A 57,671-nucleotide genomic window follows, 5' to 3' on the forward strand; every position below is an offset into this window, starting at 1 on the left:
CCAATGACTTATCCTTAGGAGTCAGACTGCGAGTGATAAGATCCGTAGTCAAGAGGGAAACAGCCCAGATCGCCAGCTAAGGTCCCAAAGTGTGTATTAAGTGGAAAAGGATGTGGAGTTGCTTAGACAACTAGGATGTTGGCTTAGAAGCAGCCACCATTTAAAGAGTGCGTAATAGCTCACTAGTCGAGTGACTCTGCGCCGAAAATGTACCGGGGCTAAATACACCACCGAAGCTGCGAATTGATACCAATGGTATCAGTGGTAGGGGAGCGTTCTAAGTGCAGTGAAGTCAGACCGGAAGGACTGGTGGAGCGCTTAGAAGTGAGAATGCCGGTATGAGTAGCGAAAGACGGGTGAGAATCCCGTCCACCGAATGCCTAAGGTTTCCTGAGGAAGGCTCGTCCGCTCAGGGTTAGTCAGGACCTAAGCCGAGGCCGACAGGCGTAGGCGATGGACAACAGGTTGATATTCCTGTACCACCTCTTTATCGTTTGAGCAATGGAGGGACGCAGAAGGATAGAAGAAGCGTGCGATTGGTTGTGCACGTCCAAGCAGTTAGGCTGATAAGTAGGCAAATCCGCTTATCGTAAAGGCTGAGCTGTGATGGGGAAGCTCCTTATGGAGCGAAGTCTTTGATTCCCCGCTGCCAAGAAAAGCTTCTAGCGAGATAAAAGGTGCCTGTACCGCAAACCGACACAGGTAGGCGAGGAGAGAATCCTAAGGTGTGCGAGAGAACTCTGGTTAAGGAACTCGGCAAAATGACCCCGTAACTTCGGGAGAAGGGGTGCTTTCTTAACGGAAAGCCGCAGTGAATAGGCCCAAGCGACTGTTTAGCAAAAACACAGCTCTCTGCGAAGCCGTAAGGCGAAGTATAGGGGGTGACACCTGCCCGGTGCTGGAAGGTTAAGGAGAGGGGTTAGCGTAAGCGAAGCTCTGAACTGAAGCCCCAGTAAACGGCGGCCGTAACTATAACGGTCCTAAGGTAGCGAAATTCCTTGTCGGGTAAGTTCCGACCCGCACGAAAGGTGTAACGATTTGGGCACTGTCTCAACCAGAGACTCGGTGAAATTATAGTACCTGTGAAGATGCAGGTTACCCGCGACAGGACGGAAAGACCCCGTGGAGCTTTACTGTAGCCTGATATTGAATTTTGGTACAGTTTGTACAGGATAGGCGGGAGCCATTGAAACCGGAGCGCTAGCTTCGGTGGAGGCGCTGGTGGGATACCGCCCTGACTGTATTGAAATTCTAACCTACGGGTCTTATCGACCCGGGAGACAGTGTCAGGTGGGCAGTTTGACTGGGGCGGTCGCCTCCTAAAGTGTAACGGAGGCGCCCAAAGGTTCCCTCAGAATGGTTGGAAATCATTCGTAGAGTGCAAAGGCATAAGGGAGCTTGACTGCGAGACCTACAAGTCGAGCAGGGACGAAAGTCGGGCTTAGTGATCCGGTGGTTCCGCATGGAAGGGCCATCGCTCAACGGATAAAAGCTACCCCGGGGATAACAGGCTTATCTCCCCCAAGAGTCCACATCGACGGGGAGGTTTGGCACCTCGATGTCGGCTCATCGCATCCTGGGGCTGTAGTCGGTCCCAAGGGTTGGGCTGTTCGCCCATTAAAGCGGTACGCGAGCTGGGTTCAGAACGTCGTGAGACAGTTCGGTCCCTATCCGTCGTGGGCGTAGGAAATTTGAGAGGAGCTGTCCTTAGTACGAGAGGACCGGGATGGACGCACCGCTGGTGTACCAGTTGTTCTGCCAAGGGCATAGCTGGGTAGCTATGTGCGGAAGGGATAAGTGCTGAAAGCATCTAAGCATGAAGCCCCCCTCAAGATGAGATTTCCCATAGCGTAAGCTAGTAAGATCCCTGAAAGATGATCAGGTTGATAGGTTCGAGGTGGAAGCATGGTGACATGTGGAGCTGACGAATACTAATAGATCGAGGACTTAACCATATAATATGAAGCGATGTTATCTAGTTTTGAAAGAATATAAAAAACTTGTTGACTTTAAAAGTTAAATGAGTTACAATGATTCTTGTCTTAAATGAATACAGTCTGGTAATGATGGCAGAGAGGTCACACCCGTTCCCATACCGAACACGGAAGTTAAGCTCTCTAGCGCCGATGGTAGTTGGGACCTTGTCCCTGTGAGAGTAGGACGTTGCCAGGCAAATGGAGGATTAGCTCAGCTGGGAGAGCACCTGCCTTACAAGCAGGGGGTCGGCGGTTCGATCCCGTCATCCTCCACCATTTAGCCGACTTAGCTCAATTGGTAGAGCAACTGACTTGTAATCAGTAGGTTGGGGGTTCAAGTCCTCTAGTCGGCACCAGAAAATCATGGCGGTTGTGGCGAAGTGGTTAACGCACCGGATTGTGGCTCCGGCATTCGTGGGTTCGATTCCCATCAGTCGCCCCATTTTTTCTTAAAATATTAATATGCGGGTGTGGCGGAATTGGCAGACGCACTAGACTTAGGATCTAGCGCCTTTGGCGTGGGGGTTCGACTCCCTTCACCCGCACTTTTAATAAAATATCTCAAACATGTCTTGCGGAAGTAGTTCAGTGGTAGAATACAACCTTGCCAAGGTTGGGGTCGCGGGTTCGAATCCCGTCTTCCGCTCCAATTTTCAATATGACATGCCGGGGTGGCGGAACAGGCAGACGCACAGGACTTAAAATCCTGCGGTGGGTGACCACCGTGCGGGTTCGACCCCCGCCCTCGGCACCATATGCGCCCGTAGCTCAATTGGATAGAGCGTTTGACTACGGATCAAGAGGTTAGGGGTTCGACTCCTCTCGGGCGCGCTTTTATTAACGGGAAGTGGCTCAGCTTGGTAGAGCACCTGGTTTGGGACCAGGGGGTCGCAGGTTCAAATCCTGTCTTCCCGATATTCCCAAAAACATGGGGCCTTAGCTCAGCTGGGAGAGCGCCTGCCTTGCACGCAGGAGGTCAGCGGTTCGATCCCGCTAGGCTCCACTTATTTTAATATCATTTATGGCGGTGTAGCTCAGCTGGCTAGAGCGTACGGTTCATACCCGTGAGGTCGGGGGTTCGATCCCCTCCGCCGCTACCATAAAGGACCTTTAGCTCAGCTGGTTAGAGCAGACGGCTCATAACCGTCCGGTCGTAGGTTCGAGTCCTACAAGGTCCACCACTAAAGGTTTATATCTCGGAGGTATACCCAAGTTCGGCTGAAGGGATCGGTCTTGAAAACCGACAGGCGGCGAGAGTCGCGCGGGGGTTCGAATCCCTCTACCTCCTCCATTTTTTCTTAAATTACATATTATATCATCGCGGGGTGGAGCAGTACGGTAGCTCGTCGGGCTCATAACCCGAAGGTCGCAGGTTCAAATCCTGTCCCCGCAACCAAATGGTCCCGTGGTGTAGTGGTTAACATGCCTGCCTGTCACGCAGGAGATCGCCGGTTCGACCCCGGTCGGGACCGCCATTTTAATAAGGCTCGGTAGCTCAGTCGGTAGAGCAGAGGACTGAAAATCCTCGTGTCGGCGGTTCGATTCCGTCCCGAGCCACCATTTTGAAGTCGCAAGCCGGCTTAGCTCAATTGGTAGAGCAACTGACTTGTAATCAGTAGGTTGGGGGTTCAAGTCCTCTAGCCGGCACCACTTTCAAAATGAGCCATTAGCTCAGTTGGTAGAGCATCTGACTTTTAATCAGAGGGTCGAAGGTTCGAATCCTTCATGGCTCACCATTTTCAATTTTATGCGGGTGTAGTTTAGTGGTAAAACAAGAGCCTTCCAAGCTCTGGTCGAGAGTTCGATTCTCTTCACCCGCTTTTCAATTATGGGCCTATAGCTCAGCTGGTTAGAGCGCACGCCTGATAAGCGTGAGGTCGATGGTTCGAGTCCATTTAGGCCCACCATAATTGTTCCGCAGTAGCTCAGTGGTAGAGCTATCGGCTGTTAACCGATCGGTCGTAGGTTCGAGTCCTACCTGCGGAGCCATATTTATAGAGAAGTACCCAAGTGGCTCAAGGGGCTCCCCTGCTAAGGGAGTAGATCGCGAACGCGGTGCGAGGGTTCGAATCCCTTCTTCTCTGCCAGAACTGGCCCGTTGGTCAAGTGGTTAAGACACCGCCCTTTCACGGCGGTAACACGGGTTCGAATCCCGTACGGGTCATACTAAAAGAGATAGCATAATCTGCTATCTCTTTTTTGTTGTGTATAGATATAGAAGAAGCTATGACAAATTATAAATAATAAGTTTAAAATAGGATTACCTTTTCTCATACATAAGAAAAGGTAATCCTATTTTTTGAATATGTTTTAACTTTCTATTGAATGTTCATCTTGTTTAATAACAACATGACTATATGCGGAGTGAAGAGTTTTGTAGCCTAAAAGTGCAATAGTTAAGGCAAGGCCTCCTGCTATAATAGCCACATTAAATCCTACATGGGCTCCAAAGTTATCAATAACTAAACCAGCTATCGCTGATCCTAGGGAGACTCCAATTCCAAGTCCTGTAATTGCCCAAGTCATTCCTTCGGTTATCTTTGATTCAGGTACGATTTTTTCCACAAGCCCCATAGTAATAATCATAGTAGGAGCGACAGATAGCCCTGCAAAGAAAACAATAACTACTAGCCAAGTAATACTGTTTACAAAAACTAGTGGCAGCATTGTTATCATGGAAAGTGTGACCGCTATTAAAAACTGATTATAGGGTGGGGTATTGAGTTTAAGAGTACCGAAAATAAGGCCTGCCAGGCATGAACCGATTGCATAGACAGAAAGTACAAAGCTAGCAGCTACTGTGTTTCCTTGCTGCTCAGCAAAAGCTACACTAACGACATCTATTGTGCCGAAGATAGTACCTATAGCAATGAGTGTGAATACTAGTACTCGCAAAGAACCAATTTTAAATACTGTTCCGTTGTTTGTAATGTCGCGAGGGTGTACAGGCGGTTCTGTGCTTTTTTGCATAGTAAATAGGCATACCCCGATTGTAAGAAAAACAGATGATAAAAGTGGCGCTGCTTCTGGGAAGAACATAACACTTAAACTGACAGATAATACAGGACCAATTATGAAGCAAATTTCGTCGACGACCGATTCGAAGGAAAATGCTGTATGCAATTTATGGGATCCGCGGTATAGTTTAGTCCAACGTGCACGTACCATAGCTGACATATTTGGCATACAACCTGCACATAAAGCGGATAGAAATAGCGTCCAATAAGGAGCTTCATATTTCGTACATAGAAGTAAGAGGATTGTAAAGAAAACGCTAATACCTGTAGTCGGAAGAAGTATGCGAGATTGCCCTAATTGATCAGCCATCCGAGAAATATGAGGAGCTAGTAAAGCTGATGATAATGTAAAGGTAGCTGCAACAGCTCCAGCAAGCCAATAGTCACCACTTACTTGAGATAACATGGTAACAATACCAATACCCATCATTGATATGGGCATACGAGCTATAAATCCTGCTAATGAGAATCCTTTTGTACCAGGAGCACTGAAAATCTCACGGTAGGAATTAAACATGATAATCACCACAATATTTGACGTGTACATATACATTCTTCATTCTTTTAACTCCTCCTCTGTTTCATTAATACCTTCTATAAAAAGGGACAGTGAGTCAATGTAGGGTATAGGTAAGAAGTTATATTATCTTGTAAGCTAGAAATAATTGACATACGCACCGTATGCCAATATCATATTAACATACGGAGCGTATGTCAATTGAAATGTTTTATCTCTGGATAGAGCCGATGTTTAAAGGAGTTATTCTTTTATATAGAGAACGATACTATAGTGCAATTCATTTTGAATAAAGAGAATGAATAGAAGTAGGAGGAAAAGATGATTAAAAAAACGAGAGCAGAAATGATTACTGAAACACGTGCTAAATTGCTGTGGGCAGCAAGAGAGGCTTTTGGTACAGTTGGATATGTAAATACGTCTATGGATGATTTTACAGCATCTGTCGGTTTAACACGTGGTGCAATTTATCATCATTTTGGTGATAAAAAAGGATTGTTAGAAGCAGTTGTAAAAGAAATTGATATGGAAATGGATAATAAATTAGGGAAAGTATCAGATGAAGCGGAAGGAAAATGGGAAGGGTTTGTTGGGCGTTGTCGTGCATATTTAACGATGGCACTTAATCCAGAAATTCAGCGAATCGTACTTCGAGATGCACCAGCAGTATTAGGAACTAGTTATTATCAATCATCACAGTCACAATGTTTAGTGACGATGGCCGAGATGCTTCAGCAATTAATGAAGGACTGTATTATTGAAAAGACGGACTGTGAAGCTTTAGCAAGATTTATAAATGGCGGACTAGTGGACCTTGCTTGTTGGATTGCGAATTCTGAAGATGCAGAGGCACGGTTGTCTAAAGCTTTGCATAGCCTATCACTTATATTGAATGGTTTATTATTAGAAAAGAATGCATAATTTTAACGGATATTTTTTAATATATAGTAATGATTAAAAGGGAGGTGATAAAGTATAGGCTAATTCATTTATTTAACCGTATTCTATATAAGCTAATTGACGTCCATCTTGTAAGGGAATGATGTGATCAGTCAGTTTAATCTTATAATGTGATTACATTTTTTGTGAATGTTAGGATTTTTATTATAGAAAGTGAATTTAGTTACAGTGAGTAATTGAATCATACATTTTTATTCACAATCTAAAGAAAACACCTAATTTGGTATGGATTCCACACCTGATTTAACAACTTTACACTCTATGTGAAAAAGTTCACAAATAGGTCATAAATTGTGAAGTAATTCACAATAATACGTGCTACAATATGAATGTAAAGAAGTTAAACAACATTAAATTAGTATTTTAATTAATTACTTAAACAATCATAAAAAAATATATGTGAACAATAGAGAGGGGAAATTACCATGAAAAAAGGTATCAATCGTGTAGTATTAGTAGGAACAGGAGCTGTAGGTTGTAGTTACGCTTACTCAATGATCAACCAAGGTGTAGCTGAAGAATTCGTATTAGTAGATGTTAATGAAGCAAAAGCAGAAGGGGAAGCAATGGACTTAAGCCATGCGGTACCATTCTCTCCATCACCAACAAAAGTTTGGAGCGGTAGCTATGCAGATTGTAAAGATGCAGATCTAGTTGTTATCACTGCTGGGTTACCACAAAAGCCAGGTGAAACTCGTTTAGACTTAGTTGAGAAAAATACAAAGATCTTTAAACAAATCGTTCGCGGCATTATGGATAGCGGATTCGATGGAATCTTCTTAATCGCAACTAACCCGGTTGATATTTTAACTTACGTAACTTGGAAAGAATCTGGTTTACCGAAAGAGCGCGTAATCGGTTCTGGTACTACTTTAGACTCTGCTCGTTTCCGTTACATGTTAGGTGACTACTTAGATGTAGATCCACGTAACGTTCATGCTTACATCGTTGGTGAGCACGGTGACACTGAACTTCCAGTATGGAGCCACGCTACTATCGGTGTACAAAAACTAGAAACAATCTTAGCTAACAACGAACAGTACAAACAAGAAGACTTAGATAAAATCTTCGAAAATGTACGTGATGCAGCTTACCATATCATCGAACGTAAAGGTGCAACTTACTACGGAATCGGTATGTCACTACTTCGTGTAACTAAAGCGATCTTAAACAACGAGAACAGCGTATTAACTGTATCTGCATACCTTGAAGGTCAATACGGTGAGAAAGATGCTTACGTAGGTGTTCCAGCTGTTATTAACCGCGAAGGTGTACGTGAAATCGTAGAACTTGAGCTAAATGAAGAAGAAAAAGCGAAATTCGCTCATTCTGTAAAAGTATTAAAAGAAACTATGGCACCAGTACTATAATTAATTGCTAAATAATCCGGAAGTGGGGACCTGCTTCTTACTTCTGGATTTATATATAATTCAATATAAATTCCTTTTCCGGTTTCCCTTGTATATCCCCAATATACCCCTTTTGCTGGATAAGGGTCATTTATAGAAAAGAGCACTCTATTTTATATAGAGTGCTCTTTATGATTATTTTTTAGGTGTTAATCCTAACTTCTTTAAAATATCTGTCAGTGTACCGCTTTTTGATTTTTCTACAGGTGTTTGTGATTTAGATGCATCTGGACCTTTTTTCAAGAAGTTCTTTTCAACGAAGCGAATATCTTTTCCGTCGACAATTCCATCTTTATTAAGATCTCCGTCTTTTACAGTTAGTCCTTTTTTAATGTAGTTGCTAGCGATAATTTTAGCATCTTTAATATGGATTACTTTATCACCATTTACATCGCCGGCAAGGTTTTCGTCAGGTCTTGCATAATAATATTGGCCAAGCAGCTTACCGTCTTTTTCAGTACCAAGCTTCGTTGTTAGGCGGCTTGAAATGAGTTACTCGATGTTTCTGAATCACTGAAATAGGCGAATACACCTCCGAATGTAAGGGATAAACCAAGTGAAGCGGTGACAACTCCCATTCCTATTTTTTGTTTTAATGACATAAGAAAGCCCTCCTAGTTAAATTTTCATAGTGACCGTTCGCAACAAGGATAAATAAGTAAACATAGTAGTCCACTATGAATTATAGTTACGGAAGATCTAAGTTCTTTATTGAGAGCGAGTATATGCTTATGAATTTTGCATTTCAATAAAATTGTGACAAAAAATGTTGAGAAACATTTTTTTATGACAGATTATTTTGTTTTGATTTTGAATGAAAAATAGCATGAAAAATAGGATAAATCTAATAAAATAAAGGTTGAGAAAAAATAATAGGTAAAAATATAGAAGAATAATAAAGCGTTTTCAATGAATATTCGTCAAAATTCGATATTTTACACGGAAATGTGAAGAAAAACTAACATTTTTAAGAAAAAAACGAATATTTTTTATAAATTAACAAGGATATTGCAGTTTTTCACAGAAATAGTTAAAGTATAAAAAATTCTGTCATCTAAGTGAGATAATATGAAGTGACCTCCTAGATTATCAAGTCAGGGATTTTAACCCATAATAATGAATGAAAACATTATGAATGGGGTTATACCCTATGATAATAGGAGGCCACTATGGAAAATATAATATATATTGGGATGGATGTCCACAAGGAAAGTTTTAGCTTATGTGCACTACACGGAACAACTGGGGAAATTGTAAGAGAAGCACGATGTGCTTCAAATGTATCTCTCGTAAAAAAATTCGTTGAGAAACTGAAAACAAAATATGGTGAAGATATAAAAATTAAAGCTGGATATGAGGCTGGTTGTTTAGGGTATTCACTTCATAATCTTCTTGAACAAAATGGAATTGATTGTGATATTTTAGCTCCCACAACAATGTACAGTTCATCAAAAAACAAAATGGTGAAAAATGATAAATTCGATGCCAAAATGATTGCTCTTAATTTAGCAAATGGCACCTATAAAGAAGTATATGTTCCAGAAGAAGAGGATGTTGCCGTGAAAGAGTATATCCGCATGTTAGGTGATTTTAAAACATCTTTGAAAAAAATAAAACAACAGATAAAAGCATTCCTTTTAAGACATGGCTATGTGTATGAAGGGAAATCAAGCTGGACAATCGCTTATATGAAATGGTTAAAGAATCTTGATCTACAAGGATTATTCAAAGAAACGTTAGGCGAATACCTATTACAGTATGATGTTCTAGTCGATAAAATTGAGCGGTTCAGTTTGAGATTAGAAGAATTATCTCATCGTGAAAGGTACGAAGAACCAATCGCAAAGTTAAGATGCTTAAAAGGTATAGATACAACATCGGCAATGACTGTTCATGTGGAAATTGCAGACTTCACTCGTTTTCCCACGGCTAAAGCATTTATGGCTTATGTAGGATTGACGCCAAGCGAAAGCTCAAGTGGAGAGAAAATCAGTCGACGTTCGATTACAAAACAAGGAAATTCGACCGTTAGGTCTACTCTTGTAGAATGTGCAAATGCGTTGGTAAAAGGAGCAATCGGATTAAAATCGAAGCGAGTGAAAGCAAGACAAAAAGGGCAACGAAGCGAAGTGATTGCTTATGCGGATCAGGCTGTAGAAAGGTTACAAAGAAAATATTATCGCATGATATATCAAGGGAAGCCTAGAAATGTTGCCGTTACAGCTATCGCAAGAGAACTGGGGTGTTTTATATGGGGATTAGAAACAGGTAAAATTCACCGAAAATAAAGAGGGAAGGATATGAAGTTGATTGATTCATAGTTAGAAATCAAAGGTATCAATTGATGGCATAGATGAGCTTCAGAGATAGTGAATTACAGGTCTGGCTATCTATGACTCACCTCTTCTGGCATGGCTGAAATTCTGATAAACAAGCTATTTATTAGAATTTGAAAAGGTGTGATCCACGCAGTGAGATTATAAGAGCCTAACGACGAACCATTAACCTGAGGTAACCAATCCACGAATAACAGAGTGGTTAACTGTCGATAGATCTTATTTCTGAAGCTTTTGTATGCCATCAAGAAAAATATTATGGGTGAAAAACTATTGACAAAGGTCACTTCATAACAGGTGAGCATATTGAGTGTAATAAATTGTGAAGAAGTGAAACGAGATGAGTTTCATACAGAAAAGTACTATGAAAGTTATAACATCTTTGGCGCACATGTTGTGACGGAAGATGAGATTCAAGGGGTACGATTTACAGTGTGGGCTCCTCATGCGAAAGCAATGAGTGTTGTTGGAGATTTTAATGAGTGGGATTATGAGCAACATAAGATGCTACAAGTGACAGAAGAAGGCATTTGGTCCTTGTTTATACCGCATATTAAAGAAGGAGAAATATATAAATATGCGATTGAAACGTTGGCTGGTGACGTCATTTTAAAGGCAGATCCGTATGCTGTATATGCAGAAGTAAGACCGAATACGGCATCTGTAGTTTTTGATATAAAGGGATATGAATGGAATGATAAAAACTGGACTCGTAAGAAAAAGAAAAAACCGATTTATAAAGAAGCGATGACAGTTTATGAATTACATTTTGGTTCTTGGAAAAAGAAAGAAGATGGAACGCTGTATTCTTACAGGGAAATGGTAGAAGAGCTCATCCCGTATGTGGTGGAACATCAATTTACACATATTGAAATTATGCCGCTTGTTGAGCATCCATATGATCGTTCTTGGGGATATCAAGGAACGGGATATTATGCAGCGACGAGTAGATTTGGTACGCCGCATGATTTAATGTATTTTGTCGACGAATGTCATAAATATGGAATCGGTGTCATTTTAGATTGGGTGCCGGGGCACTTTTGTAAAGATGCTCACGGTTTATATTTGTTTGATGGCACACCGACCTATGAATATAAAGATAAAGATGTACAAGAAAATCCAGTATGGGGAACTGTCAATTTTGATTTAGGGAAGAGAGAGGTACGTAATTTCTTAATTTCAAATGCGTTATTTTGGATGAGATATTTCCATATTGATGGTTTCAGAGTAGATGCAGTTGCGAACATGTTGTACTGGAATAAAGAAGGACGAGAGCAAAGTAATGAGCATGCTGTTTCATTTTTAAGAGAGTTAAATGAAGCAGTGTTTGCAGAGGATGAAGATTTTCTTATGACGGCAGAAGATTCAACAGCTTGGCCACTTGTAACAACTCCAACGTATGAAGGTGGGCTTGGATTCAATTACAAATGGAACATGGGCTGGATGAATGATGTACTGAAATATATGGAGTGTGCGCCTGAATATAGGAAACACATTCATGAGAAAATGACGTTTTCTTTACTATATGCGTACTCTGAAAACTTCATATTACCACTTTCTCATGATGAAGTCGTTCATGGGAAAAAGTCGTTATTAAATAAAATGCCAGGTGATTACTGGGATAAGTTTGCTCAGCTTCGTTTATTATATGGATATTTCTTTACTCACCCAGGAAAGAAGTTACTTTTCATGGGAGGAGAATTCGGACAGTTTGATGAGTGGAAAGACCTGGAAGATTTAGATTGGAATTTACATGATTTTGAAATGCATCGTTATATGCATGATTACTTTAAAGAGCTCATAGCATTGTATAAGCGCTCAAAACCACTTTGGCAGCTTGACCATTCACCTGAAGGCTTTCAGTGGATTGATGCTAATAATAATGAGCAAAGTATTTTCTCTTTTATCCGCCAAGGGGATAAACAAGAAGATGCGTTAGTTGTCGTATGTAATTTTACGAAAGCTACATATGAAAACTATAAAGTAGGTATACCAGATTTCGAGTATTATAACGAGATTTTAAACAGTGATGCTGAGCAATATGGCGGTTCGGGGCAAGTGAATAAGAAACGTCTTAAGACGATTCTAGAACCGTACCATAATCAAGCAGCACATGTAGAGATTACAATTCCACCATTTGGCGTATCCATATTACGACCAGTGAAGACGAGAAAGGGGAGCAAAAAACAAGATGGCTCAAAAACAAAAGTGCGTAGCAATGTTACTAGCAGGGGGAAAAGGTAGTCGTTTAAGTGCATTAACAAAAAATTTAGCCAAGCCAGCTGTTCCATTTGGTGGTAAATATCGCATTATTGATTTTACGCTAAGTAACTGTGCGAATTCTGGTATTGAAACGGTTGGGATTTTAACACAATATCAACCACTTGAACTTCATAATTATATCGGAATTGGAAATGCGTGGGATTTAGACCGAGTAAACGGTGGAGTCACAGTATTACCTCCTTATGCGGAGTCTTCAGGGGTGAAGTGGTATACAGGTACGGCAAGTGCCATTTATCAAAACTTAAACTATTTAAGTCAGTATGAACCGGAGTATGTTCTTATTTTATCAGGCGACCATATTTATAAAATGGATTACAGTAAGATGCTAGATTACCATATTGAGAAAGAATCGGACGTATCCATTTCTGTTATTGAAGTACCTTGGGATGAAGCGAGTCGCTTTGGCATTATGAATACAAATGAAGAGATGGAGATTGTTGAGTTTGAAGAGAAACCACAATTTCCAAGAAGTAATCTTGCATCAATGGGAATTTATATTTTTAACTGGGCAATTTTGAAAGAGTATTTAGAGATGGATGCAAGAAATCCTGAATCTAGTAATGATTTCGGAAAAGATGTACTTCCACTTTTATTAGATGAAGGGAAGAAGCTAATGGCGTATCCATTTGAAGGATATTGGAAAGATGTTGGAACGGTGAAAAGCTTATGGGAAGCGAATATGGATTTACTTCGCGATGAAACATCGCTGAATTTAAACGATCGTAATTGGCGTATTTATTCTGTGAATCCAAATGAGCCACCTCAATATATTGCAGAAAAGGCAAAAGTAGAAGAATCACTTATTAACGAAGGATGCGTCATTGAAGGGGACGTGAAGCATTCTGTGTTATTCCAAGGGGTGACGGTGGAAGAAGGTAGTATGGTTATTGATTCTGTCGTTATGCCAGGAGCAAAGATTGGTAAAAATGTTGTGATTGAAAGAGCGATCGTTGGTTCGGAAATGGTTATTGAAGATGGAACAATTATTCGTCCAGAAAAAAATGTCGACGATGTAGTACTCATTGCTGAAGGGAAATAGAAAAGGGGGATGAAATGAATGGGAGAAAAAATGTTAGGAATTATTAATGCAACGGGAAGTTTTCCTTCCTTAAAGAAAGTAACAGGGCATCGTTCATTAGCGGCGTTACCGTTTGGGGGCCGTTACCGACTCATTGATTTCATGCTTTCAAATATGGTGAATTCTAATATTCATAGTGTAGCGGTTTTTACAAGTCATAAAAATCGCTCACTAATGGACCATGTTGGTTCAGGAAAACAGTGGGATTTAGATAGAAAACGAGACGGACTATTTTTATTCCCGCCAAATTGCCAATGTGACCAAGATGAGTTTGGGTCTTTTGCACACTTTAGAAGACATATTGATTATTTTCTAAGAAGCAGAGAAGAGTACGTTGTTATTACGAATAGCCATCTCGTAACAGCATTAAATTTCCAGGCGGTGTTAGAGCGACATATACATACGGCAGCTGATATTACGGAAGTTTGCCATGAAGGGGTTTCGCTTCAAACATACGTGTTAAAGAAACAATTATTGTTAGATTTATTTGAGACATATAAAGATGTGGAGCAATACAGTTTATTTGATGTAGTGAGAGAAAAGCGCGGAAAATCACTGCATATTGCTACGTATGAGCATACAGGATATGTAGCTATTATTGATTCGATTGAAAGTTACTATAAACATAGCTTAGAAATTTTGCAGCCTGCTATTTGGAAGCAATTATTTAAGAAAGAAGCGCCGATCTTTACGAAAGTAAAAGATGAGCCGCCAACTCGTTATCTAAAGGGTGCAGTCGTGAAAAATACAATGATTGCAAATGGCAGTATTATTGAAGGGGAAGTCGAAAACAGTGTTGTTTCCCGTTCGGTTAAAATTGGAAAAGGTTCAATTATTCGTAACAGTATTATTATGCAAAAGAGCCAAATTGGAGATAACTGTATAATAGACGGTGTTATTATTGATAAAGACGTGAAAATTGGCGACGGTGTCGTATTAAAAGGAAACATCGATGAGCCATATGTTGTAGAAAAAGGAAGCGTACAAAACAGTACGATTAATAGTTATTCCTAAAGAATCAGTGGGGGCTTTTTCTCCCACTGATTAAAGTTTTAATTTAAATGAAAACTCGAAGGGAGGAAGCTGCAAGAGGAGTATAAAAACTTTTCGCGCAGTGGGACAACAAGTGAATATTTTATTTGCAGTATCAGAATGTGTACCGTTTGTGAAATCGGGAGGATTAGCTGATGTAGCGGGTGCGCTCCCAAAAGAGCTGAAAAAATTAGGAGTGGACGTTCGTATTATACTTCCGAATTATAGTCTCATTCCGCAAAAGTTAAGAGATGGATGTACGTTACATAAAGTAATTAACGTCCCGCTTGGGTGGAGAAATCAATATTGCGGAATTTTAAAAGGTGAGCAAGACGGAATTACGTATTACTTAATAGATAATGAATATTATTTTAAGAGAGATTCTCTGTATGGTCATTATGATGACGGGGAGCGTTTTTCTTATTTCTCAAAAGCAGTGTTAGAGTGTATTCCGCATCTTGATTTTGAAGTGGATGTTCTTCATAGCCACGATTGGCATACGGCTATGGTTAATTTCTTACTTCGTGAAAAGTATCAAGATAACCCGTTATATGAGCGTATTAAAACGGTATATACGATTCACAACTTGCAGTTCCAAGGAGTATTTCCTTCTGAAGTGATGTACGACTTGTTAGAGCTTGGTGATGAATATTTTCATAGTGAGCAGCTAGAGTTTTATGGAAACATAAACTTTATGAAAGGCGGTATTATCGCTTCGGATCAAATTACAGCGGTGAGCCCGACGTATAAAGAAGAAATTCAATATGAATTTTTCGGTGAGAAGTTAGATGGATTACTGAGAAAATATAATGATAAGCTTAGTGGCATTGTAAATGGTATTGATACGAGCGTATATAATCCAGAAACGGATTCATATATTAAGGCTCAGTATGATGCAGAGTCATTATATGAAAAGAGTGAAAATAAACGCGCTTTGCAGCGTTATTTTGGTTTGCCAGAAAAAGAGGATACACCAATTATTTCAATGGTAACGAGATTAACGAAGCAAAAAGGTCTTGATTTAGTACGCACTGTATTCCGCGAAATAATGGAAGAAGATGTACAATGTATTATTTTAGGTTCAGGTGATTCGGAATATGAGCAATTCTTTGAGTGGATGGCATATGAGTATCCGGAGAAGGTAAAAGTTTATATCGGATTTAATGAAGAATTAGCGCACCAAGTGTATGCGGGAAGCGATTTATTTTTAATGCCATCGCTGTTTGAACCGTGTGGACTTGGACAACTTATCGCATTGGCGTACGGTACGATTCCAATTGTAAGAGAAACAGGTGGATTAAACGATACGGTACATTCTTATGATGAAGAAACAGGCGAAGGAAATGGTTTCAGTTTCACGAACTTTAATGCACATGACATGCTGCATACGGTTCACCGTGCAATTGAATTTTATCACGATAAACCAGTGTGGGAGCAGCTTGTAAAACAAGCGATGACTGAAGATTATAGCTGGAGGCAATCGGCTCTTGCTTATAAGGAATTGTATAAAAGTCTCATGGAATAACATGTAGGTGGTGAAAAAATGTTTACTCATGTTGAAAGTTTTAAATCAACTTTTCTAGAAAAGTTAGAGACGATGTATGGGAAAAGTTTCAAAGATTCTACAAATCGTGATCAATATAATACGCTCGGCCATATGGTACGTGAGTATATGAATAGTCAATGGATTGCAACGAACGAGAGTTATCGATCAGGAGAGCAAAAGCAAATGTATTACTTGTCTATTGAGTTTTTGCTTGGACGTTTGCTTGGAAGTAACATCTTGAATTTAGGTATTAGAGATGTATGCGAGCAGGGGTTATCTGAACTAGGGATTTCGTTACAAGAGTTAGAAGAAGTGGAAGCAGATGCAGGCCTTGGTAACGGTGGACTTGGACGCTTAGCAGCCTGTTTTCTTGATTCACTTGCATCTTTAAACTTACCAGGACACGGCTGTGGAATTCGTTATAAACATGGTTTGTTTGATCAGAAAATTGTTGATGGTTATCAAGTTGAATTTCCAGAACAGTGGCTTCTTCATGAAAACGTATGGGAAGTAAGAAGACATGATCAAGCTGTAGAAGTAAGTTATTTTGGCAGTGTTGAACCGCTAGAAATTGACGGGCGTTTAGAGTTTAGGCATACAAATGCAGAAGTCATTATGGCGGTGCCATATGATGTGCCGGTAGTAGGCTATGAGACGAGTACTGTAAATACACTTAGACTTTGGAATGCTGAACCAGTTCCTTTCCCGCAAAACTGCAAAGATATTTTGAAATATAAGCGCGAAACAGAGGCTGTATCGGAGTTTTTATATCCAGATGATACGCATGATGAGGGAAAAATACTTCGTTTAAAACAACAGTATTTCCTCGTATCAGCAAGTTTGCAAAATATCGTTCGAATGCATAGAGAAAGATATGGTGACCTTCGTCAACTACATGAAAAAATTGCGATTCACATTAACGATACACATCCGGTTTTAGCAATTCCAGAACTGATGCGTATTTTACTAGACGAAGAAAAGTTAACATGGGAAGAAGCTTGGCACATAACGACGCAGACGATTTCTTATACGAATCATACGACGTTATCAGAAGCGCTCGAAAAGTGGCCAATTCACATTTTTAAACCATTATTACCGAGAATTTATATGATTATTGAAGAGATTAATGAACGTTTCTGTCATGAACTTTGGGAACGTTATCCTTATGAATGGCATCGCATTGAAGACATGGCAATTATTGCGCATGATCTTGTGAAAATGGCTCATTTAGCAATTGTCGGTAGCCATAGCGTAAACGGTGTAGCAAAAATTCATACGGAAATATTAAAGCAGCGGGAAATGCGATTGTTTTATGAATTTTATCCAGATAAGTTTAATAATAAGACGAATGGAATTGCTCATAGGCGCTGGCTTATGAAAGCAAATCCACAGTTAACAAATCTCATTTCAGAGGCGATTGGACCAGAGTGGAAGAAAGAACCGATTAAGCTTCAATCGTTGCAAACAGTTCAATATGATGCTAGTTTCCAAGAGAAGTTTGCAGAGGTAAAACAAGAGCGTAAAGAGATTTTAGCGGAGCGCATTCATAATACAATGGGGATTACGATTGATCCAAATTCTATTTTTGATGTGCAAGTGAAAAGATTACATGCTTACAAACGACAATTATTAAATGTTCTTCATATTTTATATTTGTATAACCGTTTGAAAGAGGATGCTAGTTTTACATTTTATCCGCGTACTTTTATTTTTGGAGCGAAAGCATCACCTGGTTATTATTACGCGAAAAAAATTATTAAATTAATAAATGAACTCGCAAGAAAAGTAAATAATGATCCGTATGTTAGTCAATATATGAAAGTTATCTTTCTAGAAAACTATCGAGTTTCTTTAGCTGAAGATATATTCCCGGCGGCGGATGTAAGTGAGCAAATTTCAACGGCGAGTAAAGAAGCATCGGGAACAGGCAATATGAAATTTATGATGAATGGTGCGATTACACTTGGAACGCTAGACGGAGCTAACGTTGAAATAAAAGACCGGGTCGGTGATGATAACTGTTTCATTTTCGGTTTAACAGCAGAAGAGGTTCTTCATTACCATCAAAATGGTGGATATCGTGCAAGTGACTATTATCACCACAATAGGCACATTAAAAAAATAGTAGATCAATTAACAAATGGTTTCTTTGCACAATCGGGTGCTGAATTTGAAGCGATCTATGATTCTCTCGTTATTCAAAATGATGAATATTTCGTTCTGCGAGATTTTGGTCCATATGCTGAAAGACAAGAAGCTGTTGGTAGAGCTTATGAGAACCGAACAAAGTGGCTAGAAATGTCGATTTTAAATATTGCACAGTCTGGTCATTTTGCGAGTGATCGAACGATTTTGCAGTACAGCAATGAAATTTGGGGTATTGGTAATGCAGTTAAACAGTTTTAAAGAGGTTGCTACGTTGGGGGATATATTATCTATTTACTAACAAAAATTGATATTAATAAATAAAACGAGCTTACTTTTTTTAAGCTCGTTTTATTTATTTTGCTTAAGAAAGAAATGGAATAGTGGTATATATTATACCTGCCCCATCATACTCTCCTGTCGCAAAGTATGAAAATGTAAAGAAACCTGTGACCGTAAAAATTACAATAAGAAAAAGTGTGAAGATAAATTTTAACATGTAAGGTCCCCTCATCCAAAAATAACTTCATAGAGTATTATAGTATATGAATATTTTATTTTCAATTGTTTACTGGTTAAAAATGAGAAGTCAGACATGTTTTGTATGTTGTAATGGAATGATTATTTGTAATGGATTTTGTGTTTTTTGTAAATGTCATATTGTGATGGACGTGTGCATACTCCCAATCATGATCATTAAAATTTATGTTTCGGGGAGGGAGAAGTGGAACGACATCGAACAAGTTGACGAAACGAAAGCTACTAGCTACTTGTAGTTTATAATAATTTCGAAAAGCGATATCTCCTACTTTTGGGGAAGCGAATGAATAAAGTCCATACTGTGCGAAGGCAGTATTTATACGTGCATCTAATATGTGTAATGTGGCAAGCGCGCCACCTAGACTATGCCCAGTAGCTAGCAGTTTTTTATGTGCTGGCAATGATACGAGCATATCCATAATAGAATCACGGCAAGACTCATAAATAGAGAGAAAGCCGTTATGGACATTTCCACCATTTAAAGCATAAGGATAAGGTTTTTGATTGACGAGAGAGTCAATAATCCAATCTGGGTCTGTTTGAGTGCCCCTAAAGGCAACGATAATTGTATCCTCAGATTCTAATATAAATCCGAACCATTCTGTTGTTTGAATGGCCTTTCCTTGAAACCCTTGTACATATTGAAAACCATCTGGTATTTCGAAAATACCATTTTGTTTATATTGTTCATACGTTAACTCACAACAAGAAGCTAACAGTATGGCAGTGTCTTTATCAAAGGATAAAGGAGTACGCATTAAGGAAGCCCTCCTTAAGAAAAGGTATAGTTTAATATATGCAGTGAGGAACTTGATTCATTCTTTTGGAAAAAAGCTTGAACCTACAGTTACGTGAGGGAGTATGATTTTTGTAAACATATTGTTAGGAGGAGTGTAAGATGAGCAAAAAGGAAGGCTGTTCAATTGGTGAGTTTTCAAAGAGAACAGGCACATCAATACGGACACTACAATATTACGATGAAATTGGACTACTTAAACCTGAAAAGAACGTTAGCTCTGGTCACCGTGTGTACAAAGGAAAAGATATATTAGAGCTACAGAAAATAGTCAGTCTTAAAGTATTAGGATATAGTTTAGAAGAAATACGCGTCATGCTTACAATTCCAAGTTTGAATGTAAGTTTAAAAGAAACGTTGGAACAACAAAGAAAAGCCTTTGAAGAAAAGAAAAAACACATTGAAGTTTCGATAAAGGCGCTTGAACGAACAAGGGTATGTCTTGAGGAAGATGAAGAGTTGGATAGTGACATATTAATGAGTCTAATTAACAGCATTCAAAAAGAAAACGAACAAAGTTTATGGCTTGAAGGATATGTATCAAAAGAATTGGCTAATGGATTATATAATAAGCCGGAAGAAGAAGGCATAGCACTTGATAAAGAGTTTGTGCGTTTAGCAAAAGAAGTGAAAAGGTTATTTGGAAGAGAAATTGAGGATTCAGAAGTGCAAAAATTGGTTGATGAACATATGAAGGCGACTCTTAAGTATGTTGGTGAAGAGACAATGTATTCTTTAGGTAAATTAGAGAATGTAGAAGAACAATATAATAATATGATGCCATCTCCTTACACGGAAGAAGAAGAGGCATGGCTTAATGACGCGATGGAGTATTATATGATTCGAAATGGTATGTATAGCCCTCCGCAGTAAAAATAAAATGCCATATTCATAAACTTTAGAGAAATGCCTCCGATGTTTTTTGCATTGGAGGCATTTTTTACTCTTTTCCATCTAAAAGGCGAACAAGGCCACCTAATATACTACTTTCACCAGTACTTTATAATGCTGGGCTTGTAAGAGGTTTGAAAAAATAGCCTGTATATATTTGAAAGATGAATAAATCACCTATTTTCTTGTGTTTGTTCGTACTATATACAGAAAATTTCGGGAAACAAAACATATTATTTATCTGTTTGTTTTTGCTTCTTTTTCAAATACTCCGCACGCAATTGTTCAAGTTGCTGCTTTTTATCAAATTTGGCAGGCTTCTGTTTTTCATGAAACTTTGCCACAGCTACCTGACTTTTGGAATCTAATTGATATTTTCCCACTTTGTTCACCTACTTTTCTTGTCTTGAAAGAGAATCTATTCAATAAATATAATATACCTTATTTTACTGAAGTAAACCTTATTACTTTATTTCATCTGCTTTTTCTCGTTTGTAGACGTAAATTAAAACACCCTTTCACTGCATTACTGCAAGCAAGGGTGTTTTAATTGTAGTATTTTATTAGTCGATGGCCATGCCAACATAAGGGCCCTTTTTACTCTTTCCCATCCAATAAACGACCAAGTCCACCTAATACACTACCTTCACCAGTACTTTGCGCTGCTGGGCTTGTAAGGCGTGCTGCTAATCGGCTAAGTGTTAAGGACTGAATCCAAACTGTTCCAGGACCTTCTAATGTTGCGAAGAATAAACCCTCACCGCCAAATAGAGCTGTTTTTACTTTTCCAACGAATTCGATATCATAGTTAATATCCTTTGTCATGGCAACGAGACAACCTGTATCAATGCGAAGTTTCTCACCAGGTTTTAATTCACGTTTATATACAGTTCCGCCTGCGTGCATGAAAGCGAGGCCGTCACCTTCAAGTTTCTGCATGATGAAACCTTCACCACCGAAGAAACCAGTTCCTATTTTTTTTGTAAATTCAATTCCAATAGAAACACCTTTTGCGGCACAAAGAAAGGCATCTTTTTGACAAACGATTTTCCCTTGGTATTCTGTTAAATCTACAGGAATAATTTTACCAGGATAAGGAGCAGCAAATGAGACGTGGCGTTTGCCGTCCCCTGTATTTGTAAATACAGTCATAAACATGCTTTCACCTGTAACGAGACGTTTACCTGCTCCCATTAATTTTCCGAATAGACCGTTAGATGGGCCAGAACCATCACCGAAGATTGTCTCCATTTCGATGTAGTCTTCCATCATCATCATTGCGCCCGCTTCTGCGACAACGCTTTCCTTTGGGTCTAATTCAATTTCAACAAATTGCATATCATCGCCATATAACTTATATTCGATTTCATGTGCTTGCATTTTTTCACCTCATAAATATGTAGTAATTATATTGTACAGAAGTTAAAAGAATTAGAACACTATAGTTTTGTTAATTTTCGAATAAAAGTAGAATGAAAATTTAAGGTTATACTAGGATTATAAAAAATGATGGAATGAAAGTGTTCTCATTTGACGTTTTCGACATAGCATGATATAGTGAAAACACTATTGAGCTACATAATGTGGTACGGAAATAAAGCACGTTGTATTAAAGGCTATAAGCTTGTTATACATTCATGTCCTTTATATCCACCTTTTCATGTGGATTCATAGTTTCATTTTTATTTAGGAGGTACATGACATGCAAACAGGTAAAGTTAAATGGTTTAACGGCGAAAAAGGTTTTGGCTTCATCGAAGTTGAAGGCGGAGAAGACGTATTCGTACATTTCTCAGCTATCCAAGGCGACGGCTTCAAAACTTTAGAAGAAGGTCAAGAAGTTTCTTTCGAAATCGTTGAAGGAAACCGCGGACCACAAGCAGCTAACGTTACAAAAAACTAATTAGCTAGCGATAAAAAGCATTCCGATTTTCGGAATGCTTTTTTTTATTCTTTGGAACTAGATTCATTTGAAGATAATTCGCCCTTAAAGGTACGCTCTTCAAAGTCATCAAGCATTTGTTCATATTCTTCATGTTCCTCTGTAGCGAAAACTTGTGGGTTTTTCCCATATATATCCGTACCGATGAAGTTTTCGAAATCCTCCACGTAGCCTACGTTTTCTTCACTATTTACGTACATGCCATTATAGTTTTTTGAATCTTGTCTTTCTAAATCGGACGGCGTTTCAGACGTTCCGTAATTTGCGACATCTTGCCACGCATCTTCCGCATCGTACTCAACAGAATGGTCCTCATCATGCTTGTGGAAAGAAGGAGGCAACACTTCTTCTTCAACTGGTCGTGTATTCATATTTAACTTATTTGTCGCGTGCTGGATGCATGTTGTAGCAGTCGGCATTGCTTCTAATCTTTCAAATGGAATTTCTTCGCCAGACACTTCGCAAATGCCGTACGTACCCGCTTCAATTTTTTGCAGAGCATGTTTTGTATCATCTAGTTGTTTATGCCAAAATTCGATGAGTCCGAAATCTTTTTCTCGTTCGTATAATTCTGTAGCCATATCACCTGGATGGTTGTCATAGCTAGACAGTTCTCCTACTGAATCGCGTTCAGAAGCACGATCTGTATTTTCATGAGTTTGTATCGTTTGCTCTAGTTCTTGTTTTTGTTTTTCTAAAATGGATTTAAATTGACCTATTTGTTGTGGAGTTAACATAGTCGTCCACCTTCCTACAATTCAGTTTCTTTACATAGTATGAGCGTTGAGAGTAGGAATTATGAGGTGAATTTCAGATATGAAAAAGGAGCCGCATAAGCAGCTCCTTCTTACCCCGCTATTTGCCGGGCAGTAAAACTCCCACCTACAAATTAGGCTGGAGCAAAGAAGCTAGGTGAGAGATTAACTGCCCGTAAACGCCCGATTGGTGAGGGCTGATAATCAGTGGAAATGAACAACCCCTCCATTGATTAAAGTTTCACTTTATAGGAAATATCCAAGTAATAATCCGATTCCCATTAGGAAACCGAAGATTGTATTTGTTTTTGCTGTTGCAATCATCGCAGGTACCATTTCCATTGGAATGCTTTTGCCGATAAAGCCTTTCGTCGCTTTAAATGCTTTCGGTGCACTTAAAAATACGATAAGCATCCATGGTGATACGATGCCCACGATAATTAAAGCAATTGTCCAAATGTAGGAAACGATGAACATTGAAGCAAGTACACCAACAGCTCTTTCACGTCCAACGAGAATTGCTAACGTTTTACGACCGTTTTCTTTATCGCCATCCAAGTCACGAATATTATTAGCTAGTAAAATGGCACCAATTAAAATGGAGCTTGGAATAGATAGTAAAATGACTTCTGATGTTACAGTGCCAGTTTGAATAAAGAATGAAATCCCAATAATAATGACACCCATAAATAATCCGGCTGTCAACTCTCCAAATGGTGTATATGCAATTGGAAGTGGGCCACCTGTATAAAGGTAAGCAACGGCCATACAAACAAGACCGATTGCAGCAAGCCACCAACTAGAATTCATACAAATATAAACACCTAATAGTATTGCGATGCCGAAAAATCCAAATGCTAAGTTAAGCACTGTTTTTGGCTGAATGCCATCGCGAACGATAGCGCCGCCGATACCAACTGAACCTTCGTGATCAAGTCCTCTTTTATAATCAAAGTATTCATTAAACATGTTTGTTGCTGCTTGAATGAGAAGACAAGCAAGAAGCATCATAAGGAAAAGAGGAAGATGTATTTGATTTATACCTCCGACCTGCATCGAATATGCTGTTCCGATGAAAACAGGTACGAAAGCGGCTGTTAATGTATGGGGACGTAGTAAACTCCACCAGATGCGCCAGCCTGTTTGCTTACTTGGCTTTGGCGCCGTAGGAGAGGAATTCGTTTTGACGTTCATTTCCATGTTGAATCCTCCTTTGGTCACATATTGTACACAACTAAGTGTAGAAAAAGCATCATTTAGTGTCAACGTTTATTTTCTAGGAAGAGAAGGTGAATTTCTCAGAAATGCTAAACGTTGACAGGCCTTTCGTTTGAGGTGTATCTTAAAATCAAGCGTAATTATGACTATTTTTCGCCCATAGGGGGGAGACAATTGTGATTCAAACGAAACAAATAGGCTTGCAAGAAGCTCTTAGTGCAGCCATTAAGCGTGCAACTGATGAAAAAATATTGGTTAGCTTCGTAAAACAAATAGACTGGATGGATCCGCTTCTGTTTTATGCAGCAGGAAAAAGGATTGCATTCGAAAATAGATGTTATTTTGCAGACCCGGCTCAGCATGTAATATTTGCTGGAATTGGCTCTGTTTTCACTATAGCAACTGCTTCTCACAAACGCTTTCAAACTGCTCGTGACGAGTGGGATAAAGTAAAAGAGAAAGCATTTGTACAAAGAGAAAAATACGAATTTGGAACAGGTCCTCTTTTATTTGGTGGATTTTCATTTGACCAAGAAAAAGAGAAAACGGACTTATGGAAAGAATTTGATGATACGACATTTTCACTACCAGCATTTTTATTAACTGTAAAAAATGAAAAAGCATGGTTAACGATGAATACATTTGTCTCAGCAACAGATTGTGCAGAGACTCTTTCTAACGAAATGATTTCTTTAGAAGAGAAAATTTTTTGGGAGAGTAAATGTGCATTAGAAGGATCGAAATTAACAGTTACTTCTAAAGTAGAAGTGGATCCGAAAGGCTGGATGGAGGCCATTGAGAAAGTACAAGATGAAATGAAGCTGGGGAACGTGCAGAAGGTTGTATTAGCGAGGGAGTTAAAAGTAGAGATGGATCATCATATTGATTCTGCTCTTGTCTTAGAAGCACTTCGCATTGGGCAACCGGATTGTTACGTATTTTCTTTTGATTATAAAGGAGCATGCTTCTTAGGAGCGACGCCAGAGAGGTTAATTCGCAAAGAAGATGAGAAGTTTACTTCGATGTGTCTTGCTGGTTCAACTGGTCATGGTCAATCTATAGAAGAAAGTAAGCGAAATAGTAATGCGCTTCTTCATGATGAAAAGAATTTAGCTGAACACGGTTATGTTGTGAATATGATTAGGTCGGTATTAAATGAGCACTGCGAATCCGTTAATATTCCGGAAAGTCCGGGCTTATTAACAACGAAAAACTTAATTCATTTATATACGCCTGTAGAGGCAAAAGGCGATGCGAGTCTTTTAACAATGGTAGAAGAATTACATCCAACACCAGCTCTTGGCGGGACACCTCGTTTGGAAGCGATGAAACTGATTCGTGATGTTGAATTGTTAGACAGAGGATTATATGGCGCACCGATTGGCTGGATAGATGATGAAGGAAATGGTGAGTTTGCGGTTGCACTCCGCTGCGGGTTATTAAATGGCGAGAAAGCATCCTTATTTGCCGGTTGCGGGATTGTAATTGATTCTGTACCGCAACTTGAATATGAAGAAACAAGTTTGAAGTTTAGACCGATGCTTGGTGCTTTGGAGGAATTAATGAAATGAACAATCATATAGAAGCATTATCATATTATTTAGGCGCGTTCGTGGATGAACTGACGCGTCTAAATGTATGTGATGTTGTCATTAGTCCAGGCTCACGGTCAACGCCGATAGCTCTACTAATGGAACAACACGAAGGAATGAACACATATTTACATGTAGATGAAAGATCTGCAGGATTTTTTGCGCTCGGTATCGCAAAAGCGAAAAAACGTCCTGTTGCATTATTGTGTACATCAGGAACGGCAGCAGCTAATTACTATCCAGCTGTATGTGAAGCTTTTCATTCACGAGTGCCGCTTATCGTCTTAACGGCAGATAGACCGCATGAATTAAGAGATGTCGGTGCACCACAAGCGATGAATCAATTCAATTTATACGGTACATTTGTGAAGCAATTTACAGAGATGGCTCTTCCAGAAGCGAGTGAAGCGATGTATCATTACGCTCGCATGACAACGCAGCGTATGATAGCGAATGCTTGTTTAGCGCCGCAAGGACCTGTTCATCTTAATTTTCCAGTACGCGAACCGCTTATCCCGGATTTCTCATTAGAAGGTTTATGGGATAAAGGACGCGGGGAATATAAAGGAGTAGTTCAGCAAGGGAACGTGACGATGCCGAGTGAATATGTAGATTCGCTTGTAGGGCGCCTTTCACATATGGAGAAGGGGCTTATTATTTGTGGAGACGATAGTCATTCAGAACTCGCAGCATTTGCGGCAGAATTAGCTGAAAAAACTGGATATCCAATATTGGCAGATCCGCTTTCTAATATTCGTAGCGGACATCACGATAAAACGATGGTAATCGACTGTTATGATACATTTTTACGAAATGAACTGTTAAAAGAAACGTGGAAGCCAGAAGTTATGATTCGCTTTGGTGGTATGCCTGTTTCCAAATCATTAACGCAGTTCATAAAAAAACAAACGAGAGCAGTTCATATCGTTGTTGATGAATCTGGACAATGGAGAGATCCAGCTCTCGTTGCGACAGAAGTTGTCCAAGCAAATGATATTGTATTTTGCAGTGCATTAATAGAAAAAATGCCAGTTATGAAAAAGAATGATTGGTTCGGAATGTGGCAACATATAAACGAAAAAACGAAGGAAACGCTTCGTGAAATGGAAACATATGATACTGCATTTGAAGGGAAAGTTATTACGGATATTGTCCGCGTACTACCAGACGGGGCAACATTCTTTGCGAGTAATAGTATGCCAATTCGTGATACGGATTCATTCTTCTTCACATTGGATAAAAATATTCAAGTTATGGCAAACCGCGGTGTGAATGGGATTGATGGCATCATTTCGACAGCTTTAGGAGCGAGCATTATTTGCGATCCGCTCGTATTAGTGATCGGTGATTTATCCTTTTATCACGACTTAAATGGACTGTTAGCCGCGAAATTACATGAATTAAATATAACAATTGTCGTTGTAAATAATGACGGTGGCGGTATTTTCTCATTCTTACCACAGTATGAGAAAAAGGAACATTTCGAATCATTATTTGGAACACCAATTGGTCTTGATTATGAACACGTTGTTAAAATGTACGGTGGTTCATTTAGCCGTGTAAATGGTTGGGAAAGCTTCCGAGAAGAGGTACAAAAAGGAACGACTACAGAAGGTTTACACGTTGTGGAAATTTGTACGAACCGTGATGAAAACTTAATACTGCACCGGACATTATGGGCAAAAACGATGGACGTGATTACTACATCTTTACAAGGTGAATCGAAATGAACGTAACGCTGCAAGGTGTATCGTATGAATATGAAGTAGTCGGAAGCGGGGAACCACTTCTACTTCTTCATGGTTTTACGGGAAGCATGGAAACGTGGCGTTCTTTTATCCCTTCATGGAGCGAGCAGTTTCAAGTTATTGTAGTAGATCTTGTTGGGCATGGAAAAACAGAAAGTCCCGAAGATGTGAATCATTATGATATTCGAAATGCGGCATTGCAAATGAAAGAACTACTAGATTACCTTCATATTGAAAAAGCGCACGTACTTGGCTATTCAATGGGCGGTAGACTGGCGATTACTCTGGCATGTCTATATCCAGAGTATGTACATTCCCTTTTGTTAGAAAATTGTACAGCTGGGCTCAAAAGTGAAGATGAGAGAGAAGAACGTTGTGAAAAAGATGAGCGACTTGCCGATAAAATTGAGCGAGAAGGCATCGGAAATTTTGTATCGATGTGGGAAAATATTCCGCTATTTGAAACGCAAAAAAGTTTAGCAAAAAACGTACAAGAAGCAGTGCGAAAAGAACGACTTGCTAACAATCCAAAAGGACTTGCCAATAGCTTGCGCGGCATGGGAACAGGGGCTCAGCCTTCATGGTGGGATGAGCTACACAACTTGAAAATGCCTGTTCTTTTAATGAACGGGGAGCATGATGAAAAGTTCTTTCGCATATTAAAAAATATCGAAAAATGCGTCTCTGACGCGAAATTTGTCAAAATTGATGGTGCTGGCCATGCAATTCATGTGGAACAACCGGAAAAGTTTGATACAATAGTAAAGGGATTTCTAAAAACTATGCAGTGATGCTTTTTTATCTAAGAAGGAAGCTACACTTATAGAGGAGATCAGAAATATACAAGGAGGTAGTTGTAATGGCTATTGAATGGGTAAAAGAAGGCAATTACGAAGATATTATTTATTCAACATACAATGGTATCGCAAAGATTTCGATTAACCGTCCTGAAGTACATAACGCATTCCGTCCAAAAACGGTAATGGAGTTAATCAACGCTTTTGCACACGCTCGTGATGATGCAAATGTTGGCGTTATCATTTTAACAGGTGAAGGTGGACGTGCATTCTGTTCTGGCGGCGACCAAAAAGTTCGCGGTCATGGTGGATATGTAGGTGACGACCAAATCCCTCGTTTAAACGTATTAGATTTACAACGTCTAATTCGTGCAATTCCTAAACCAGTTATCGCAATGGTAGCAGGTTATGCAATCGGTGGTGGACACGTACTTCATATCGTATGTGACTTAACAATCGCTGCAGACAACGCTGTATTCGGACAAACAGGTCCTAAAGTAGGAAGCTTTGACGGTGGATACGGAGCTGGTTACCTAGCTCGTATGGTAGGCCACAAGAAAGCTCGCGAAATTTGGTACCTATGCCGTCAATATAGTGCACAAGAAGCGCTTGATATGGGCTTAGTAAACACAGTAGTACCATTAGAAGAACTTGAAGCAGAAACAGTACAATGGGCACAAGAAATCTTAGCAAACAGCCCAATGGCACTTCGTTTCCTAAAAGCTGCATTCAACGCAGACACAGACGGTCTAGCTGGTATTCAACAACTAGCTGGAGATGCAACGTTATTGTACTACACAACTGACGAAGCAAAAGAAGGTCGCGACGCGTTCAAAGAAAAACGCAGTCCGGACTTCGGTCAATTCTCTCGTTTCCCGTGATCAAAAGCGAAAGCGGCTCGCTTAGAATGTGAGGGGGATGGAGCTTCTGACGTAGAGGCGTTTTTTGCCTCGTAGGAAGAAGTGAAGCCACCGAACATTCTAGCCGATGTAGCTGGATGAAACCAAAAGCAGAAGCGGCTCGCATAGAACAAGAGGGCGTTGGAACTCCTGACATAGAGGCGCTTTTTGCCTCGTAGGAAGGCGTGAAACGACCGACTGTTCTAGCCGATGTAGCTGGATGAAATCAAAAGCGAAAGCAGCTCGTTCAGAATGTGAGGGGGATGGAGCTTCTGACGTAGAGGCGCTTTTTGCCTCGTAGGAAGAAGTGAAGCCACCAAACATTCTAGCTACTGTAGCTGGATGTTTTAAAAGCGGAGCCGACTGTTTAGCCTCGTAGGCTAAGGTTCTTTCGCACAGAAAGTGTACTTTACTTTCTCGTGCGGAAGGTTCTTAGACGGAAGGGGCTAGGAGGCGCAGCTAGATGAGATCAAACCGGAAACAAAACAACTAAGAGACTTGATGTCATATCAAGTCTCTTTCTTTCATGAAAGGAGAATGTATGATGGAGACGATGCCAAATTGGTTAAAGCAACGTGCATTTTTAACACCAGATCGCACTGCAATTGAAATAGAGGAAGAGAAAGTTACTTTCTTGCAGCTGCATGAAAAAGTAGTATCTGTTTGTGAACACCTCACGCATGTTGGAGTGAAGCGAGGGCAAAAGGTGGCTGTTCTGATGAAAAATGGTATGGAGATGATTACAGTTATTCACGCCCTATCTTACGTAGGTGCAGTAGCTGTACTTCTAAATACACGTCTTTCAAGAGAAGAGCTACTTTGGCAAATGGATGATGCTGAAGTTGTTTGTTTAGTGACGGATCAACAGTTTGATGCTAATGATGTTCCTGTCTATTCATTCGCTGAAGTGATGCATGGACTGAAGGTAGAAGCATCTATACAAGAAGAATTTTCTTTAGAAGAAGCGATGACAATTATTTATACGTCTGGGACGACTGGGAAACCGAAAGGCGTTATTTTAACGTACGGTAATCACTGGGCAAGCGCGGTAGGCTCTTCGCTTAATTTAGGGCTTCGTGATGATGATTGTTGGTTAGCCTGTATGCCGATGTTCCACGTTGGCGGGTTATCTCTTTTAATGAAAAATATTATGTACGGAATGCGCATTTTACTCGTTCCGAAATATGATGCTGACTTTATTCATAAAGCACTTCAAACGAGAGGCGTAACAATTATTTCTGTCGTTTCTAAAATGTTAACTGACTTATTAGAGAGACTTGGAGAAGAGACATATCCATCTTCTTTACGATGTATGTTACTTGGCGGAGGACCAGCGCCGAAACCGTTACTCGAAACATGTGTAGATAAAGGAATTCCTGTATATCAAACGTACGGTATGACAGAAACGTCGTCGCAAATTTGTACGTTATCCGCGGATTACATGTTAACGAAAGTAGGGTCTGCCGGGAAACCACTATTTCAGTGCCAACTTCGTATTGAAAAAGATGGTGTAGTAGTGCCGCCGTTAGTGGAAGGCGAGATCGTAGTAAAAGGACCGAACGTAACAGGCGGTTATTTTAACCGTGAAGATGCGACGCGCGAAACCATTCAAAATGGATGGCTTCATACTGGTGACCTCGGTTATTTAGACGAAGAAGGATTTTTATACGTATTAGATCGACGCAGTGATTTAATCATTTCTGGCGGAGAGAATATATATCCGGCCCAAATTGAAGAAGTGTTGCTTTCTCATCCGATGGTAGCAGAAGCAGGTGTCGTCGGTATGACTGACGATAAATGGGGACAAGTACCAGCTGCTTTTGTTGTAAAAAATGGGGAGGTAACAGAAGAAGAAATTATTCATTTTTGCGAGGAGAAATTAGCGAAATATAAAGTGCCGAAAAAAGCGTGTTTCTTAGAGGAATTACCACGAAATGCTTCGAAAAAATTGTTAAGACGAGAGCTAAGACAATTAGTGGAGGAGATGTAGTGGAAATAAAAAAAGCGACACTGTATATAACGGAAATGCCACTCGTAATCCCGTTTGCTGCGAGCTACGGGACTTACGAAAAGCGTGAGAGTATTGTTATTGAATTAGAGGATACAGACGGGTACATCGGATTTGGGGAAGTCGTTGCATTTTCTGAACCGTGGTATACGGAAGAAACGGTGAAGACAGCACTACATGTACTGCAAGACTTTTTGTTACCTGATTTATTAAAGGCTGAAATTTCTCATCCGAATGAGGTACCGGGTCTATTTCAACATATAAAAAGAAACCGAATGGCAAAAGCCGGAATAGAGGGGGCTATTTGGGATTTATATGCGAAGCGTCAAAAGAAATCGCTAGCGACAGTTCTTGGAGGAGCTAGCCCTGAAATTGAAGTCGGCGTTGTAATTGGGATCAATACGATTCCGGTTATGTTAAAACAAATCGAGAAGTACGCAGAAGAAGGGTACGAGCGTTTTAAAGTGAAAATAAAGCCAGAGCATGATTACGAATTATTGAAAGAGATTCGTAAAGAGTTCCCGCACATCCCGTTAATGGCTGATGCAAATTCAGCGTATACATTAGCGGATACAGAGAAACTGAAACGACTAGATGAATTTCAATTGATGATGATTGAGCAACCGCTAGCAGATTACGATTTTCTCGATCATGCACAGCTGCAGAAGAAGATTGAAACGCCAATTTGTCTAGACGAAAGTATCCATAGTTTAGAAGACGCACGCGTTGCGATTACACTTGGTAGTTGCCGCATCGTTAACATTAAACCAGGACGATTGGGTGGATTAACAGAGTCAATCCAAATCCATAATTATTGTATGGAGCATAACATACCAGTTTGGTGCGGCGGTATGGTAGAGATGGGGATTTCACGAGCGCAAAATGTGGCCCTTGCCTCATTGCCGAACTTTACGATTCCTGGCGATATATCTGCTTCTAGTAGACATTGGGAGAGGGATATTATTTCACCGGAAGTGATGCTTGAGGGCGGGAAAGTGACGGTACCACAAAGCGTTGAAGCTGAGTATGAAGTAGACCGCGGAAGGCTGGCGGAAATCACGAAGCAGCGGATTGTGTTTGAACGGTAAATGGAAGTTTCATTAGGATGCCCGCAAGTAGCGAGAGGATTTTGTCGTTCATTGTCGGTAAGTCGATATATTTCAATAATCGCTGATATAATTTTATTTACCAAGGTTACTGTAACGAGTAGCCTTTTCGTATTGTACAAATTGGATAGACTAGTTTACAATCGAGCGTATAAAAATGGAATGAAAAAGGGGGAGTAAAATGAAGCGCATTTCAATTTTAATAGCTGATGATGAGGCGGAAATTGCTGACTTAATTGAGATACATTTAGAAAAAGAAGGGTACCATGTTGTGAAAGCAGCGGATGGGGAAGAGGCGGTTCATATTATTGAAGCGCAGCCAATCGACTTGGTAGTTTTAGATATTATGATGCCGAAAATGGATGGTTATGAGGTGACGCGTCAAATTCGCGCGAAACATCATATGCCAATTATTTTTTTAAGCGCGAAAACTTCGGACTTTGATAAGGTGACAGGTCTTGTACTAGGTGCGGATGATTATATGACGAAGCCTTTCACACCGATAGAATTAGTTGCACGTGTAAATGCACAACTGCGTAGGTTTTTTACGTTAAATCAACCGAAAGTAGCGGAGAGTAAATCTGCTTTAGAAATAGGCGGAGTCGTAATTAATCCTGAGCGCAGGACGGTTGATGTGTATGGTGAGCAAATTGAATTAACGCCGAAAGAGTTCGATATTTTATATTTATTAGCGAGTCATCCGAAGAAAGTATACAATGTGGAAAATATTTTTCAGCACGTATGGGCGGATGATTATTATGAAGGTGGAAATACAGTAATGGTACATATTCGTACTTTGCGGAAGAAACTTGGAGAAGATAAAAGAAAGGATAAATTAATAAAAACAGTGTGGGGAGTAGGTTATACTTTCAATGGCTAATATGATGAAAAGTTTTCGATTTAAAATGATTGCCTTATTTGCGTTAAGTATGGTGCTTGCAGCAACTGTAACTTATATAATTTATAAAGGATTGCAGCTGTATTATAAAACAATGGTTCGCTACGAAGAGCCTTTAGCACAATTTAGGTCAATGGTAAGGGAATTTGGAGACATTAACTTCTTTTTAATTTTCTTTATTCCGTTGTCTATTATCTTTTTCTTCTTTTTGACAAAACCGTATTTAAAATACTTTGATGAAATTTCTAATGGGATTCATCATCTTGCGAACGGTAACTTTACGAATAAAGTTCAAGTTTCATCAAATGATGAGTTTGGAAATATCGCGCGTGAAATAAATGTTGCAAGTGAAAAGTTAAAAGAAGCTGTTGAAAGAGGAGATTTTGCTGAAAGTAGTAAAGATCAGCTTGTTGTAAATTTAGCTCATGATTTAAGAACGCCATTAACATCCGTGTTAGGATATTTAGATTTAATTCTTAAAGATGAAAATTTAACAAAAGAACAAATTAAACATTTCTCCACAATTGCATATACAAAATCGCAAAGACTGGAAAGTTTAATTGATGAGCTATTTGAAATTACACGTATGAATTATGGCATGCTAAAGCTGGATAAAAAGCCGATTGATATAAGTGAGTTACTTATACAGTTAGAGGAGGAATTGTATCCGTTATTAGAAAAACATCATTTAGAAGCTAGATTGAATGTGGACCCTCATTTACCGATGCACGGTGATGGAAAATTGTTAGCTAGAGTATTTGAAAACTTGTTAACAAATGCCGTTCGTTACGGATATGATGGGCAATTTGTTGATATGAATGGGTATGTTGATAATAGAGAAGTTGTCGTACAAATTATGAATTATGGAGATAGCATTCCAGAAGAAGATTTACCGTATCTTTTTGATATGTTTTACACAGGTGATAAAGCGAGAACTGAGAACCGTGGCGGGACAGGCCTTGGACTATTCATTGCGAAAAATATTGTCGAGCAGCATAATGGTACGATTTCTGCTGAAAGCAATGTAGTTAGAACGATATTTGAAGTACGATTGCCAAAAGACGAGAATGTAACAATTTAATAAAAATTTAAACTTTACCCCACTTTTTATTTTAATAGTTTTTTCTATTCTATACGTAAGTTACGTTAAGGAGGAACTAGAAATGAAAAAGTGGGTATTTATTTCTTTTTTTATAGCATGCACAGTATGTGTAGGCGTTTATATATCACCTTTATTTCAAAAGGAAATCGATGTTAAAATTGTCGGGAAAGATGAGCTAGTAAAGGCGGCAAACACTGAGAGGAAAGAGATTACGAAGGAACAAATTTATAAGGGTGATTTATTATTAGTTAACAGGGATTATCCAGTAAAAAAAGATAGTATTAGGTCTGATATTATAAATATAAATCATAATAGTGAATTAGTAAGAGGCTATGTAATATTTGATAGAAATCTTCGTTTATCAAAGGATGTTGTGAAAAAGTTTTTGAACGTTGTCGATGCGGCTGGAAAAGAAAGTGTTAACCATTTTTTGATTAGTAGTGGTTATAGAGATTTCCAAGAGCAAAAACAGCTATATGAAAAAATGGGATCTGATTATGCACTTCCAGCAGGATACAGTGAACATAATTTAGGATTATCACTGGACATTGGGTCTACTCAAAAAAAAATGGAGAAAGCGCCTGAAGGAAAATGGATTGAAGAGAACGTATGGAAGCATGGCTTTGTATTACGTTATCCGAAAAATAAAAGTAACATTACTGGAATTCAATATGAGCCATGGCATATCCGTTATGTCGGCCTACCTCATAGCGCAATTATGCAAAAAAAGAATTTTACACTAGAGGAATATTTAGAGTTTTTAAAAGAGGAAAAAGAGGTTTCAACTGAAGTAGAAGGTAAGAAATATACTGTTTCTTATTATAAAGTTTCTGAGAATACGAAAGTGAACGTTCCAGCAAACAAGCAGTATGAAATTTCCGGTAACAATATGGATGGGGTTATTGTGACGGTTCAGGAATAGAGAAAAAGGCTGTGCCATTTGGGACAGCCTTTTCTTATATAAGAAAGGAATTGACGTTTTTTGTCGGTAAATCGATATTCCTTGTCGAATCGTTGATATATTTTGAGTTACGATAGATATAATTAAAAAATCGTTGATATATTGTAAGTTATGATAGATATATTCGAAAAATCGTTGATATAATTTCCTGTACTATCAACATTTTGGAGGAGCATCTTTTTATGTAACTACTCAGCCACTTGTCGGCGTCTTTTTTATTTTACTAGTTTCATATGCCCTCTATCTGTAAATACTGAGTATATCAAACAGTGTGGAGGTGATAGTATGGTCGATCGAAAAGTCATTTTAACGGCCTATAAAAAAGGTCCTGAAGCTGTTATTTCTTTATTTGAAGAAACATTCTCTAAATCTGAAAGACGTATAGAAGAATTAGAAAATCGTTCTAAAAAAAACTCCAAAAATAGTCATAAACCGCCTTCTACAGATGGTTTGTGTAAACCGGTTACCAAAAGTTTGCGCAAACCGTCTAATCGTCAAACAGGTGGCCAGTTGGGCCATAAAGGACATACTCTTGGTTTGACAACGGCTCTAGACCATACAATTACCTATTCTCCTACGCATTGTACGTGTTGTAACACGTCCTTACACAACGAACCTGTGAAAGGATACCGCATTCGCCAAGTATATGATTTACCACCTATCCAGATAGAAGTAACGGAACACAAAGTAGAACAAAAAGAATGCCCTCATTGTCATACTATCCAAGAATCCCAGTTTCCTTCTACAGTGTCTCGTTCTGTACAATATGGTCCGCATATAAAAAGACTGATTCCTTATTTAACACATTATCAGTGTATTTCTTTGCAACGAACAAAAGAATTCTTTCAAGACTGTTTTGGCCATTCTATCAGCGAAGGAACCCTAGTCAATCATACAAAAGCTTTCGCTTCTCAACTGCAGCCTTTTGTACAGGAAGCCAAAGAAAAGATTCTTCAGTCTTCGGTTGTTCATTTTGATGAAACAGGTATGCGAGTAGAAGGTAAAACACAGTGGTTACATACTGCCAGTACACCGGAGGTGACATTGCAACATATTCATGCAAAACGTGGAAAAGAAGCCATGGATGCGGGTGAAATACTGCCTTCTTTTTCTGGAATTGCGATGCATGATGGTTGGAAGCCATATGATGTGTTTACAGATTGTCGACACGTTTTATGTAATGCCCATCTCTTACGAGATCTGCAAGGAATTATAGATAGTACCGGAGAAAAATGGGCCAAACACATGCAGGAGTTTCTCTCGGAAGCTTTGCATCAAAAAAAACAATACAAAGGAATTCTGCCAAAAGTAGAACAAAAGAAGCTGGTTACCATTTATCAATCCATATTGAAAGAAAAGGAGTTGCTTTCTTCAGACTCAAAAAAGAAAAGAAAACAGACGCCTGCTCAAAATTTATGGAATCGCTTCGTCAAATATGATGACAGAATTCTAGCATTCTTAGAACATCCAGACGTTCCATTTGATAACAATCAAGCGGAACGAGATATTCGAATGACGAAAGTGAAACAGAAAGTATCTGGGACTTTCCGAAGTAAGGAAGGCGCAGAATCTTTTTGTCAGATACGAAGCTTTATGAGTACCATGAAAAAACAAAAACAATCTGTGTTACAAGCGATAGGCCAGGTTATAGAAACCGGAACGGTTCCGTGGAATTGCACAATTTCATAAGAGAAATTCTCTATTTGATCTAGATTATTTCTCTTATTGGAGTCTTTTCTTTTTCATGTTTTCGAATGGAAAACATGTATTTGGCATGCCTTGTTTCCTAACTAAGCTGAGTAGTTACCTTTTTATTTACTTTTAAACATTATAACGTTATATTTACTTCTCCCTTTTTTTGTGTTACGCTAAGCGTGTGAAAGAGATATAAAAAATGAAACTTAAATGTAAGCGTATTCTTATGGCTTCTTATAGAAAAGGGTGGAAATACAATGACAGAACGATTCGTACTACGTAATGTGAAACGTGTGAACGGGGAAGAGATTGACATTGTAATTGAAAATAACAAAATCGCACAGGTGACGAAAGCTGGTGCTGGCGAGGGTGGAAAGGTTCTTGATTACTCTGGTACTTACGTATCGAGTGGTTGGATTGATTTGCACGTTCATGCTTTTCCAGAGTTTGATCCGTATGGCGATGAGGTGGATGAAATTGGCGTTAAGCAAGGGGTAACGACAATTGTTGATGCGGGTAGTTGCGGTGCTGATCGCATTGCAGATTTAGTAAAAAGTAGAGAGCAGGCAAAGACAAATTTATTTGCCTTTTTAAATATTTCTCGCATCGGTTTGAAACGAATTGATGAATTATCCAATATGGAATGGATAGATAAAGAGAAAGTGATAGAAGCAGTAGAAAAGTATAAAGATGTAATCGTTGGGTTAAAGGCGAGAATGAGTAAAAGTGTCGTTTGTGATAGTGGAATTGAACCGCTGCATGTAGCGCGCGCTTTATCTCGAGAAACATCATTACCGATTATGGTACATATCGGTTCAGCGCCTCCTCGCATTGAGGAAGTTGTACCTCTTTTAGAAAAAGATGATGTCATTACACATTATTTAAACGGGAAAGAAAATAATTTATTTGATGAAGAAGGTAAACCACTACCTGTGTTACTAGATGCAGTGAATCGCGGTGTGCATTTAGATGTTGGTCACGGTAACGCTAGTTTTTCTTTTAAAGTAGCAGAAGCAGCGAAGCGTTACGGTATTGCCTTTCGTACAATTAGTACAGATATTTACCGGAAGAACCGTATACACGGTCCAGTTTACAGTATGGCTCACGTTCTTTCGAAATTCCTTTACTTAGGTTATCCGCTAGAAGAAGTGATTGATGCGGTTACGAAAAATGCAGCAGAATGGCTTAAGAAACCAGAGCTTGGCCGCATTCAAGAAGGAGATATTGCAAACTTAACTTTATTTACGGTGAAAGATGAGAAGGTTACGTTAATTGATTCAGAAGGGGATCAGCGCATTGCTGAAAGAAGAATTGATACAAAAGGGGTTGTAATTAATGGGTCATTCATTGAATGCTAAGTACGGATTAAAAAGAGTGATTAATGCGAGCGGTAGAATGAGTATTTTAGGTGTATCCGCTCCGGCAAATACAGTGATGGATGCGATGAAACATGGTGGACAAAATTATGTAGAAATTGCTGATTTAGTAGATAAAGCAGGAGACCATATTGCGAGAATTCTAGATTCAGAGGCAGCAGTTGTTGTAAATTCAGCATCAAGCGGAATTGCGCTTTCTATCGCTGGTATCGTTACGGAAGGAAATCGCCGTAAAAGTGAAAGACTTCATCAAGAAGTAATCGCGAAAAACGAAGTGATTATGTTAAAAGGTCATAACGTTCAATACGGTGCACCTGTTGAAACGATGATTTACTTAGGCGGCGGTAAACTCGTTGAAGTTGGCTATGCAAATGAAGGGAAAGCAGAGCATATTGAAGATGCAATTGGTGAAAATACAGCAGCGATTCTGTATGTGAAATCACATCATGCAGTGCAAAAAAATATGATTTCTGTTGAAGAAGCATGGGAAGTTGCGCAGCGAAATAACGTACCGCTTATCGTGGATGCAGCAGCTGAAGGAGATATTCAAAAATATGTGAAGTATTCAGATCTTGCCATTTATAGCGGTTCAAAGGCGATTGAAGGGCCTACTTCTGGTATTGTTGGCGGGAAACGAAAATACATCGAGTGGCTGAAAGTACAATTACATTGCATCGGAAGAAGTATGAAAGTTGGGAAAGAGACGACTTTCGGTTTACTTCAAGCGCTTGATGAGTACGGAGTAAAAGAAGATAAGAGCGAGCAAGAAAAAGAGCTATTACAAGTACTTATGCCGCTAAAAGAATTAAATGGTGTAAATGTAACGATCGTTCAAGATGAAGCAGGAAGAGCAATCTTTAGAGCTCGTATTCATATTAACGAGAAAGAGTTAAACAAATCAGCAAAAGAAGTTGTGACTGCATTACGCGAAGGGGAAATCGCCATTTATACACGTGATTACGGAGTAAGACAAGGATTCTTTGATATTGATCCACGTCCACTTCAAGGTGATGACATACATGTGATTGAAGAAAAATTGAGAGAAATCGTAGGGGGAAACTAAAATGACAAACATTCAAAAACGTTTTTATAAAGGCCACGTAGCATTAAATGTATTAGCAAACAATATAGAAAATGCAAAAGATATTTTTGAAGCAGCAGAAGGTTATGTAGTAGTGGGAGTGTTATCAAAAGACTACCCAACAGTAGAAGAAGCTGTTACAGCTATGAAAGCATACGGAAAAGAAATTGATGACGCTGTATCAATCGGACTAGGCGCAGGAGATAATCGCCAAGCAGCAGTTGTAGCTGAAATTGCGAAGCATTATCCTGGTAGCCATATTAACCAAGTGTTCCCTTCAGTTGGAGCAACGCGAGCAAATCTCGGCGAAAAGGATAGCTGGATTAATAGTTTAGTATCACCAACAGGAAAAGTAGGTTACGTAAATATTTCTACTGGCCCAATTAGTGCGGCTGGAGAAGAAAAAGCAATCGTTCCAATTAAAACAGCGATCGCACTTGTACGTGATATGGGTGGAAATTCATTGAAATACTTCCCGATGAAAGGGCTAGCTCACGAAGAAGAATATCGCGCAGTTGCGAAAGCTTGTGCAGAAGAAGGATTCGCATTAGAGCCAACAGGTGGAATTGATAAAGAAAACTTTGAAACAATTGTACGTATTGCGCTTGAGGCAAATGTAGAGCAAGTTATCCCGCACGTATACTCTTCTATTATTGATAAAGAAACTGGTAATACGAAAGTAGAAGATGTTCGTGAATTATTAGCAGTCGTGAAAAAGCTAGTTGATCAATATGCGTAAGAAAATTGCAGCGTTCGGTGAAGTAATGATGCGCCTGCAAGTACCTGGATATGAATTGTTGTCGCAAGCTAACACGTTAAATTACTCATTTTCAGGTACAGGTGTGAACGTTGTAGCGGCACTTTCTCACTTAGGGCATGAAGGGCTTCTTATTTCAACTTTACCGGAAAATTCGGTTGGAGATGCAGCTGTATCTTACATTCAAAAGTTAGGGATTCAAACTTCTCTTGTTTCAAGAGGTGGTAAATATGTAGGTATGTATTTTTTAGAAAATGGATTCGGTGCACGTGCAAGCCGCGTTACATATTCGAATCGATTAGAAAGTAGCTTCAATACGGCATGTGAAGAAATGTATCAATTTGAAGAAATCGCAAAGGAAATTGATATCGTTCATTTTTGCGGTATTACACTTGCAATGAATGATACTGTGCGTCATCATATGAAATCTTTAGCGAGAGCAGTTAAAGAAAACGGAGGAACCGTCGTTTTTGATTGTAATTATCGTCCCTCACTTTGGGGAGAAGACGGATATGAACAGGCAAAACCGCATTATGAAGAAATGCTAGGGCTTGCTAATATCGTTATGATGAATGAAAAAGATGCGATGTTCGTTCTTGGGATGAAAACAGAAGAGATGGAGCGTGAGGCGCAGCTGCTGGATCTCATTCCAAAGGTAGCTGAAACGTATCATATTGCTACAATCGCTGGTACTCATCGCTCTATTAACAGTGATAATACACATTCGCTTCGCGGGTTTATATGTAAAGATGGATCGTTCACTTTTGCAAAAACACTTACGTTTTCTGTATATGATAGAATAGGTGCTGGAGATGCTTATACGAGCGGAATTATTCATGGCGAGATAAAAGAGTTCGCACCAGAGAAAGCTGTTTCATTTGCGTCAGCAGCTGGAATGCTAGCACATACAATCGTCGGTGATACGCCAATGTCATCAGAGAAAGATATACTTCGGGCAATGACGGCATCAGTAGGTGATGTAGAAAGGTAGTGGGTGTAACAGTGAACGTAACGAGGAAAAAAGGACCATTATATTTACAAATAAAAAATATTATTCGTGATCGCATATTACATGGTGTATATGCGATTCATACGAATATTCCTTCAGAACCGCAATTAGAGGAAGAGTTCAAAGTTAGCAAGATTACAGTACGAAATGCCATTAAAGAACTCGCTCAAGAAGGATACTTGGAAAAAAAAAGCGGTAAAGGAACGAAAGTAATTCGTAATACTTCGGCGACAAAGTTGTCAAAGGGTAAGAAATTTACAGAAGTGTTAGTGGAAGAAGGATATAAAGTACAGAAGAAATTGCTAAAAGCAGAAGTCGTACATAATGAGGAAGGAACAGTGCCATTTCGATTATTCGGGAAAGAGAGTTTCCGTATCGAACGTTTATATACGTTAAATGATGCACCGTACATTCATTATACGCACTATTTCTCAGCAGGAATGGCAAGTACAGATTTATCGGACTTTGATTTACAATCGCTTTATGATTTAGTTGAAGACCGAGGCATACATTTAGAAAACTTCAGAGATGAATTCGCGGTTGGACTTGCGCCTAATTTCGTTGCAGAAGCGCTAGGTGAAAAAGAGGGGACAGCGTTATTAAAACGTATGCGCTATTCTTATGATGAAGTTGGCGAAGTAATTGAATATAGCGAAGGCTACTACAATACAGAAATGCAGCATTATGTAGTGAATTATGACGTATAAAAAGAGGGGATGTTCCCTCTTTTTTTATAAAGTAAAACTTTAATTAGTGGAGGAGGGCATCACCCACTAATTATTAGCCCACACCAATCGGGATAAAAGTAAGGAGAATGAGAGATGGATATATACTTATTAATCGTCACGTTACTTGCGATCACAATTGTTATTTTAGGGGTATCATGGTGGAAATGGCATGCATTTATTAGTTTAACAGTTGCGAGTTTGTTTTTAGCTATTATGTCTGGACTGAACTTAACGAAAATAGTGGCTGCCTATGAAACTGGTGTTGGTAGTGTACTAGGACATTTAGTTGGTATTTTGGCACTTGGAACTATATTAGGGAAAATGATGTCTGATTCAGGGGCAGGCATGCAAGTTGCAGATTTCTTTATTCGATTTTTCGGCGTAAAAAAATTACCTTGGGCTATGTTATTTGCAGGGTTTGTTATAGGGATTCCTGTCTTTTTTGAAGTAGGGATCGTCATTTTATTACCACTTGTTATTTCCATTCGAAAAACGACGAAGCAAAATATATTATTAATTGCGTTACCTGTTATTGCGGGATTATCTATCGTACATGGGCTAGTACCACCACATCCAGGTGCCATGACAGCAATCGGTATTTATAACGCGAACTTAGGAAAGGTACTTTTATATTCATTACTTATCGCGTTACCAACGGCTATTATAGCAGGGCCAATATTTGCAAAGTGGGTACATAAGAGGGTTATACCGGAAAATGAACCGGAGCTTGTTCGAGTTACGACAGTATCAACTGATTTGCCAAGTCGTAAAGTATCATTCTTTATTATTTTATTACCAGTTGTATTGATGATTTTATCAGTAGTTGCACCATATATTTCATTACCGAAAAAGTTAACTGAATTTTTTGTTTTTATAGGGAGTCCAGTAATCGCTTTACTTATTTCATGTTTCGCAGCATTTTATTTACTTGGAATAAGACAAGGAATTAATAAAAAGATAATTAAAAAATTAACGGATGAAAGTTTATTACCGGTCGGCTCCATTATCTTAATTATTGGTGCAGGCGGTGGATTTAAACAAATATTAATTGAAAGCGGCGTTGGAACGGCTATTGCACAAATGGCAGAACATATTTCGTTATCACCAATTGTATTAGCTTTCATGGTAGCTGGATTAATTCGAATTGCAACAGGTTCAGCGACAGTCGCACTAACGACAGCAGCAGGAATTGTTTCACCGGTTATTCAGCACATGTCTGGTGTGAATTTAGAGCTTCTCGTTATTGCAACCGGTGCAGGTTCATTAATGTTTTCTCACGTAAATGATGCAGGCTTCTGGCTTGTAAAAGAGTATTTAGGATTAACGGTGAAGGAAACATTTAAAACGTGGACGGTGCTGGAAACATTGTTGTCATTTATTGCATTCGGTTTTGCTCTTTTGTTGAATATGTTTCTTTAAAAGATACCTGAATAGGTATCTTTTTTTTGATTAAGCCCAATTGCTAAAACAAGCCCGTTTTTAGGTAAGCCAAGCTTCCTATTCGCCCTGAAAACATAATATAAATGGAATCCCCTCATTTAGAACAAGAGGAACTTGTTATGAATGATACTAAAGGAGGAATAGGGTAATGAGCGAAAAGTGTGAACACAGACATGATGATTGTAACCGCAGAAATGGTTGCGGAGGCGGTTTTGCGCTTCTAATCGTATTGTTTATTTTATTAATTATCATCGGTGCTAGCTGCTTCGGCGGAGGCGGCTCTTGTGGATACGGTGGTTACGGCGGTTATGCTGGCGGCTATGGTGGATATTGCTGCTAATTAAAAACTATTGAAAATGGCCTTGTGCAATACGCACAAGGCCATTTTATTCATATTTTTATATGCTGTGATAATTTATTAATGTACAGAGAACGGATTAAGAAGAAGAAAATGATCTCGATAATCCCGAAAAAGGTGAGTACGATACATGTCTCTTTTAGTAAGGAGAAAGAAAACATGCTTTGTAAAAACTTAACCGCAAATAACGTGTGAACACCAGCAACGATGTAAGGAACAAAAAATAAAATTCCTAATTGAATGGTTGCAGAGCGAAACATTTCTAATTCAGTTAAGCCAAGTTTTGTAATCGTAATATACTTTTGTCTTTCAGTTGTTAAGTCATTATACATACGGAAATATAAGACACTAGCCGCACCGATAAAGAAGATAAAACCAAGAAATGCCCAAATAAAGAATTGAGCAACTGCATTTCCTTTACCGTAAATGAGTTCATCCGTAGCCGTATGTATGAAGAAAGGAACTTGAGCGTTCTCTTCTGTATGCTTTTTGTAGAACTCACGTGCATCACCACTAATAACACGTAACATATTTTTGGTTGGAACTATTGCATTTTCCCAGTTTTCTACGAAGTAGTTATAGATTACGGTTGTCTCAATATGAGGAATCATATTATCAAATACATAATCTTGTACGACAGCTAAATGTGGGAATGCAAAGGATGGTTCGATTCCCTTATTAATAAACCCTTTAATATGAAATTCTTTTTTATTAGACCCGAGTGTAATCGTATTTTGCTTTGCAAATGGATTAGATACGAGATCGAGAAGTTCTGGTGAGTGCCGAGAAATAATATAAACTTCTGTAGAATCGATTGTTATTTCCGGTCTTTTCAATTGTTTAGCAATTGCGTTATAATCACTCATCTTCATAAGCATAATATCTTCTTTGGAAGCTGTATCTTTTAATACTGTAAACTTATATTTTTTGTACTGAAAATTACTAGTTGTAAGCTCCGTTTCAATTGTAGAAATATGCTTTTGTTCAAGGGAATTGTCACCTTCTGATGTATAAGTGAAGGGGACGGGATATCGCTCTAGTACTGATGCCTTCGTATTGTTATTAGCGGCGAATAACCCAATAATAATTGTAAATGCAAGTGCAGATAGCATAGAAACGATAAAGAGTACGTTAATATTACTACGGGTACGAGCAACTAAGTCCGAAATCCATAACATATTTATTTGTTTCAAATAAAACTTTCTACGCTTCTTTAAAATATAGATAAAAAGAAGAAATGTTTGTGAAAAGAATAAATATGTCCCGACTACTACGAGCGGTAAAATAGATAACATAATAAAAAAGACAGATCCATTTTGCACATTTTTTTCCGTTACGTAGCCTCGCGGATAACCAGCGATATAATAGCATAGCCCTAAACAAATTAAAGCAAATAAAGAGATGAGTATAGATGGTCTTTTTTCAGCTGGTATTTTCTTGTTCCCTTTAATAAGGTGGGCTGTTTTTCGAGTACGAATAAACATTGGTGTAAACGTAGAAACGATTAAAAATAAAATGATAAACGTTACGGTTGTCACGATAATCGCTTCTGTTGGCCAATATAAATAGAGACCTTTAGCACTTGTTAATTTCGAAGTGACTAATAAGAAAAAGTTAGAAAATACAAGGCCACCTTGAATGCCGATAAAGATAGATAATATCCCGATTATCATATTTTCAGTAAATAACAGTCTTTTTAATTGTCGCTGTGAGATACCGAGAATTGTGAGTATCCCGAATTGCTGCTTCCGTACATTTAAAAATGTTCCAATTGAATATAAGAGAAAGAAGAACGAGAACATAACAATCACAAGCTGTGCTGTACTAGCTAAGTTCATTAGAGGATCACGTTCTTGAAAGTTTTGTACACTCTGTAACCGCGGGTGATACGCGTATACAGTAAATGAAAAGAAAACCATGATAGAAAAGGCACTACTGACAAAGTAGGCGAAATATGCTTTCGAATTACGCGAGACATTTTTAAATGCGAATTGCCAAAATGTCATCCACGTCTTCCTCCTAATAACGCTAGAACATCTAATATTTCTTGATAAAATTTCTCGCGATATAATCCGCGGTGTAGTTCGTTGTAAAGCTCGCCATCTTTAATGAAAATGACGCGGTTACAATAACTTGCTGCAAACGGATCGTGCGTAACCATTAAAATCGTTGCATCTTCTTCTTTATTTAATTTCGTAAATAGCTCCATTACGTCAATTGCTGCTTTTGAATCTAAGTTCCCTGTTGGTTCATCAGCAAGTAGAAGTGAGGGATGATGGATAACAGCACGTGCTACTGCGGTACGCTGTGCTTGTCCTCCAGAAACTTCAAAAATACGTTTGTCCAAAATATGATCAATTCCAAGCTTTTTTGAAATGTTATCAAGCTTTTCATCCATTTCTTTTAACGGAACATTATCTAATGTTAAAGGTAGTACGATATTTTCACCGATTGTTAGTGTATCTAGTAGATTAAAATTTTGGAAAACAAATCCTAACTCTTGGCGGCGGAAAATGGCTAACTTCTCTCTACGAAATGTGTGCGGTTTTTTTCCATTAATAACGACATCACCAGAAGTAGGGGAATCAATTGTAGAAATAACGTTTAAAAACGTAGATTTACCGCTACCAGATGGCCCCATGATAGCAACAAATTCACCTTTATCTACGTGTAAATTTATATTTTTTAAAGCGGTATGAGGTACTTTTCCCTCATACACTTTTGAGACGTTTTTTATGTGTAATACTTCTTCCATAATAATCACCTTTCTATTCTCTAAAACTTAATGTGTTGTGATAATTTTTGCATATAGAAGGAACGAATTAAAAGGAAAAATAGAATTTCAACCGTTCCAAAAATCATAAGTACGACTGTAATCTCAGCGAAAAACGAGAGATGTAATATTTCTTGTAGCATCTTTGTCGCAAACATCGTATGGATCGATGACATAATGTAAGGCACGAAGAAAAGAATCGCAAGCTGAATTGTCGCTGAACGTTTCATTTCAGTCTCAGTTAAGCCAATTTTCGTAATCGTTATATATTTTTCTTGCTCATTTGTTAAATCTGTATACATTCGGAAGTAAAGAACACTGCCAGCACCGATAAAGAAAATAACCCCTAGGAAAGTACCAATTAAGAAGAACGAAGCGACATTTAGTTTTGTTTTATATAGAGAATCGCTCGCTTCACTTGCATGGAACGGTGGATGCTCTGCTTGAATCGCTGCATTGTCGTTATCGATTTTTGTTATAAACGCTGAACCGATATTATGTGCTTTCTCCCAATCTGTAACCTTGAAGTTATATACACTCATTTGTTTGGAAACGGTGGATAAGGCTTCTACATTTTCATCAGATAGTATGAGTACTTGGTATATTAAGCTGTTTGGGAATGGGTTATAACTTTTATATTCTTTCACTTGTAGTTGTAAATTGTTTTGAGTAAGTGTAAGAGTATTTTTCTTGTCTTTATTGTGAAGTGTTCCAATAACTTGATCATCTAAGTCTTTCATAAGGATATAAGATTCATTCTTATTCACCGTGAGTTTTTCCCAATTTAACGCCTTAGCAAGTACATTATAGTCACTTTGTTTAATTGCGTAATAGAGCTGTGTGTTATCTTCAGCTGAAGATACTTCATATATATCTGTTTTAAATTTTGTATAAGTAAAGTGCTCTTCATTAAATTTCTGCTCTAACCAGTTTAAATGTTCATCAGCTAATGTATTTTCAGTATGTGATAAATAAGTAAACGGGAAAGGGTTTTGTCTAATCGCATCAAACTTTGTAAATTTCCCGAATCCATATAAGAATGTAATCATTGTAAAAGCGAGCGTCGATAGCATCGCCACAATAAAGAGCATATTAATATTCGTACGAATGCGTGATGCTAAATCAGAAATCCAAAGCATATTAATTCGTTTCATATAAAACGTTCTTCGCATTTTTAAAATACGAATAAGTAAAAAACTAATTTGTGAAAAGAAAAAGTATGTTCCAGCTGCAATAAGCGATGGGATGACAAATATACTAGAGATGGCATATAAAAGCCCAATGATGTCACCTAGCGACATAAAATACAGCGGATTTGCGGCTAACGCATATCCACATATTAAACACATCGCACCAAATAGAGAGATGAGAACGGATGCTTTTCTTTCTTTTTGTTTTGTTCCTTCTTTTAAAAGACGTACGGCTTTTCTCGTACGAATGAGCATGGGTGTAAAAGATGATACGAGAATGAAGAGCCCAAGAAAGATGATGATAGTTAAAACGATAGCACTTGTAGGCGGATATAAATATAAACCAGGTACGTGTGTAATTTTGGCGGTAACTAATAAAAAGAACTGTGAAAAGACGACTCCAAGTTGAATGCCAAAAAATATAGAAAGAGCACCAATTAACATATTTTCTATAAATATGAGTCGTTTTAATTGTTTTTGAGATATGCCAAGTACTGTTAAAATCCCGAACTGTTTTTTTCGTACTTTTAAAAACGTACCGATTGAATACAGTAAAAAGAAAAATGAAAAGAACACAATGACAACTTCTGAAATTGTCATTAATATGTTCAGAGAATAATTCACGTCTGTCATATGCAATTTAGGATGAAATAAATAAACTGCAAATGAGAAAAAGATTGCGATGGAGAACGCACTGCTTACAAAATAGGCGAAATAAGCTCTGGCGTTCCGCGTCACGTTTTTAAATGCAAACTGCCAAAATGTCATTCACCTAGCCTCCTAATGGGGTGAAGATGAGAAGAGCATAAGAAATACTCTTTTCATCAAGTTTGTTTTAAATATTTTGTCCACTCGTGTACTGTGATAATTTTTGCATATAAAGTGAACGAATAAATAAGAAAAATACGATTTCAACGAATCCAAAAATAATAAGAACGGCTGAAACTTCTTTGAACAGAGATAAACCAATTACATCTTGTAGCATTTTTGTTGCGAACATTGTATGAATGGATGCCATAATGTACGGAATGAAAAATAAAATACTAAGTTGAATGGTTGCAGATCGTTTCATCTCTGTATCTGTTACACCGATTTTAGAAATCGTTATATATTTCTCTTGTTCGTTCGTCAAATCCGTATACATTCTAAAGTAAAGAACGCTACCAGCTCCAATGAAGAAGATAACTCCTAAAAATGTCCCGATTAAGAAGAATGCGGCACTACCAGATGTTATTTTGTATAACGATCCTGCTGATTCAAAGGATCGAATAAGAGGTCCTTCATACTGGGATTTATTTCGATCTTTTTGCACCTTTTCTATAAAATTATCAGCAATTTCATATGTCTGTTCCCAGTTTTGAATTTTGTAATTGTATGCTGATATATGTTTTACGGTGTTAGGTAAGTTATTTACGATAATATCAGGCAACACTATCGTTTGATATGAAAAGTCAGATGGGATTGCGTTTACATGCTCATAGCCTTTCACTCGTAATTTCGTATTTGTACTAGAGAGTGTAATGTAATCTCTTTTGTAGCTTTGCTCAAATTCGTTGAATATGGTGATATAAGATGTCCCTGTTAGCACATATGCTTCGTTATCATCCATAAATAGTTGTTTCATTCGTAAAGAATCTGCAAGTTTGTTATAGTCACTTTGCTTAATTGCGTATACGTCATTATAAATGGCTATATCTTTATCTTCTTTTAGTGGTGTTTCATATATATCAGCTTCTATTTTTTGATAAGGGAAATGCTCTTTTTGTAATTGTTGCTCGAGCCAATTTAAATGCTCTGTAACAAAAGGGTTCGCATCATAAGAAAAATAAGAAATTGGGAAAGGAGAAGTTCTATTAACTTCTAGCTTAATAAATTTCCCGAATCCATATAGAAACGTAATCATTGTGAAAGCGATCGTAGATAGCATCGCTACAATAAAAAGCATATTAATATTCGTTCGAATACGGCTCGCTAAATCCGAAATCCAAAGCATATTAATCCGTTTCATATAAAACTTCCTTCTTTTCTTTAAAATATAAATCAGTAAGAAACTAATTTGTGAAAAGAAGAAATATGTTCCGATTGTAACAAGCATTGGGATAACGAAAATACTTGAAACCATATATATAACACCGATTTGCGGGCTTACTGATACGAAATATTTAGGATTTCCAGCTAACGCATAACCACCAAATAAACAAATCGCACCAAATAATGAAACAAGTATGGATGGTTTTCTTTCTTTTTGTTTTCCACCATTTGTTTTTAAAAGGTGTACCGCTTTTTTTGTACGAATAAGCATTGGTGTGAATGCAGATACAATGATAAAAAGACTAAGGAAAACAATGGTTGTTAGAATAAACGCGTTAGTAGGACCGTATAAATATATTCCTGGAACATGCGTAAGTTTGGATGTTACTAATAAAAAAAATTGAGAAAAAACAACTCCAAACTGCATGCCGAAAAATATAGATAAAATCCCGATTAACATATTCTCCATAAAAACAAGACGATGTAATTGTTTTCTCGATATCCCTAAAATGGTCAAAACACCAAATTGTTTTTTTCTAACTTTTAAAAAAGTACCAATGGAATATAGTAAAAAGAAGAAAGAGAAAAATACAATTACTACTTCTGAAAATATCATTAATCCTGAAATTTCAGAGGTCATGCTAAAATTTTGTAATTTCGGATGAAACAAATAAACAGCAAATGAAAAGAACACAGCAATGGAAAAGGAACTACTTACAAAGTAAGCAAAATAAGCTCTTGAATTACGCGTTACATTTTTAAATGCAAATTGCCAAAATGTCATAGGTTATACCTCCGGCTAGAAGATATAGAAGTAGTTGTATTGCAAAAAATGTATGAGATTGAGTTCTCATACATTTTGCTTGCATATGTTATGATCATGCTTCGGTCACCTTCTCCGTATGTTCTGCTTGATTATTTGCAGCGTTGTGGAAGATGATTTTAATCGTCGTTCCTTTACCAACTTCAGAATCTAGTTTGACAGAGTGACCTAAATAATCACAAATTTTACTTACAATATAAAGTCCCATACCAGTAGATTCTCCGAATGCGCGACCGTTTTTCCCAGTGTAAAACGGTTCAAATACTCTTCGAATATCTTCTTGCGGAATACCAACACCTTCATCACGAACTTCTAAAATAATATCTTTTCCGTTTCGATAAGCAGATAAGAAAACTTTCTTTCCGCGTTCACCAGAGTAACGAACAGCATTTGTCATTAACTGATAGATGATAAATTTTAGCCATTTCGCATCAGAAGCAACTTTTAAATCAGAATGGACTTCTAAAACAGGGAAGACACCATTACGAATGAATAGTTCTTTTAATCCGTTAATATTTTTTGTTACCGTATCTTTTAATGAAATCGTCTCGACATGGAAATCTTCATGGAAGTTATTTAACCTAGCCATGTATAAAGCCATATCAAGCCCTTGGTTTAGACGCTCTAATTCTTTTTTAAACTTTGGAATTAAATGCTCGTCTTCCATTTCTAGCACCATAAGCTGCATAACAGAAACAGGTGTCTTCATTTGATGTACCCAATGGTTAATAAATAATTGATGTTCTTGTTGTTTTACTTCATACGATTGTAGTTCTTTTTGGAAGAGGCGGTACTGCGTACGCACGAGTTCATTGACACCGTGAGGCATCGGAGCAGTCGCTCTTTCAATAAACGCATCTTCCATTTTTTCTGGTTGCTCACTTAATCTATGGTACATTCTACGATTGCGAACGTAACGATAAGCGAGGAAACAAATAAATAAGTATAAACTTAAAACAACGAAGTAAAATTTATTGTTTTGAAATCCATCTACTGCATCATAAAGAACGAAGATGATACCGAAGTTTAATACGTACAGTAGGAAAAATGCAAAATGATCACGTAAAAATAGCTTCATGCTTATTCACTCCAAGTTGCGTTAAAGCGATATCCAAGTCCACGTACTGTTTCAATAGAGTTCTCAATACCAAGCTCATTAAACTTTTTACGAAGACGCGTAATGTTTACGTTCAATGTATTTTCCTCAACGAAACTTTCATCATCCCAAAGCGCAGCTAATAAATCTTCACGGCTCGCTGTACGAGGGAATTTTGATAATAACATTTCTGCTAAAATAGCTTCTTTCTTCGTTAAAAGAACTTGTTCAGATCCAAAATGAATTTCTGGACGTTCTGGAAATAGTTTTAACCCTTCTACTTCAACGATACGTTCAGAAATATTTGGTGCATAATCACCGTAAATACGGCGTAATTGTCCTTTGATTTTCGCCATTACAACGTCGTAGTGGAACGGCTTTGTAATGTAATCATCCGCACCGCTTTCAATCGCCATAATTTGTTCCATCTCACCAGCACGCGCTGAAATGAAAATAATTGGACAAGTAGATTCATGACGAATTTGACGGCACCAGTAGAAACCATCGAATTTCGGTAAGTTTACATCAAGTAAAACAAGATGTGGTTTCACAGCGTTAAACGATTCCATAATATCATCGAAATTCTCCGCTACAACAGCCTCATAACCGTACTTCTGAATGTGAGATTGCAGTAATGATGAAATATTTGGATCGTCTTCAACGATTAAAATTTTATACATATGTATATTCCTCCTCAAAAAAAACAATTGTAGCTATAGTGTATCATGTGTTTCAAGTCTTTTCATTATGTTGAAAGATAAGCTAGTAAACAGTATAGGTTAAAAGTTAGAAAAGTAAAAAGTATTATAGGAATAATTCAATATATTTTCCTTTTAAATATATGAATGAATAAAAAGTATTATATTTTTTATGAAATTTGGAACTTTATTTTGCTTACCGTCCAATATATAGTGAGAACATCGTTAAGGAGGGGGCACTACTTGGCAAGTAATGAAGATATACATATTTGGATAGAGCGTTTACTAAAAGGTGACGAGGAGGCTTTTGAATTTATATTTAACTTAACGAGTCAGAGAGTCTATGAAACCGTCTTTGCTATAGTTAAAAATCGGCATGATACAAATGAAATCGTAAATGAAATCTACTTTCAACTTTGGAAATCTATTTCAACATATGATCAATCTAGACCGTTTCTATTTTGGTTGAATGGAATTGTTTACAAACAGATTAGTCAATGGAGAAAACACATATGGAAGAGGCTGCGCTTATTTGAAAAACAACAACTAAGTGATGAGACAGTTGTAGAAGTTCCAGAAAAAGTATTATTAAGAAAAGAAACAGAAGAGCTGCTTTCCTTTTTAACCTGCGTAATCTTTAGATTTTATTCAATATAGAGTAATTGGCGTAGGGTACAAAATAAAAAGGGGCGTATAGATGATTGACAATTAACTAAAATCATTTTAACATTTAGATAAATATCTAAATGTCTAATTAATGAGGGGAAGAAAGACATTGAATCAAGCATTCAAAGCATTAGCAGATCCAACAAGGCGAAAAATTTTAGATTTATTAAAAGAAGGCGATCTAACCGCTGGTGAGATCGCTGAACATTTCAATATGACAAAACCAAGTATTTCACACCACTTAAACGCACTTAAAAATGCTGAACTTATTCAAGATGAAAAGAAAGGGCAATTCGTTGTGTACTCTTTAAACACAACGGTCTTTCAAGATTTGTTGACTTGGGTGTTTACATTTACGAATAAGGGGGAAGAGGGGAAATGAAAAAACATCTTTTTGCAATCTTATTAATCGTTATAACTTGTTTAGCTTGGGCGTTTGCTTGGCCGCATTTGCCGGATACAATTGCGACACATTGGAGCGGCGGTAAGGTAGATGGCTATTCGTCTAAATTTTACGGAATGGTTTCTATGGTCGGAATTATGATTGCATTATATATATTTCTAAATGTGATACCAAAGATTGATCCAAGGAAAGCAAATTACGAGAAATTTTCTAAAGCCTTTATGATGATGAATAATGGGGTACTATTGCTACTATTTGTAGGAAATATAGATATTATTACAAGTGGATTAGGATATAACTTATTCATTAATCGGGTGCCTGAATTATTAGTTGGTGTTTTATTTTTAGTAATGGGTAATTATTTACCACAGTGTAAGCCAAACTTTTTTGTCGGGATGCGTAATCCATGGACGTTAAGTAATGAAGAAGTATGGCGGAAAACACATCGGTTTAGCGGAAAAGTATTTGTGGCGTTAGGAGTTATTATGATTATAAGTGTTTTCGCTCCGGCTGATTGGAGAACTTATATAATGCTTGGGATTATAGTAGTTGCTGTCATTATAACGAATTTATATTCTTACGTTTTGTATAAAAAAGAAATACAAATGTGAGTTATATTAGTCAAATTTTATATTTATAGTTTCTATGTGTTAAGGGATTTTAATACTCAGTGGGAATAATGAAAAGCTCACTGAGTAAATTTTTCGTTTTAAGGTCTGAAAATTCAATCGAAAAGGTGATTTGGGGGGGATTTACATGTTAGAAATTATAAATTTTAGCAAGACATATAAAGACGGTAAGAAAGCAGTTGATCATTTGAATATTACTGTTAAAGCAGGGGATATCTTTGGATTTATTGGACATAACGGTGCGGGGAAAAGTACAACAATTAAGTCGTTAGTAGGAGTTATAGATTTTGAAGAGGGTGAAATTTTTATTGATGGACATTCAGTAAAAAAGGATCCGATTGCATGTAAGAGAGTAATGGCGTATATTCCTGATAATCCAGATTTATATGAGCAATTAACAGGAATTCAATATTTGAACTTTGTTGCGGATGTGTTTAAAGTGCCTGCGAGGGATCGGGAAGAACAGATACAGAAGTATGGGGATGCTTTTGAGATTACACCGTACTTAGGGGACTTAATATCTTCTTATTCACACGGTATGAAACAAAAAGTAGCGATTATATCGGCGGTTTTACATAAACCAAAATTATTAGTTTTAGATGAACCTTTCGTTGGTCTTGATCCAAAGGCAGCCGTAGTATTGAAAGGTATTATGAAAGAGCTTTGTGAAAAAGGAAGTGCGATTTTCTTTTCTACGCACGTTTTAGATGTAGCTGAGAAGTTATGTAATAAAGTAGCGATGATTAATAGAGGGAAATTAGCACTTTCAGGAGAAGTAAATTCTTTAATTAAGGAAGGCTCATTGGAAGAGCTCTTTATGAAGGAGCTTGCTAATGAATACTAATAGTTTAGGTCTTTTGAAAATTCGGTTGATAACGCAGCTCGGTTTAAACACCTTTAAATACGAAAAAGATAAGAAAAAGAAGCAGAATAAGATTTTGCTGACAGCATCTATTGCTCTAGTTGGTGTCATGTTAATGTTATATTGCGGAGCTTCGGCATATGGGTTGGTAAAACTAGGAATGAGTGAAATTATTCCCGTCTATGCACTAGTTATTAGCAGTATATTAACGTTGTTTTTCACTATATTTAAGGCAAATGGAGAAATTTTTGCTTTTAAGGATTACGACTTTTTAATGTCATTGCCGATTCGCGTAAGTACTGTTATTGCAAGTAGATTTTTGTATTTATACCTGCTGAATACAATCTTTTCAATCATAATCATGCTACCAATGGGAGTTGTGTATTGTATACATGAAAATCCATCAGTTTCTTTTTACTTTATGTGGTTCATCAGTATGTTTATCGCATCTTTAATCCCAACAACAATCGCAGCAATCTTTGGAGCTTCGATTACGGCAATCGCTTCTAAATTTAAAAATACGAATAAAATAACTACGATTTTAAGTTTTATAGTAATTATTACATTCGGTTCCTTTATGCTAAAAAACGGAAATGCTCAATATAGCCTTAATGATATGAACGGAATTGGTGCAATTGTTTCGGAGCAATTAACTAAAGTGTATCCATTAGCTAACATGTTTCAAAAAGCAATTGTTAATGCTGATATGGTAGCTTTCATCTTATTTGTGGGGATATCAGTGATTTGGTATTATCTTTTTATAAAAATACTTTCGTTAAAATATAAGCAAATAAACACAGGGATCACCACTTATCATATGCTTTCAAATTATGAGATTAATAGCATGAAAAAAGAGAGTGTATTGGTCGCATTGTATAAAAAAGAGCTGACACGTTTCTTCTCTTCTACAGTGTATGTTATAAATAGTGGAATGGGAGTCGTGATGGCGCTAGCTTTCTCGCTAGCTATAGTTGTAGTAGGACCAAGCCAATTAATAGCGTATCCTGGAATTGAGCCCCTGTTGCAAAAAATTGCCCCATTTGCTATTGCAGCAGCGATTTCGATGACATGTACAACATGTGTGTCATTGTCTTTAGAAGGAAAAAATGTATGGATTATTAAATCATTGCCTATAGCGCCAAAGGTGATTTATGATAGTAAAATTCTTATGAATCTTTCATTGAGTATACCTGCATCACTTATTAGTGCTGTATTACTAATAATCGGGTTAAAGCTAGATGTTTGGAGTTCTCTTTTCATCGTCATAACACCGATAATATATTCATTATTTTCAGCAGTATGGGGGATTTTCATTAATAATCGATTTGGTTATTATGATTGGATATCAGAAACTCAAGTAGTAAAACAAAGTATAGGATCGTTTGTTGGTATGTTTGGCGGCTTAATTGTGGCGGTTATACCTGCCTTGTTAATTGGTACTGCTACTATCTCGAACTACAGAGTATTTACTTTTGCAGTTATTATAGTGCTTACGATTATTACTATTTTCTTGTATAAGAACGAGTCGAGAAGAAGTATAAAATAAAGGAGCTGCTTTTCCTTTAAAAAGGAAGAGTAGCTTCTTTATTTTGGAAAGGTTAGATTTTTATATTACTTTTTTAAAACAGGTACCCATATTTCACTTCTGAAATTCGGAGAGGATACGTCTTTACTTTCATTCCACAATATCTCTGGTCCTTCCGCTAGTTCATAGTTCGAAGAAGGGAACCATTCAGAATAAATACGTCCCCACACATTTTGTAATGCATCAGGAAATGGACCGACAGCTTCAAATATAGCCCATGTTGAAGCTGCGACTTCAAGTTGCGCGAATTGCTCTGGACAATCTTTCGTTGTGGCTACTCCAATATAGTGATCAAGTTCTCCTTTTTCCTCCATTCTCCCTTCAGAAAAATTAGTAGAGGCACTAATAATTCCAGTAGGTTCAATGTTTGAAAGTGACTTTAATGTTTGAATGGAGTCTGGGTTTAAACTTTTCCACATAGAAGCGATTTCTTCATTTACACCATTGAAAACGATTGATACTCGTTTTGTAATACCTATAATTCGAAATGGCTCTTTTTCTTCAATTCGATAATTCATTTCATTTCCTCCTTGAATGGATAACTGGAAGGTCATTGGTGAATAAGCCTTCAAAGAATGGCTACTATTTCGGGCCTCTGAAGGTGTTATACCGTGCAAGTTTTGAAATGCACGAGCGAATGAATCTGGTGAGTTGTAGCCATATTTTATAGCGACATCAATGACTTTTACATTGCTGTTTTTTAGTTCAAAGGCAGCGAGAGTAAGACGTCTACAGCGAATATAATCAGATAGTGATATGCCTGCTAAAAACGAAAACATTCTTTTAAAGTGATACTCAGAACAGAGAGCTAGCCTCGCAACTTCTTTAAAATCAATTTCATTCGTAAGGTTACCTTCAATATAGTGCATTGCATTATTCATATTTTTAAGTGAATCCATATTATGACCTCCTCTGTACA

Annotated in this window: 46 protein-coding genes, 22 tRNA genes, 2 rRNA genes and 3 pseudogenes (1 of these 73 only partly in view); 56 read left to right on the forward strand and 17 right to left on the reverse strand. The window is 38.0% G+C overall.

The genetic code is table 11. The features are described from left to right. From MHI28_RS22390 to MHI28_RS22505, 24 genes are all read left to right on the forward strand, one after another. Positions 1 to 1,955: ribosomal RNA gene (locus MHI28_RS22390) — 23S ribosomal RNA — on the forward strand; it begins 967 nt to the left of the window's first position. Positions 1,956 to 2,056: 101 nt separating this feature from the next. Further along, positions 2,057 to 2,172 (forward strand): 5S ribosomal RNA (gene rrf, locus MHI28_RS22395). A 4-nt stretch (positions 2,173 to 2,176) separates the two neighbouring features. Then, positions 2,177 to 2,252, forward strand: a tRNA-Val gene (locus MHI28_RS22400). Between the two features lie 4 nt (positions 2,253 to 2,256). Beyond that, positions 2,257 to 2,332: transfer RNA gene (locus MHI28_RS22405), tRNA-Thr, on the forward strand. Between the two features lie 10 nt (positions 2,333 to 2,342). Further along, positions 2,343 to 2,418, forward strand: a tRNA-His gene (locus MHI28_RS22410). 22 nt (positions 2,419 to 2,440) lie between these two features. Then, positions 2,441 to 2,521: transfer RNA gene (locus MHI28_RS22415), tRNA-Leu, on the forward strand. A gap of 29 nt (positions 2,522 to 2,550) precedes the next feature. Then, positions 2,551 to 2,625: transfer RNA gene (locus MHI28_RS22420), tRNA-Gly, on the forward strand. A gap of 16 nt (positions 2,626 to 2,641) precedes the next feature. After that, positions 2,642 to 2,730, forward strand: a tRNA-Leu gene (locus MHI28_RS22425). A 3-nt stretch (positions 2,731 to 2,733) separates the two neighbouring features. Then, positions 2,734 to 2,807 (forward strand) — tRNA-Arg (locus MHI28_RS22430). Between the two features lie 10 nt (positions 2,808 to 2,817). Further along, positions 2,818 to 2,891 (forward strand) — tRNA-Pro (locus MHI28_RS22435). A gap of 15 nt (positions 2,892 to 2,906) precedes the next feature. Beyond that, positions 2,907 to 2,979: transfer RNA gene (locus MHI28_RS22440), tRNA-Ala, on the forward strand. A gap of 20 nt (positions 2,980 to 2,999) precedes the next feature. Then, a tRNA-Met gene (locus MHI28_RS22445) sits at positions 3,000 to 3,076 on the forward strand. A gap of 4 nt (positions 3,077 to 3,080) precedes the next feature. Then, a tRNA-Ile gene (locus tag MHI28_RS22450) sits at positions 3,081 to 3,157 on the forward strand. Between the two features lie 17 nt (positions 3,158 to 3,174). Beyond that, positions 3,175 to 3,267, forward strand: a tRNA-Ser gene (locus MHI28_RS22455). A gap of 28 nt (positions 3,268 to 3,295) precedes the next feature. Beyond that, positions 3,296 to 3,372, forward strand: a tRNA-Met gene (locus MHI28_RS22460). Between the two features lie 3 nt (positions 3,373 to 3,375). After that, positions 3,376 to 3,451 (forward strand) — tRNA-Asp (locus MHI28_RS22465). Positions 3,452 to 3,460: 9 nt separating this feature from the next. Next, positions 3,461 to 3,536 (forward strand) — tRNA-Phe (locus tag MHI28_RS22470). Between the two features lie 14 nt (positions 3,537 to 3,550). Continuing rightward, positions 3,551 to 3,626, forward strand: a tRNA-Thr gene (locus MHI28_RS22475). Positions 3,627 to 3,636: 10 nt separating this feature from the next. Next, positions 3,637 to 3,712 (forward strand) — tRNA-Lys (locus MHI28_RS22480). A gap of 13 nt (positions 3,713 to 3,725) precedes the next feature. Continuing rightward, a tRNA-Gly gene (locus MHI28_RS22485) sits at positions 3,726 to 3,796 on the forward strand. A 10-nt stretch (positions 3,797 to 3,806) separates the two neighbouring features. After that, positions 3,807 to 3,883, forward strand: a tRNA-Ile gene (locus MHI28_RS22490). A 7-nt stretch (positions 3,884 to 3,890) separates the two neighbouring features. Next, a tRNA-Asn gene (locus MHI28_RS22495) sits at positions 3,891 to 3,965 on the forward strand. 7 nt (positions 3,966 to 3,972) lie between these two features. Then, positions 3,973 to 4,063: transfer RNA gene (locus MHI28_RS22500), tRNA-Ser, on the forward strand. A 5-nt stretch (positions 4,064 to 4,068) separates the two neighbouring features. Further along, positions 4,069 to 4,140, forward strand: a tRNA-Glu gene (locus MHI28_RS22505). 146 nt (positions 4,141 to 4,286) lie between these two features. Here MHI28_RS22505 and MHI28_RS22510 read toward each other — a convergent pair. Further along, entirely contained in the window at positions 4,287 to 5,510 is a 1,224-nt protein-coding gene (locus MHI28_RS22510) for an MFS transporter (RefSeq protein ID WP_015945917.1), read from the reverse strand. A 321-nt stretch (positions 5,511 to 5,831) separates the two neighbouring features. Between MHI28_RS22510 and MHI28_RS22515 the strand changes: the two genes are divergently transcribed. Further along, positions 5,832 to 6,431: a TetR/AcrR family transcriptional regulator gene (locus tag MHI28_RS22515; RefSeq protein ID WP_000592777.1), complete on the forward strand. Its 600-nt coding sequence runs from the start codon at positions 5,832 to 5,834 to the stop codon at positions 6,429 to 6,431. 464 nt (positions 6,432 to 6,895) lie between these two features. Further along, positions 6,896 to 7,840, forward strand: a complete 945-nt coding sequence (locus MHI28_RS22520; RefSeq protein WP_000715339.1) for an L-lactate dehydrogenase — start codon at positions 6,896 to 6,898, stop codon at positions 7,838 to 7,840. Positions 7,841 to 8,014: 174 nt separating this feature from the next. Here MHI28_RS22520 and MHI28_RS22525 read toward each other — a convergent pair. Together MHI28_RS22525 and MHI28_RS22530 are read right to left on the reverse strand one after the other, a co-directional pair. Further along, positions 8,015 to 8,368 (reverse strand): annotated as a pseudogene (locus tag MHI28_RS22525) (dockerin type I domain-containing protein); the annotation flags it as partial. Further along, positions 8,359 to 8,481, reverse strand: a pseudogene (locus MHI28_RS22530) (TasA family protein); the annotation flags it as partial. The pseudogenes MHI28_RS22530 and MHI28_RS22525, both read right to left, overlap by 10 nt. Positions 8,482 to 9,048: 567 nt before the next feature. Between MHI28_RS22530 and MHI28_RS22535 the strand changes: the two are divergent. The 6 genes from MHI28_RS22535 to glgP all read left to right on the forward strand — a co-directional run bounded on the left by MHI28_RS22535 (position 9,049) and on the right by glgP (position 18,560). Next, on the forward strand, positions 9,049 to 10,167 hold the full coding sequence (locus MHI28_RS22535; protein ID WP_277548338.1) for an IS110 family transposase: 1,119 nt from the start codon (positions 9,049 to 9,051) through the stop codon (positions 10,165 to 10,167). Between the two features lie 354 nt (positions 10,168 to 10,521). After that, a complete protein-coding gene (gene glgB, locus MHI28_RS22540) occupies positions 10,522 to 12,459 on the forward strand; it encodes a 1,4-alpha-glucan branching protein GlgB (RefSeq protein ID WP_000111407.1) in 1,938 nt (645 codons plus the stop codon). Continuing rightward, positions 12,407 to 13,537, forward strand: coding sequence for a glucose-1-phosphate adenylyltransferase (glgC, locus tag MHI28_RS22545; protein ID WP_000057602.1), 1,131 nt, complete (start codon positions 12,407 to 12,409; stop codon positions 13,535 to 13,537). Before glgB ends, glgC begins: the two co-directional genes overlap by 53 nt. Positions 13,538 to 13,555: 18 nt before the next feature. Further along, complete coding sequence (glgD, locus tag MHI28_RS22550) at positions 13,556 to 14,590, forward strand: glucose-1-phosphate adenylyltransferase subunit GlgD (protein ID WP_000504159.1); 1,035 nt, start codon at positions 13,556 to 13,558, stop codon at positions 14,588 to 14,590. A gap of 112 nt (positions 14,591 to 14,702) precedes the next feature. Then, on the forward strand, positions 14,703 to 16,133 hold the full coding sequence (gene glgA / locus MHI28_RS22555; protein ID WP_002081949.1) for a glycogen synthase GlgA: 1,431 nt from the start codon (positions 14,703 to 14,705) through the stop codon (positions 16,131 to 16,133). An 18-nt stretch (positions 16,134 to 16,151) separates the two neighbouring features. Beyond that, positions 16,152 to 18,560, forward strand: coding sequence for a glycogen phosphorylase (gene glgP / locus MHI28_RS22560; protein ID WP_000494093.1), 2,409 nt, complete (start codon positions 16,152 to 16,154; stop codon positions 18,558 to 18,560). A gap of 103 nt (positions 18,561 to 18,663) precedes the next feature. Here the strand turns inward: glgP and MHI28_RS22565 are convergent, their stop codons facing one another. Beyond that, positions 18,664 to 18,798: a hypothetical protein gene (locus MHI28_RS22565; protein ID WP_000911076.1), complete on the reverse strand. Its 135-nt coding sequence runs from the start codon at positions 18,796 to 18,798 to the stop codon at positions 18,664 to 18,666. A gap of 76 nt (positions 18,799 to 18,874) precedes the next feature. Continuing rightward, the gene (locus MHI28_RS22570) at positions 18,875 to 19,597 is read right to left on the reverse strand and encodes a lipase family protein (RefSeq protein WP_001260110.1); all 723 of its coding nucleotides are present in this window, start codon (positions 19,595 to 19,597) and stop codon (positions 18,875 to 18,877) included. A gap of 140 nt (positions 19,598 to 19,737) precedes the next feature. Between MHI28_RS22570 and MHI28_RS22575 the strand changes: the two genes are divergently transcribed. Further along, positions 19,738 to 20,508 carry a MerR family transcriptional regulator gene (locus tag MHI28_RS22575; protein WP_000037218.1) on the forward strand — a complete coding sequence of 257 codons (771 nt, stop codon included), beginning with the start codon at positions 19,738 to 19,740 and terminating at the stop codon, positions 20,506 to 20,508. Positions 20,509 to 20,575: 67 nt separating this feature from the next. Here the strand turns inward: MHI28_RS22575 and MHI28_RS36200 are convergent. The 3 genes and pseudogenes from MHI28_RS36200 to MHI28_RS22585 all read right to left on the reverse strand — a co-directional run. Then, positions 20,576 to 20,656 (reverse strand): annotated as a pseudogene (locus MHI28_RS36200) (TIGR00266 family protein); the annotation flags it as partial. A gap of 103 nt (positions 20,657 to 20,759) precedes the next feature. Next, on the reverse strand, positions 20,760 to 20,909 hold the full coding sequence (locus MHI28_RS22580) for a hypothetical protein (protein ID WP_000521642.1): 150 nt from the start codon (positions 20,907 to 20,909) through the stop codon (positions 20,760 to 20,762). A 214-nt stretch (positions 20,910 to 21,123) separates the two neighbouring features. Next, positions 21,124 to 21,906 carry a TIGR00266 family protein gene (locus MHI28_RS22585; RefSeq protein WP_001147842.1) on the reverse strand — a complete coding sequence of 261 codons (783 nt, stop codon included), beginning with the start codon at positions 21,904 to 21,906 and terminating at the stop codon, positions 21,124 to 21,126. 322 nt (positions 21,907 to 22,228) lie between these two features. Here MHI28_RS22585 and cspD point away from each other — a divergent pair, with 322 nt between their 5' ends. Beyond that, positions 22,229 to 22,429 carry a cold-shock protein CspD gene (cspD, locus tag MHI28_RS22590; protein ID WP_001193052.1) on the forward strand — a complete coding sequence of 67 codons (201 nt, stop codon included), beginning with the start codon at positions 22,229 to 22,231 and terminating at the stop codon, positions 22,427 to 22,429. Between the two features lie 44 nt (positions 22,430 to 22,473). On the opposite strand, the gene MHI28_RS22595 is transcribed toward cspD, so the two are convergent. After that, a complete protein-coding gene (locus tag MHI28_RS22595) occupies positions 22,474 to 23,205 on the reverse strand; it encodes a yteA family sporulation protein (protein ID WP_086413568.1) in 732 nt (243 codons plus the stop codon). A 264-nt stretch (positions 23,206 to 23,469) separates the two neighbouring features. After that, positions 23,470 to 24,423, reverse strand: coding sequence for a 1,4-dihydroxy-2-naphthoate polyprenyltransferase (locus tag MHI28_RS22600; RefSeq protein ID WP_000425770.1), 954 nt, complete (start codon positions 24,421 to 24,423; stop codon positions 23,470 to 23,472). Between the two features lie 194 nt (positions 24,424 to 24,617). Here MHI28_RS22600 and MHI28_RS22605 point away from each other — a divergent pair, with 194 nt between their 5' ends. The 17 genes from MHI28_RS22605 to MHI28_RS22685 all read left to right on the forward strand — a co-directional run bounded on the left by MHI28_RS22605 (position 24,618) and on the right by MHI28_RS22685 (position 43,978). Next, positions 24,618 to 26,012 carry an isochorismate synthase gene (locus MHI28_RS22605; protein ID WP_000616702.1) on the forward strand — a complete coding sequence of 465 codons (1,395 nt, stop codon included), beginning with the start codon at positions 24,618 to 24,620 and terminating at the stop codon, positions 26,010 to 26,012. Beyond that, the gene (gene menD / locus MHI28_RS22610) at positions 26,009 to 27,763 is read left to right on the forward strand and encodes a 2-succinyl-5-enolpyruvyl-6-hydroxy-3-cyclohexene-1-carboxylic-acid synthase (protein ID WP_001059210.1); all 1,755 of its coding nucleotides are present in this window, start codon (positions 26,009 to 26,011) and stop codon (positions 27,761 to 27,763) included. Before MHI28_RS22605 ends, menD begins: the two co-directional genes overlap by 4 nt. Further along, positions 27,760 to 28,572 carry a 2-succinyl-6-hydroxy-2,4-cyclohexadiene-1-carboxylate synthase gene (gene menH, locus MHI28_RS22615; protein ID WP_001103353.1) on the forward strand — a complete coding sequence of 271 codons (813 nt, stop codon included), beginning with the start codon at positions 27,760 to 27,762 and terminating at the stop codon, positions 28,570 to 28,572. The genes menD and menH overlap by 4 nt, the downstream gene beginning before the upstream one ends. Before the next feature lie 68 nt (positions 28,573 to 28,640). Then, the gene (menB, locus tag MHI28_RS22620) at positions 28,641 to 29,459 is read left to right on the forward strand and encodes a 1,4-dihydroxy-2-naphthoyl-CoA synthase (protein WP_340828302.1); all 819 of its coding nucleotides are present in this window, start codon (positions 28,641 to 28,643) and stop codon (positions 29,457 to 29,459) included. A gap of 562 nt (positions 29,460 to 30,021) precedes the next feature. Next, positions 30,022 to 31,467, forward strand: a complete 1,446-nt coding sequence (locus MHI28_RS22625) for an o-succinylbenzoate--CoA ligase (protein WP_000449539.1) — start codon at positions 30,022 to 30,024, stop codon at positions 31,465 to 31,467. Next, positions 31,467 to 32,573, forward strand: a complete 1,107-nt coding sequence (gene menC, locus MHI28_RS22630) for an o-succinylbenzoate synthase (RefSeq protein ID WP_000403312.1) — start codon at positions 31,467 to 31,469, stop codon at positions 32,571 to 32,573. Before MHI28_RS22625 ends, menC begins: the two co-directional genes overlap by 1 nt. Positions 32,574 to 32,772: 199 nt before the next feature. Then, a complete protein-coding gene (locus tag MHI28_RS22635) occupies positions 32,773 to 33,471 on the forward strand; it encodes a response regulator transcription factor (protein ID WP_000822507.1) in 699 nt (232 codons plus the stop codon). After that, positions 33,464 to 34,570: a sensor histidine kinase gene (locus MHI28_RS22640; RefSeq protein ID WP_000002603.1), complete on the forward strand. Its 1,107-nt coding sequence runs from the start codon at positions 33,464 to 33,466 to the stop codon at positions 34,568 to 34,570. Before MHI28_RS22635 ends, MHI28_RS22640 begins: the two co-directional genes overlap by 8 nt. 82 nt (positions 34,571 to 34,652) lie before the next feature. Next, entirely contained in the window at positions 34,653 to 35,513 is an 861-nt protein-coding gene (locus MHI28_RS22645; protein ID WP_000759400.1) for a D-Ala-D-Ala carboxypeptidase VanY, read from the forward strand. A 324-nt stretch (positions 35,514 to 35,837) separates the two neighbouring features. Then, complete coding sequence (tnpC, locus tag MHI28_RS22650; protein WP_100909799.1) at positions 35,838 to 37,241, forward strand: IS66 family transposase; 1,404 nt, start codon at positions 35,838 to 35,840, stop codon at positions 37,239 to 37,241. Positions 37,242 to 37,504: 263 nt separating this feature from the next. Beyond that, positions 37,505 to 38,605, forward strand: a complete 1,101-nt coding sequence (locus tag MHI28_RS22655) for an amidohydrolase/deacetylase family metallohydrolase (RefSeq protein WP_000139946.1) — start codon at positions 37,505 to 37,507, stop codon at positions 38,603 to 38,605. Continuing rightward, positions 38,583 to 39,686 (forward strand): DgaE family pyridoxal phosphate-dependent ammonia lyase, encoded by a 1,104-nt coding sequence (locus MHI28_RS22660; protein ID WP_000510079.1) that lies wholly within the window; start codon positions 38,583 to 38,585, stop codon positions 39,684 to 39,686. Before MHI28_RS22655 ends, MHI28_RS22660 begins: the two co-directional genes overlap by 23 nt. A 1-nt stretch (position 39,687) precedes the next feature. Next, on the forward strand, positions 39,688 to 40,443 hold the full coding sequence (gene dagF, locus MHI28_RS22665; RefSeq protein WP_000181897.1) for a 2-dehydro-3-deoxy-phosphogluconate aldolase: 756 nt from the start codon (positions 39,688 to 39,690) through the stop codon (positions 40,441 to 40,443). Then, a complete protein-coding gene (locus MHI28_RS22670; RefSeq protein WP_001227513.1) occupies positions 40,436 to 41,452 on the forward strand; it encodes a sugar kinase in 1,017 nt (338 codons plus the stop codon). The genes dagF and MHI28_RS22670 overlap by 8 nt, the downstream gene beginning before the upstream one ends. Then, positions 41,452 to 42,177, forward strand: a complete 726-nt coding sequence (locus MHI28_RS22675; protein ID WP_000539288.1) for a GntR family transcriptional regulator — start codon at positions 41,452 to 41,454, stop codon at positions 42,175 to 42,177. The genes MHI28_RS22670 and MHI28_RS22675 overlap by 1 nt, the downstream gene beginning before the upstream one ends. Before the next feature lie 114 nt (positions 42,178 to 42,291). Then, on the forward strand, positions 42,292 to 43,617 hold the full coding sequence (gene gntP, locus MHI28_RS22680) for a gluconate permease GntP (RefSeq protein WP_000356192.1): 1,326 nt from the start codon (positions 42,292 to 42,294) through the stop codon (positions 43,615 to 43,617). A 169-nt stretch (positions 43,618 to 43,786) separates the two neighbouring features. Continuing rightward, on the forward strand, positions 43,787 to 43,978 hold the full coding sequence (locus tag MHI28_RS22685; RefSeq protein ID WP_001290406.1) for a YjcZ family sporulation protein: 192 nt from the start codon (positions 43,787 to 43,789) through the stop codon (positions 43,976 to 43,978). A gap of 50 nt (positions 43,979 to 44,028) precedes the next feature. On the opposite strand, the gene MHI28_RS22690 is transcribed toward MHI28_RS22685, so the two are convergent. The 6 genes from MHI28_RS22690 to MHI28_RS22715 form a co-directional block, all read right to left on the reverse strand. Next, positions 44,029 to 46,002, reverse strand: a complete 1,974-nt coding sequence (locus MHI28_RS22690) for an FtsX-like permease family protein (RefSeq protein ID WP_000144936.1) — start codon at positions 46,000 to 46,002, stop codon at positions 44,029 to 44,031. Further along, positions 45,999 to 46,751, reverse strand: coding sequence for an ABC transporter ATP-binding protein (locus MHI28_RS22695; RefSeq protein WP_000393250.1), 753 nt, complete (start codon positions 46,749 to 46,751; stop codon positions 45,999 to 46,001). Before MHI28_RS22695 ends, MHI28_RS22690 begins: the two co-directional genes overlap by 4 nt. A 20-nt stretch (positions 46,752 to 46,771) precedes the next feature. Beyond that, a complete protein-coding gene (locus MHI28_RS22700) occupies positions 46,772 to 48,727 on the reverse strand; it encodes an FtsX-like permease family protein (protein ID WP_000145001.1) in 1,956 nt (651 codons plus the stop codon). A gap of 67 nt (positions 48,728 to 48,794) precedes the next feature. Next, entirely contained in the window at positions 48,795 to 50,774 is a 1,980-nt protein-coding gene (locus MHI28_RS22705; protein ID WP_000145077.1) for an ABC transporter permease, read from the reverse strand. 94 nt (positions 50,775 to 50,868) lie between these two features. Beyond that, positions 50,869 to 51,891 carry a sensor histidine kinase gene (locus MHI28_RS22710; RefSeq protein WP_000765341.1) on the reverse strand — a complete coding sequence of 341 codons (1,023 nt, stop codon included), beginning with the start codon at positions 51,889 to 51,891 and terminating at the stop codon, positions 50,869 to 50,871. Between the two features lie 2 nt (positions 51,892 to 51,893). Next, a complete protein-coding gene (locus tag MHI28_RS22715) occupies positions 51,894 to 52,589 on the reverse strand; it encodes a response regulator transcription factor (protein WP_000276738.1) in 696 nt (231 codons plus the stop codon). A gap of 261 nt (positions 52,590 to 52,850) precedes the next feature. Here MHI28_RS22715 and MHI28_RS22720 point away from each other — a divergent pair, with 261 nt between their 5' ends. From MHI28_RS22720 to MHI28_RS22740, 5 genes are all read left to right on the forward strand, one after another. Then, complete coding sequence (locus MHI28_RS22720; protein WP_000157858.1) at positions 52,851 to 53,264, forward strand: sigma factor; 414 nt, start codon at positions 52,851 to 52,853, stop codon at positions 53,262 to 53,264. A gap of 118 nt (positions 53,265 to 53,382) precedes the next feature. Then, entirely contained in the window at positions 53,383 to 53,655 is a 273-nt protein-coding gene (locus MHI28_RS22725; RefSeq protein ID WP_001070526.1) for an autorepressor SdpR family transcription factor, read from the forward strand. Beyond that, positions 53,652 to 54,287: an SdpI family protein gene (locus tag MHI28_RS22730; protein ID WP_000716351.1), complete on the forward strand. Its 636-nt coding sequence runs from the start codon at positions 53,652 to 53,654 to the stop codon at positions 54,285 to 54,287. The genes MHI28_RS22725 and MHI28_RS22730 overlap by 4 nt, the downstream gene beginning before the upstream one ends. A 145-nt stretch (positions 54,288 to 54,432) precedes the next feature. Then, positions 54,433 to 55,149 carry an ABC transporter ATP-binding protein gene (locus tag MHI28_RS22735; RefSeq protein WP_000889755.1) on the forward strand — a complete coding sequence of 239 codons (717 nt, stop codon included), beginning with the start codon at positions 54,433 to 54,435 and terminating at the stop codon, positions 55,147 to 55,149. Next, entirely contained in the window at positions 55,139 to 56,713 is a 1,575-nt protein-coding gene (locus MHI28_RS22740) for a hypothetical protein (protein ID WP_001095674.1), read from the forward strand. Before MHI28_RS22735 ends, MHI28_RS22740 begins: the two co-directional genes overlap by 11 nt. Positions 56,714 to 56,778: 65 nt before the next feature. Here MHI28_RS22740 and MHI28_RS22745 read toward each other — a convergent pair whose 3' ends face one another. Continuing rightward, on the reverse strand, positions 56,779 to 57,651 hold the full coding sequence (locus tag MHI28_RS22745; protein WP_000377725.1) for an AraC family transcriptional regulator: 873 nt from the start codon (positions 57,649 to 57,651) through the stop codon (positions 56,779 to 56,781). Positions 57,652 to 57,671 lie beyond the last annotated feature (20 nt).

It is taken from the genome of Bacillus sp. FSL K6-0268 (genome assembly GCF_038005425.1).
GTDB lineage: Bacteria > Bacillota > Bacilli > Bacillales > Bacillaceae_G > Bacillus_A > Bacillus_A thuringiensis_S.

Excerpts from the sequence above, each read along its gene's own strand:
- MHI28_RS22655 (WP_000139946.1), top strand. The coding sequence starts at position 37,505 with ATGACAGAACGATTCGTACTACGTAATGTGAAACGTGTGAACGGGGAA.
- MHI28_RS22535 (WP_277548338.1), top strand. The coding sequence starts at position 9,049 with ATGGAAAATATAATATATATTGGGATGGATGTCCACAAGGAAAGTTTT.
- MHI28_RS22660 (WP_000510079.1), top strand. The coding sequence starts at position 38,583 with ATGGGTCATTCATTGAATGCTAAGTACGGATTAAAAAGAGTGATTAAT.
- MHI28_RS22670 (WP_001227513.1), top strand. The coding sequence starts at position 40,436 with ATGCGTAAGAAAATTGCAGCGTTCGGTGAAGTAATGATGCGCCTGCAA.
- MHI28_RS22585 (WP_001147842.1), bottom strand. The coding sequence starts at position 21,906 with ATGCAAGCACATGAAATCGAATATAAGTTATATGGCGATGATATGCAA.
- glgC (WP_000057602.1), top strand. The coding sequence starts at position 12,407 with ATGGCTCAAAAACAAAAGTGCGTAGCAATGTTACTAGCAGGGGGAAAA.
- MHI28_RS22695 (WP_000393250.1), bottom strand. The coding sequence starts at position 46,751 with ATGGAAGAAGTATTACACATAAAAAACGTCTCAAAAGTGTATGAGGGA.
- MHI28_RS22625 (WP_000449539.1), top strand. The coding sequence starts at position 30,022 with ATGGAGACGATGCCAAATTGGTTAAAGCAACGTGCATTTTTAACACCA.
- MHI28_RS22705 (WP_000145077.1), bottom strand. The coding sequence starts at position 50,774 with ATGACATTTTGGCAATTTGCATTTAAAAATGTAACGCGTAATTCAAGA.
- glgD (WP_000504159.1), top strand. The coding sequence starts at position 13,556 with ATGGGAGAAAAAATGTTAGGAATTATTAATGCAACGGGAAGTTTTCCT.
- MHI28_RS22715 (WP_000276738.1), bottom strand. The coding sequence starts at position 52,589 with ATGTATAAAATTTTAATCGTTGAAGACGATCCAAATATTTCATCATTA.
- dagF (WP_000181897.1), top strand. The coding sequence starts at position 39,688 with ATGACAAACATTCAAAAACGTTTTTATAAAGGCCACGTAGCATTAAAT.
- MHI28_RS22515 (WP_000592777.1), top strand. The coding sequence starts at position 5,832 with ATGATTAAAAAAACGAGAGCAGAAATGATTACTGAAACACGTGCTAAA.
- MHI28_RS22520 (WP_000715339.1), top strand. The coding sequence starts at position 6,896 with ATGAAAAAAGGTATCAATCGTGTAGTATTAGTAGGAACAGGAGCTGTA.
- gntP (WP_000356192.1), top strand. The coding sequence starts at position 42,292 with ATGGATATATACTTATTAATCGTCACGTTACTTGCGATCACAATTGTT.
- menB (WP_340828302.1), top strand. The coding sequence starts at position 28,641 with ATGGCTATTGAATGGGTAAAAGAAGGCAATTACGAAGATATTATTTAT.
- MHI28_RS22745 (WP_000377725.1), bottom strand. The coding sequence starts at position 57,651 with ATGGATTCACTTAAAAATATGAATAATGCAATGCACTATATTGAAGGT.
- MHI28_RS22645 (WP_000759400.1), top strand. The coding sequence starts at position 34,653 with ATGAAAAAGTGGGTATTTATTTCTTTTTTTATAGCATGCACAGTATGT.
- MHI28_RS22595 (WP_086413568.1), bottom strand. The coding sequence starts at position 23,205 with ATGTTAACTCCACAACAAATAGGTCAATTTAAATCCATTTTAGAAAAA.
- MHI28_RS22710 (WP_000765341.1), bottom strand. The coding sequence starts at position 51,891 with ATGAAGCTATTTTTACGTGATCATTTTGCATTTTTCCTACTGTACGTA.
- MHI28_RS22565 (WP_000911076.1), bottom strand. The coding sequence starts at position 18,798 with ATGTTAAAATTTATCTTCACACTTTTTCTTATTGTAATTTTTACGGTC.
- MHI28_RS22570 (WP_001260110.1), bottom strand. The coding sequence starts at position 19,597 with ATGCGTACTCCTTTATCCTTTGATAAAGACACTGCCATACTGTTAGCT.
- cspD (WP_001193052.1), top strand. The coding sequence starts at position 22,229 with ATGCAAACAGGTAAAGTTAAATGGTTTAACGGCGAAAAAGGTTTTGGC.
- MHI28_RS22730 (WP_000716351.1), top strand. The coding sequence starts at position 53,652 with ATGAAAAAACATCTTTTTGCAATCTTATTAATCGTTATAACTTGTTTA.
- glgP (WP_000494093.1), top strand. The coding sequence starts at position 16,152 with ATGTTTACTCATGTTGAAAGTTTTAAATCAACTTTTCTAGAAAAGTTA.
- tnpC (WP_100909799.1), top strand. The coding sequence starts at position 35,838 with ATGGTCGATCGAAAAGTCATTTTAACGGCCTATAAAAAAGGTCCTGAA.
- MHI28_RS22640 (WP_000002603.1), top strand. The coding sequence starts at position 33,464 with ATGGCTAATATGATGAAAAGTTTTCGATTTAAAATGATTGCCTTATTT.
- menH (WP_001103353.1), top strand. The coding sequence starts at position 27,760 with ATGAACGTAACGCTGCAAGGTGTATCGTATGAATATGAAGTAGTCGGA.
- MHI28_RS22690 (WP_000144936.1), bottom strand. The coding sequence starts at position 46,002 with ATGACATTTTGGCAATTCGCATTTAAAAATGTCTCGCGTAATTCGAAA.
- MHI28_RS22700 (WP_000145001.1), bottom strand. The coding sequence starts at position 48,727 with ATGACATTTTGGCAGTTTGCATTTAAAAACGTGACGCGGAACGCCAGA.
- MHI28_RS22685 (WP_001290406.1), top strand. The coding sequence starts at position 43,787 with ATGAGCGAAAAGTGTGAACACAGACATGATGATTGTAACCGCAGAAAT.
- MHI28_RS22635 (WP_000822507.1), top strand. The coding sequence starts at position 32,773 with ATGAAGCGCATTTCAATTTTAATAGCTGATGATGAGGCGGAAATTGCT.
- MHI28_RS22740 (WP_001095674.1), top strand. The coding sequence starts at position 55,139 with ATGAATACTAATAGTTTAGGTCTTTTGAAAATTCGGTTGATAACGCAG.
- MHI28_RS22735 (WP_000889755.1), top strand. The coding sequence starts at position 54,433 with ATGTTAGAAATTATAAATTTTAGCAAGACATATAAAGACGGTAAGAAA.
- menD (WP_001059210.1), top strand. The coding sequence starts at position 26,009 with ATGAACAATCATATAGAAGCATTATCATATTATTTAGGCGCGTTCGTG.
- MHI28_RS22510 (WP_015945917.1), bottom strand. The coding sequence starts at position 5,510 with ATGTTTAATTCCTACCGTGAGATTTTCAGTGCTCCTGGTACAAAAGGA.
- MHI28_RS22600 (WP_000425770.1), bottom strand. The coding sequence starts at position 24,423 with ATGGAAATGAACGTCAAAACGAATTCCTCTCCTACGGCGCCAAAGCCA.
- MHI28_RS22575 (WP_000037218.1), top strand. The coding sequence starts at position 19,738 with ATGAGCAAAAAGGAAGGCTGTTCAATTGGTGAGTTTTCAAAGAGAACA.